The organism is Mesorhizobium sp. M7A.F.Ca.US.010.02.1.1, assembly GCF_004023085.1.
In the GTDB taxonomy this organism is placed as follows: Bacteria; Pseudomonadota; Alphaproteobacteria; order Rhizobiales; family Rhizobiaceae; genus Mesorhizobium.
Genome location: NZ_RZRV01000008.1, coordinates 1 through 57,671 on the forward strand (window position 1 = coordinate 1; position 57,671 = coordinate 57,671).

Annotated in this window: 44 protein-coding genes and 2 pseudogenes (1 of these 46 running past the window's edge); 25 read left to right on the plus strand and 21 right to left on the minus strand. The window is 62.9% G+C overall.

Annotated elements, in window-relative coordinates; translation table 11 throughout:
- Positions 1 to 309 precede the first annotated feature (309 nt).
- From rpmG to EOA19_RS10570, 8 genes are all read right to left on the minus strand, one after another.
- Positions 310 to 477: a 50S ribosomal protein L33 gene (rpmG, locus tag EOA19_RS10535; RefSeq protein WP_006201775.1), complete on the minus strand. Its 168-nt coding sequence runs from the start codon at positions 475 to 477 to the stop codon at positions 310 to 312.
- Between the two features lie 153 nt (positions 478 to 630).
- Positions 631 to 1,089, minus strand: a complete 459-nt coding sequence (locus tag EOA19_RS10540) for a hypothetical protein (RefSeq protein WP_023810542.1) — start codon at positions 1,087 to 1,089, stop codon at positions 631 to 633.
- Positions 1,090 to 1,200: 111 nt separating this feature from the next.
- Positions 1,201 to 2,379: an MFS transporter gene (locus EOA19_RS10545; RefSeq protein WP_023810543.1), complete on the minus strand. Its 1,179-nt coding sequence runs from the start codon at positions 2,377 to 2,379 to the stop codon at positions 1,201 to 1,203.
- Between the two features lie 78 nt (positions 2,380 to 2,457).
- The gene (locus EOA19_RS10550) at positions 2,458 to 3,198 is read right to left on the minus strand and encodes an NUDIX domain-containing protein (RefSeq protein WP_128303541.1); all 741 of its coding nucleotides are present in this window, start codon (positions 3,196 to 3,198) and stop codon (positions 2,458 to 2,460) included.
- Between the two features lie 86 nt (positions 3,199 to 3,284).
- The gene (locus EOA19_RS10555; RefSeq protein WP_206638025.1) at positions 3,285 to 3,719 is read right to left on the minus strand and encodes a DUF983 domain-containing protein; all 435 of its coding nucleotides are present in this window, start codon (positions 3,717 to 3,719) and stop codon (positions 3,285 to 3,287) included.
- 11 nt (positions 3,720 to 3,730) lie between these two features.
- Positions 3,731 to 6,049, minus strand: a complete 2,319-nt coding sequence (gene rnr, locus EOA19_RS10560) for a ribonuclease R (RefSeq protein WP_128303543.1) — start codon at positions 6,047 to 6,049, stop codon at positions 3,731 to 3,733.
- 6 nt (positions 6,050 to 6,055) lie between these two features.
- Positions 6,056 to 8,692 carry a type I DNA topoisomerase gene (gene topA / locus EOA19_RS10565; protein ID WP_128303544.1) on the minus strand — a complete coding sequence of 879 codons (2,637 nt, stop codon included), beginning with the start codon at positions 8,690 to 8,692 and terminating at the stop codon, positions 6,056 to 6,058.
- A gap of 358 nt (positions 8,693 to 9,050) precedes the next feature.
- The gene (locus EOA19_RS10570) at positions 9,051 to 9,428 is read right to left on the minus strand and encodes a hypothetical protein (protein WP_128303545.1); all 378 of its coding nucleotides are present in this window, start codon (positions 9,426 to 9,428) and stop codon (positions 9,051 to 9,053) included.
- 186 nt (positions 9,429 to 9,614) lie between these two features.
- Here EOA19_RS10570 and EOA19_RS10575 point away from each other — a divergent pair, with 186 nt between their 5' ends.
- Together EOA19_RS10575 and glmU are read left to right on the plus strand one after the other, a co-directional pair.
- Positions 9,615 to 10,361 carry a cytochrome c biogenesis CcdA family protein gene (locus EOA19_RS10575; protein ID WP_023810549.1) on the plus strand — a complete coding sequence of 249 codons (747 nt, stop codon included), beginning with the start codon at positions 9,615 to 9,617 and terminating at the stop codon, positions 10,359 to 10,361.
- A 161-nt stretch (positions 10,362 to 10,522) separates the two neighbouring features.
- The gene (gene glmU / locus EOA19_RS10580; protein WP_128303546.1) at positions 10,523 to 11,890 is read left to right on the plus strand and encodes a bifunctional UDP-N-acetylglucosamine diphosphorylase/glucosamine-1-phosphate N-acetyltransferase GlmU; all 1,368 of its coding nucleotides are present in this window, start codon (positions 10,523 to 10,525) and stop codon (positions 11,888 to 11,890) included.
- A gap of 6 nt (positions 11,891 to 11,896) precedes the next feature.
- On the opposite strand, the gene EOA19_RS10585 is transcribed toward glmU, so the two are convergent.
- Positions 11,897 to 12,271: an ADP-ribosylation/crystallin J1 gene (locus EOA19_RS10585; protein WP_128303547.1), complete on the minus strand. Its 375-nt coding sequence runs from the start codon at positions 12,269 to 12,271 to the stop codon at positions 11,897 to 11,899.
- Positions 12,272 to 12,493: 222 nt separating this feature from the next.
- On the opposite strand from EOA19_RS10585, the gene glmS reads away from it, so the two are divergent.
- Positions 12,494 to 14,317: a glutamine--fructose-6-phosphate transaminase (isomerizing) gene (glmS, locus tag EOA19_RS10590; protein ID WP_128303548.1), complete on the plus strand. Its 1,824-nt coding sequence runs from the start codon at positions 12,494 to 12,496 to the stop codon at positions 14,315 to 14,317.
- A gap of 108 nt (positions 14,318 to 14,425) precedes the next feature.
- On the opposite strand, the pseudogene EOA19_RS35845 reads toward glmS, so the two are convergent.
- Positions 14,426 to 14,610: pseudogene (locus tag EOA19_RS35845) on the minus strand (hypothetical protein).
- A 286-nt stretch (positions 14,611 to 14,896) separates the two neighbouring features.
- Between EOA19_RS35845 and EOA19_RS10600 the strand changes: the two are divergent.
- Positions 14,897 to 15,652 (plus strand): DUF502 domain-containing protein, encoded by a 756-nt coding sequence (locus tag EOA19_RS10600; RefSeq protein ID WP_027036784.1) that lies wholly within the window; start codon positions 14,897 to 14,899, stop codon positions 15,650 to 15,652.
- Here EOA19_RS10600 and recG read toward each other — a convergent pair.
- Complete coding sequence (gene recG / locus EOA19_RS10605; protein ID WP_128303549.1) at positions 15,604 to 17,712, minus strand: ATP-dependent DNA helicase RecG; 2,109 nt, start codon at positions 17,710 to 17,712, stop codon at positions 15,604 to 15,606. The two genes, EOA19_RS10600 and recG, sit on opposite strands and share 49 nt — an antisense overlap.
- A gap of 308 nt (positions 17,713 to 18,020) precedes the next feature.
- On the opposite strand from recG, the gene EOA19_RS10615 reads away from it, so the two are divergent.
- The 3 genes from EOA19_RS10615 to EOA19_RS10625 all read left to right on the plus strand — a co-directional run bounded on the left by EOA19_RS10615 (position 18,021) and on the right by EOA19_RS10625 (position 23,342).
- Positions 18,021 to 18,308 carry a succinate dehydrogenase assembly factor 2 gene (locus tag EOA19_RS10615; protein WP_023810556.1) on the plus strand — a complete coding sequence of 96 codons (288 nt, stop codon included), beginning with the start codon at positions 18,021 to 18,023 and terminating at the stop codon, positions 18,306 to 18,308.
- 28 nt (positions 18,309 to 18,336) lie between these two features.
- Positions 18,337 to 21,834 (plus strand): transcription-repair coupling factor, encoded by a 3,498-nt coding sequence (mfd, locus tag EOA19_RS10620; protein WP_023810557.1) that lies wholly within the window; start codon positions 18,337 to 18,339, stop codon positions 21,832 to 21,834.
- Between the two features lie 134 nt (positions 21,835 to 21,968).
- On the plus strand, positions 21,969 to 23,342 hold the full coding sequence (locus EOA19_RS10625; RefSeq protein WP_013531905.1) for a 3-deoxy-7-phosphoheptulonate synthase class II: 1,374 nt from the start codon (positions 21,969 to 21,971) through the stop codon (positions 23,340 to 23,342).
- Positions 23,343 to 23,446: 104 nt separating this feature from the next.
- Here EOA19_RS10625 and EOA19_RS10630 read toward each other — a convergent pair whose 3' ends face one another.
- Positions 23,447 to 24,520, minus strand: coding sequence for a diguanylate cyclase (locus EOA19_RS10630; RefSeq protein ID WP_128303550.1), 1,074 nt, complete (start codon positions 24,518 to 24,520; stop codon positions 23,447 to 23,449).
- 409 nt (positions 24,521 to 24,929) lie between these two features.
- Between EOA19_RS10630 and EOA19_RS10635 the strand changes: the two are divergent.
- The 3 genes and pseudogenes from EOA19_RS10635 (at position 24,930) to EOA19_RS10645 (ending at position 26,414) form a co-directional block, all read left to right on the plus strand.
- Positions 24,930 to 25,345, plus strand: a pseudogene (locus EOA19_RS10635) (GFA family protein).
- Positions 25,346 to 25,426: 81 nt separating this feature from the next.
- Positions 25,427 to 25,786 (plus strand): diacylglycerol kinase, encoded by a 360-nt coding sequence (locus EOA19_RS10640; protein ID WP_023810560.1) that lies wholly within the window; start codon positions 25,427 to 25,429, stop codon positions 25,784 to 25,786.
- Between the two features lie 40 nt (positions 25,787 to 25,826).
- Positions 25,827 to 26,414: a hemerythrin domain-containing protein gene (locus tag EOA19_RS10645; RefSeq protein WP_128303551.1), complete on the plus strand. Its 588-nt coding sequence runs from the start codon at positions 25,827 to 25,829 to the stop codon at positions 26,412 to 26,414.
- A 3-nt stretch (positions 26,415 to 26,417) separates the two neighbouring features.
- Here EOA19_RS10645 and EOA19_RS10650 read toward each other — a convergent pair whose 3' ends face one another.
- Both EOA19_RS10650 and EOA19_RS10655 read right to left on the minus strand, forming a co-directional pair.
- Entirely contained in the window at positions 26,418 to 27,005 is a 588-nt protein-coding gene (locus EOA19_RS10650; protein WP_128303552.1) for a DedA family protein, read from the minus strand.
- Complete coding sequence (locus EOA19_RS10655) at positions 27,002 to 27,565, minus strand: DUF1003 domain-containing protein (protein ID WP_128303553.1); 564 nt, start codon at positions 27,563 to 27,565, stop codon at positions 27,002 to 27,004. The genes EOA19_RS10650 and EOA19_RS10655 overlap by 4 nt, the downstream gene beginning before the upstream one ends.
- A gap of 92 nt (positions 27,566 to 27,657) precedes the next feature.
- Here EOA19_RS10655 and EOA19_RS10660 point away from each other — a divergent pair, with 92 nt between their 5' ends.
- The 6 genes from EOA19_RS10660 to gltX all read left to right on the plus strand — a co-directional run bounded on the left by EOA19_RS10660 (position 27,658) and on the right by gltX (position 35,955).
- Positions 27,658 to 28,374 carry a DNA-3-methyladenine glycosylase I gene (locus EOA19_RS10660; RefSeq protein ID WP_127268644.1) on the plus strand — a complete coding sequence of 239 codons (717 nt, stop codon included), beginning with the start codon at positions 27,658 to 27,660 and terminating at the stop codon, positions 28,372 to 28,374.
- Between the two features lie 129 nt (positions 28,375 to 28,503).
- On the plus strand, positions 28,504 to 30,180 hold the full coding sequence (locus tag EOA19_RS10665; RefSeq protein ID WP_127327284.1) for an NAD+ synthase: 1,677 nt from the start codon (positions 28,504 to 28,506) through the stop codon (positions 30,178 to 30,180).
- Between the two features lie 39 nt (positions 30,181 to 30,219).
- Positions 30,220 to 30,630 (plus strand): GNAT family N-acetyltransferase, encoded by a 411-nt coding sequence (locus EOA19_RS10670; RefSeq protein ID WP_128303554.1) that lies wholly within the window; start codon positions 30,220 to 30,222, stop codon positions 30,628 to 30,630.
- A gap of 379 nt (positions 30,631 to 31,009) precedes the next feature.
- Positions 31,010 to 32,815, plus strand: coding sequence for an ABC transporter ATP-binding protein (locus EOA19_RS10675; RefSeq protein ID WP_128303555.1), 1,806 nt, complete (start codon positions 31,010 to 31,012; stop codon positions 32,813 to 32,815).
- A 249-nt stretch (positions 32,816 to 33,064) separates the two neighbouring features.
- Positions 33,065 to 34,252 (plus strand): hypothetical protein, encoded by a 1,188-nt coding sequence (locus EOA19_RS10680; RefSeq protein WP_245486129.1) that lies wholly within the window; start codon positions 33,065 to 33,067, stop codon positions 34,250 to 34,252.
- 329 nt (positions 34,253 to 34,581) lie between these two features.
- Positions 34,582 to 35,955 (plus strand): glutamate--tRNA ligase, encoded by a 1,374-nt coding sequence (gltX, locus tag EOA19_RS10685; RefSeq protein WP_128303556.1) that lies wholly within the window; start codon positions 34,582 to 34,584, stop codon positions 35,953 to 35,955.
- Here the strand turns inward: gltX and EOA19_RS10690 are convergent.
- The 3 genes from EOA19_RS10690 to EOA19_RS10700 form a co-directional block, all read right to left on the minus strand.
- Positions 35,873 to 37,084: a DUF2865 domain-containing protein gene (locus tag EOA19_RS10690; RefSeq protein ID WP_128303557.1), complete on the minus strand. Its 1,212-nt coding sequence runs from the start codon at positions 37,082 to 37,084 to the stop codon at positions 35,873 to 35,875. The genes gltX and EOA19_RS10690 overlap by 83 nt on opposite strands.
- Before the next feature lie 88 nt (positions 37,085 to 37,172).
- Positions 37,173 to 39,497 (minus strand): NADP-dependent malic enzyme, encoded by a 2,325-nt coding sequence (locus tag EOA19_RS10695; protein WP_128303558.1) that lies wholly within the window; start codon positions 39,495 to 39,497, stop codon positions 37,173 to 37,175.
- Between the two features lie 177 nt (positions 39,498 to 39,674).
- Entirely contained in the window at positions 39,675 to 40,454 is a 780-nt protein-coding gene (locus EOA19_RS10700) for an SDR family oxidoreductase (RefSeq protein WP_127327290.1), read from the minus strand.
- Positions 40,455 to 40,572: 118 nt separating this feature from the next.
- On the opposite strand from EOA19_RS10700, the gene EOA19_RS10705 reads away from it, so the two are divergent.
- Positions 40,573 to 41,388: a UDP-2,3-diacylglucosamine diphosphatase gene (locus tag EOA19_RS10705; protein WP_013531888.1), complete on the plus strand. Its 816-nt coding sequence runs from the start codon at positions 40,573 to 40,575 to the stop codon at positions 41,386 to 41,388.
- Positions 41,389 to 41,512: 124 nt separating this feature from the next.
- The gene (locus tag EOA19_RS10710; RefSeq protein WP_128303559.1) at positions 41,513 to 42,727 is read left to right on the plus strand and encodes an MFS transporter; all 1,215 of its coding nucleotides are present in this window, start codon (positions 41,513 to 41,515) and stop codon (positions 42,725 to 42,727) included.
- Here the strand turns inward: EOA19_RS10710 and dgcA are convergent.
- Positions 42,698 to 43,681, minus strand: a complete 984-nt coding sequence (dgcA, locus tag EOA19_RS10715) for an N-acetyl-D-Glu racemase DgcA (protein WP_023810577.1) — start codon at positions 43,679 to 43,681, stop codon at positions 42,698 to 42,700. The two genes, EOA19_RS10710 and dgcA, sit on opposite strands and share 30 nt — an antisense overlap.
- A 76-nt stretch (positions 43,682 to 43,757) precedes the next feature.
- Between dgcA and EOA19_RS10720 the strand changes: the two genes are divergently transcribed.
- Genes EOA19_RS10720 through EOA19_RS10735 form a run of 4 tightly spaced genes read left to right on the plus strand, consistent with a single transcriptional unit; the run spans position 43,758 to position 47,844 of the window.
- The gene (locus EOA19_RS10720) at positions 43,758 to 44,945 is read left to right on the plus strand and encodes an ABC transporter permease (RefSeq protein ID WP_023810578.1); all 1,188 of its coding nucleotides are present in this window, start codon (positions 43,758 to 43,760) and stop codon (positions 44,943 to 44,945) included.
- Between the two features lies 1 nt (position 44,946).
- Positions 44,947 to 45,768 (plus strand): ABC transporter ATP-binding protein, encoded by an 822-nt coding sequence (locus tag EOA19_RS10725; protein ID WP_128303560.1) that lies wholly within the window; start codon positions 44,947 to 44,949, stop codon positions 45,766 to 45,768.
- 14 nt (positions 45,769 to 45,782) lie between these two features.
- Positions 45,783 to 47,156: an MlaD family protein gene (locus EOA19_RS10730; protein WP_128303561.1), complete on the plus strand. Its 1,374-nt coding sequence runs from the start codon at positions 45,783 to 45,785 to the stop codon at positions 47,154 to 47,156.
- The gene (locus EOA19_RS10735) at positions 47,137 to 47,844 is read left to right on the plus strand and encodes an ABC-type transport auxiliary lipoprotein family protein (protein ID WP_032909020.1); all 708 of its coding nucleotides are present in this window, start codon (positions 47,137 to 47,139) and stop codon (positions 47,842 to 47,844) included. The genes EOA19_RS10730 and EOA19_RS10735 overlap by 20 nt, the downstream gene beginning before the upstream one ends.
- Before the next feature lie 51 nt (positions 47,845 to 47,895).
- On the opposite strand, the gene EOA19_RS10740 is transcribed toward EOA19_RS10735, so the two are convergent.
- On the minus strand, positions 47,896 to 48,510 hold the full coding sequence (locus tag EOA19_RS10740; protein WP_128303562.1) for a 3'-5' exonuclease: 615 nt from the start codon (positions 48,508 to 48,510) through the stop codon (positions 47,896 to 47,898).
- Positions 48,511 to 48,696: 186 nt separating this feature from the next.
- On the minus strand, positions 48,697 to 55,008 hold the full coding sequence (locus tag EOA19_RS10745; protein ID WP_128303563.1) for a kinesin: 6,312 nt from the start codon (positions 55,006 to 55,008) through the stop codon (positions 48,697 to 48,699).
- 272 nt (positions 55,009 to 55,280) lie between these two features.
- On the opposite strand from EOA19_RS10745, the gene EOA19_RS10750 reads away from it, so the two are divergent.
- From EOA19_RS10750 to EOA19_RS10760, 3 genes are all read left to right on the plus strand, one after another.
- Positions 55,281 to 55,649 carry an Hpt domain-containing protein gene (locus EOA19_RS10750; protein ID WP_128303564.1) on the plus strand — a complete coding sequence of 123 codons (369 nt, stop codon included), beginning with the start codon at positions 55,281 to 55,283 and terminating at the stop codon, positions 55,647 to 55,649.
- 111 nt (positions 55,650 to 55,760) lie between these two features.
- The gene (locus EOA19_RS10755) at positions 55,761 to 56,081 is read left to right on the plus strand and encodes a 2Fe-2S iron-sulfur cluster-binding protein (protein WP_013531878.1); all 321 of its coding nucleotides are present in this window, start codon (positions 55,761 to 55,763) and stop codon (positions 56,079 to 56,081) included.
- 96 nt (positions 56,082 to 56,177) lie between these two features.
- Complete coding sequence (locus tag EOA19_RS10760) at positions 56,178 to 57,206, plus strand: NAD(P)/FAD-dependent oxidoreductase (RefSeq protein WP_128303565.1); 1,029 nt, start codon at positions 56,178 to 56,180, stop codon at positions 57,204 to 57,206.
- A gap of 3 nt (positions 57,207 to 57,209) precedes the next feature.
- On the opposite strand, the gene EOA19_RS10765 is transcribed toward EOA19_RS10760, so the two are convergent.
- A protein-coding gene (locus EOA19_RS10765; protein WP_128303566.1) for an MDR family MFS transporter crosses the window boundary here: on the minus strand, positions 57,210 to 57,671 show its 3' end. Its footprint extends 1,020 nt past the window's final position; 462 of the gene's 1,482 nt are visible here — the last part of the coding sequence; its start codon lies off the right edge, out of view; the stop codon is at positions 57,210 to 57,212.

The following is a 57,671-nucleotide window of genomic DNA, read 5'->3' on the forward strand; positions in this document are numbered from 1 at the left end:
CTTCCTCAGTCAGAACCTGGTCAGTCCTGGCCTTGATCTCATCGGCCGTCTGCTGGCTTATCAGCCCGTTGCTGACGGCGAAGCCAGCAGCCAGAGCGACAAGGGCTGCAATGATTGCAGCTTTCAACTTCTTCGACATCCATAGGCGCCTTGTTCGTGACACCCAACCAGGGCCAAGGGTGCCGCAACCATGGCGAAGGGTCAATCCTTTGGCTGGAGTCTCTGCTCGGATGCAACGAAATCAATTGGCTACAAACGAAAAACGCCGCCCAATGGGCGGCGTTTCGGCATTGCAGCGGGAAACCCAGATTACTTGATCTTGGTTTCCTTGAATTCGACGTGCTTCTTGGCGACCGGGTCGTACTTGCGGAACGACAGCTTGTCGGTCTTCGTGCGGCTGTTCTTGCTGGTCACGTAGAAGAAACCGGTGTCGGCGGTCGACAGAAGCTTGATCTTGATGTTTGCGGCTTTGGCCATGATATCAGTCCGTTTGTTCGTGGGGTTTTGGCCGCTGGAGCACGGGGAAACACCCGGACGCGGGAAACTTGGCGCGACACATAAAGAACGCGCCCGGAAAGTCAAGCCCGGCAAGCCTCGTGCGATCCGCCTGAGCCTGCTGGTGAACGGAAATCATGCGGTTTCTGTCGCCGGTGCAGCAACCTTCTTCCAGTCTCCGGTCGTGTTCCACCAGCGATTCGGATTGGCGCGGTCGTCCAGCCCCTTGGAACGGCTGGCGAGAATCGGTTGAATGCGGATCACCGGTTCCTGATAGGAATGTGCTTGGAAAATCGCCTCGACGACACGAGCGGCCAGCGCCTGATCGTCCGGCAGTTCGAAGGAAACCTCGACCGTGCCGGGCCGCCGTCTCAATTCGGTTTCGGCGCCGGCGGCCGCACCGTCAAGCGGCCTGTAGCGTTCGATGCCGTGCGCCGACTGATAGGCATTGCGGTCGTATTTGCCCATGGCCAGCGGCGCAATCGCCACCACGGCATCCATGATGCGGTCGACGTCGGCGGCCGGAGCCTGGAACGTTACGAGCAGAAGCAGTGTCATTCGTAGCGATGTGGTTTCAAAGCCGCTGTCGATCATGGAAGTGTCCTCGAGTGTTTTGGGACGCCTTTTTAGCCCTGTGCTCCTGACACGGTTCTGTCAGCAGCCTGTCTCCGTGCCGTGCCAAATGCATGGCTGGCCACAGTCGCGCTACAGCAGGATCTTGCGAACCAACCTGACGGCGACCAAAGCGATATAGGCGGCGAAGAACAGGCCGAGCGACCAGCCGAAGCCGGACGGGCCGAACGCATCCATGCCGATGCCGATCGCCTGCGGGCCGAGCACCATGCCGACGCCGTAGCACAGCACGAAGGCGGCGTTGGCCGACGCCAGTTCATGGCCGGAAAGCTGCGAGCCGAGATGGGCGAGGCCGATCGTGTACATGGCAGCGACGACGCCGCCCCAGACGAACAGAAGCGCGGCCATCAAATGCCAATTCTGGGCGAAGAAGGGCATGAAGACGGTGCCGATAAGACCGACCGTGGCGCAGGCAATCAGCAGGTAGCGGCGATCGCTGACGCGGTCGCTGATCATGCCGATCGGGATCTGCAACAACACATTGCCGAGGCCGATCATGGTCAGCAGAAGGGCTGCATCGGCTTCGGAGTAGCCGATTCGGCTGCCGTAGATCGGGAACAGCGCAAAGCCGCCGGTTTCCACCGCGCCGAACACCAGCACGGCAGCGGTCGCCGACGGCACGAGCCAGATGTAGCGCAGAAAATTGCTGGTTTCGCCATCCGAGGCGATCGACGGGCTCTCGTTGCGTGCTGCCAGCACGGGTATGGCCGCCAGCGTCACCAACGCGATGATAACGCCGAACGGCCTGAAACCGGAACTGCCGAGATGGGCGAACAGCCACGGTCCGGCGGCAAAGCCGAGCGACAGGACAGTGGCGTAAATGCCGAGGACAAGGCCGCGTCGGTGCGGCGGCGCCGAGGTGCTGATCCAGAATTCGGACAGGATGAACAGCACCGTCAGCGCAATGTGCAGCACGATGCGCAGCGGAAACCACATCCAGAAATCGGGTGCGAAATGGAAGCCGACAAAGGCCAGCGCGCCGGCGGCGATCATGGCGATCATTGTCCAGGCAACGCCGAAGCGCATGGCGAGCGGGGTCGCCAGCGGCGCACCGGCGATCGAGGCGAGGCCGGCGACGGCGGTGTTGAGGCCGATCATCGAAGCCGAATGGCCGCGCGTTTCAAGGATGACGCTGAGCAGCGGCATACCGAGGCCGATGGCGATGCCGACGACGCTGATCGACGAGATCGCCGCCACCATCGGCAGCCAGTGTACGCGTTCGTCGCCCTGTGGTTGGGTATCGACCGTCATGGGATTCTGAATACTCTGTCTGTTTGATCTTACGCAATTCCGGGCGGAAAACCGCGTCACACTTTTCCTGGAATTGCTCTAGAGAAGTTCGCGGGTGAAGCGGCTGCGGACAAGCCGGTAGAAGGGCACGGGACCGCCAGGACGCAACAGCGGATCATGGGCGAGGCGCTTTTCCAGCTCGTCCAGGATCATTCGGGTGATATCGGGTATGTCGGCTTCCCTGGCCTTGGCGAGCGGCAGCCAGACCAGCTCTTCGAGCTCGTTGGTGGGACCGCCACCGGGCAGTTCGACGGCGACGTCGTCACGCCAGGCGCTGAAAAAGCGGGTGTCGAAGCGGCGCACCCGGTTGGGCGGCGTGATCGCGCGCGCGACGAAGCGCAGCATGTCCACCGAGGGTTGCACGCCGTGTTCGGCAAAACCCTGCCAGTCGGACCTGGAGGTTGCGAAGGCACCCTTGCGGCCGATCAGCAGCCCGGCTTCCTCATAGGTTTCGCGGATGGCCGACAGGGCGATGGCGCGGGCTCGTGCGGCGCTTGTGCGGCCCGGCCCGGCGATCAGCCTGGCTTCCTGCTCCGGGTGCAAGGCGGCGACGACCGGTATGCGGCTGTCGGTCGGATCGGTGCGGCCGCCGGGAAAGACGAATTTGCCCGGCATGAACGCGTGGCCGGCATGACGGCGACCCATCAGAACCAGCACGTCATCGTCCTTGCGGTCGAGCAGGATGAGGGTTGCCGCGTCGCGCGGGCGGATGGGCCGGTCGCTATGAGCGATCATGCTCCGCTCGATCCTGTCGACTTCCGCCTTGGTCATACCGTCCATGCGCAGGACCTAGCGGAAACTTCTGGCAAGCGAAAGTGGCCTTTCACGGTCGGTATGTTGCACCAGGCAGCATTCTTGGCTGCGGCCTAGGCTTCGGGATGCGGCTCGATCACGTCGTGCTCGCCGCCGAAGCCGTGCATATAGAAGGCCCATTGCAGTCCGATGACGGCACCCTTGATCGGCTGCAGCAGCGCAACCGACAAAAGGATGGTCAGCGGTACCCAGATGGCGATGTGCTGCCATGTGGACAGCGTCGACGTCGCCTCAACGCCCATGAAGGCGCCCAGCACGATATGGCCGACGATGACTATGACGAGATAGGCGGGCAGGTCGTCGGCCCGGTGGTGATGCAATTCCTCGCCGCAGACACTGCATGTGTCGACGGTCTTGGTGAAAGCGCGAAACAGCTTGCCTTCGCCGCAATGCGGGCAGCGGCCGAGCAGGCCGCGCTTCATCGCCGTCCACAGCGGGCGCGTGGTCCGGCCCGAGTGATGTTCTCCGCCGAAAACCTGTTCTTCCATGGCTGTTGTCATCATCGTCTCCTGCCGCGCGAACCCGGTCGCGATTGCGACGCGCGGGCGCGGCCCTTGGCCTTGTGAAACGACCGCTTGGAGCCCGGCAGAGGCTTCGGGTCGGTCAACATCTCGAAGCGCATCGCCCCGGCCATCGGCGCCACCTCGATGAGTCGGACCTCGACACGGTCCGCGAGCTGATAACCTTTGCCCGAGCGTTCTCCGAACAGGGAGCGAGCGGTTTCATCGTATATATAGTAATCGCCGCCCAGAGTTGACACCGGGATGAAGCCATCCGCGCCGTACTGCGGCAATTGGACAAATAGTCCTGACTTGGTGACGCCGGAGATGCGGGCATCGAACCGGTCGTCGACGCGTTCGGCGAGATAGCTGGCGATCAGACGGTCGACCGTGTCCCGCTCGGCCGCCATTGCGCGGCGTTCCGTGCCGGAAATCAGCACCGCGACATCTTCGAGCCGTGCCGCTTCGTCCTGCGTCAGCCCGCCCGGACCCAATCCGAGTGCGGCAATAAGTCCGCGATGCACGATCAAATCGGCATAGCGGCGGATCGGCGAGGTGAAATGGGCGTAGCGGCGGAGGTTGAGACCGAAATGGCCGATGTTCTTTGGCGAGTATTCGGCTTGGCTCTGCGAGCGCAGAACCACTTCGTTGACCAGGCCTTCATTGTCGGCGCCGCGCACGCGCTCCAAAATGCCGTTGAACTGGCTTGGCTGCATCTGCGCGCCGCGCGCAAGTGACAGGCCCAATGTCTGCAGGAACTCGCGCAGCGATTCCTGTTTGGCCAGCGATGGCGCGTCATGGACGCGATAGACCAGTTCCTGTTTCTTCGCTTCGAGCGTTTCGGCCGCCGCGACATTGGCCTGGATCATGAATTCTTCGATGAGCTTGTGGGCATCGAGCCGGTCCGGCACGATGACGCGATCGACGGTGCCGTCCGGCTTTAGCACGATCTTGCGCTCCGGCAGGTCGAGTTCGAGCGGCTGGCGGCCATCGCGGCCGCGCTTCAGGATCGCATAGGCGTCCCACAGTGGCTTCAGCACGGTTTTGAGGATCGGGCCTGTCTTGTCGTCCGGCGCGCCGTCGATCGCCGCCTGAGCCTGCTGGTAGGCGAGCTTTGCCGCCGACTTCATCATGACGCGATGGAAGGAGTGCCTGAGCTTGCGGCCCTCGGCCGAAAAAACCATGCGCACTGCCAATGCCGGCCGGTCCTGGCCCTCGCGCAGCGAGCAGAGATCGTTGGAGATGCGCTCGGGCAGCATCGGCACGACGCGATCCGGGAAATACACCGAATTGCCGCGCTTCAGCGCTTCGCGGTCGAGTGCCGTGCCGTAGCGCACATAGGCGGCGACGTCGGCGATGGCGACAGTGGCGACCACGCCGCCCGGGTTCTTCTCGTCGAGATCCGGCGTGGCGAAGACGGCGTCGTCATGATCCTTGGCGTCGGCCGGATCGATGGTGATCAACGGCAGGTCGCGCCAATCCTCGCGGTGATCCAGCGTCGCGGGTTTGACCGCTTCGGATTCTGCGATGACGTCGGCCGGGAAGATATGCGGAATGTCGTGTGCGTGGATGGCGATCATCGAGACCGCCTTTTCGCTGGTCAGCGAGCCCAGCACGTTGAGCACCTTGGCCCTCGGCAGCCCATAGCGGGAAGCCCGCGCCGGCTCGACCTCGACCAGGTCACCGTTCTTGGCGCCGTTCTGGAATTCCTTATCGACGATCAGTTCGGGCTGGCGCCGTTCCACCGGTTCGATGCGGAAGGTGCCGTCCTGCAAGATGCGAAAGACACCGAGCACGGCATCGGTACGTTTTTCGAAAATCTTCACCACCCGCCCGGTGTAGGCGGGGCCGCCCAGGGCGACGTTCGTGTCGTCGGCCGGAAAGGTCTTGGCCAGCACGCGGTCGCCAATGCCGGGCGCCGGTCCACTGCCACTGCGCGACAGGCGGATGGAAACGATGGGCGGCGGCCCATTGGCCGTGTGTTCGGTAGGACGCGCCAAGAGCACGCCATCGGCATCACGGTCAAAAATATCGAGGACCGTGACATGGGGCAGGGCGCCGACGCGGGCCAACCCCTTGCGTTCCTTGGTAAGGACGCCTTCGTCCTGCAAGTCGCGCAGCAGATCCTTCAGCCAGATGCGGTCGTCGCCGCGCAGTGCGAAAGCTTTCGCGATGTCGCGTTTGCCGGCGCGATCGGGATTTTCGGCGATGTAGCGCAAAATTTCGTCACGCGACGGCCGGTAGTCGTCCTTGACCTTGGCCCTGGTGTCGGCGGTGCGCGGATCGCCGTGGGTTCTGCCGGTGATCTTGCGCGCCACGCTGCCCTATCCTTTTTTCTTCGCGGCCGGCTTCTTCGCAGCCGGCTTCTTGGCGGCTGCTTTCTTGGTTGCCGGGGCCTTGGCCGCCGCTGCCTTGCGGAACGGCTTCTTGCCGCCGCCGCCCTTGGCTTCCTTCTCGGCAATCAGCGCCAGCGCGTCCTCGATGGTCACCGACTGTGGATCCCTGCCCTTGGGCAGGGTGGCGTTGACCTTGCCGAAATTCACGTAAGGTCCGTATTTGCCGTCGCGCACGACGATCTTGCCGCCGCCATCGGGATGGTCGCCAAGCTCCTTGAGCGCAGCGGCAGTGCCGCCATTGCGTCCGCCCTTGCCCTTCAACTGCTTCTCGGCGATCACCGACACGGCGCGGTTGAGGCCGATCGAGAACACGTCCTCGATGCTCTCGAGATTGGCATAGGTGCCGTCATGCAGCACGAACGGACCGTAGCGGCCGAGCCCGGCCGAGATCATCTTGGCCGTTTCCGGATGCTGGCCGACATCGCGGGGTAGCGACAGCAGCGCCAGCGCCTTTTCGTGATCGATCGATTCTGCCGTCCAGCCCTTGGGCAGGCTGGAGCGCTTGGCTTCCTTGCCGTCGCCGCGCTGCAGGTAGGGGCCGAAGCGGCCGCTCCGCAGCGTGATTTCCTCTGACGTGTAGGGATCCTTACCGATGACCTTGGTGCCGTCCTCGCCGCCGCCATTCTCGCCATTCGGATTGGCGGCGTCGCCGAGCTGGCGGGTGAAGGAGCATTCGGGATAGTTGGAGCAACCGACGAAGGCGCCGAACTTGCCGAGTTTCAGCGACAGATTGCCGGTGCCGCATTTCGGGCAGATGCGCGGGTTCGAACCGTCTTCGCGCGCGGGGAACACCAGCGGCGCCAGCTCTTCATTCAGCGCGTCCAGCACGTCGGTGACGCGCAGTTCCTTGATGTCGGCGACGGCACCGGAAAAATCCTTCCAGAAATCGCGCAGCACGTCCTTCCAGGCGAGCTTGCCGTCGGAAATCTCGTCGAGCTTCTCTTCCAGAGATGCCGTGAAGTCGTACTCGACATAGCGCTTGAAGAAGCTTTCGAGGAAGGCCGACAGCAGCCGGCCCTTGGCCTGCGGCACCAGCCGGCGCTTGTCGATGGTGACATAGTCGCGGTCTTCGAGCGTCTTCAGGATCGCCGTATATGTGGAAGGCCGGCCGATGCCGAGTTCTTCCAGCTTCTTGATTAGCGAAGCTTCCGAATAACGCGGCGGCGGCTCGGTGGTGTGCTGGGTGGCATTGATCGCCTGGCGGGCAAGCTGCTCGCCGGCGCGGATTTCGGGCAGCCGACGGTTTTCCTCGTCTTCCGCATCGTCGTCCTTCTGGTCGGTGTAGGCGGCGATGAAGCCGTCGAAGCGAACGACCGAACCGATAGCACGCAGCTCCGCGGTGCGCGATCCGTTGACCGCTTCGATCTCGGCGGTGGTGCGCTCGATCTCGGCGGACTGCATCTGGCTGGCGATGGCGCGCTTCCAGATCAGCTCATAGAGCCGCATCTGGTCGGAATCGAGATATTGCCTGACCGATGCCGGGGTGCGCATGAAATCCGTCGGGCGGATCGCTTCGTGCGCTTCCTGGGCGTTCTTGGCTTTGGCCGTATATTGGCGCGGCTTTTCCGGCAGGTATTTTGCGCCGAATTCCTTGGCAATGGCGTCGCGTGCGGCGTCGATCGCCTCGGGTGCCATCTGCACGCCGTCGGTTCGCATATAGGTGATGAGACCTGTGGTCTCGCCGCCGATCTCCATGCCTTCATAGAGACGTTGCGCCACCTGCATGGTGCGGCTGGCCGAGAAGCCGAGGCCCGATGAGGCGGCCTGCTGCAGCGTCGACGTGGTGAAGGGCGGGCCGGGATTGCGCTTGGTCGGCTTGGCTTCGACCGACACCGCCTCGAAGGTCGCGCCTTCGAGCATCGACTTGATGTCGTCGGCCTGCGCCTTGTTGGAAATATCGAGCTTTTGCAGCTTCTTGCGATCGAACGCCGTCAGCCGCGCTTCGAAATTCTCGTTGCGCGGCGTGCCGAGCAGGGCGGCGATCTGCCAGTATTCCTCGCGGATGAAGCGCTCAATCTCGGATTCGCGGTCGCAGACCAGGCGCAGTGCAACCGACTGGACGCGTCCGGCCGAACGGGCGCCCGGCAGCTTGCGCCACAGCACCGGCGACAGCGTGAAGCCGACGAGATAATCCAGCGCCCGACGGGCGAGATAGGCATCGACCAGTGGCGCATCGATCTGGCGCGGATTGGCCATTGCTTCCAGCACCGACGATTTGGTGATGGCGTTGAAGACGACGCGGCTGACCGGCTTGTCCTTTAGTGCGCGCTTCTGCTTCAGCACCTCCAGCACATGCCAGGAGATGGCTTCACCTTCGCGATCCGGATCGGTGGCGAGGATCAGGCCGTCGGCATCCTTGACCGCCTTGGCTATGTCGGCAAGCCGCTTGCCCGAGGCGGTGTCGACCGCCCAGGACATGGCGAAATCCTCATCCGGACGCACCGAGCCATCCTTGGCCGGCAAATCCCTGACATGGCCGAACGAGGCCAGAACCTTGTAGTTCTTGCCGAGGTATTTGTTGATTGTCTTCGCCTTGGCCGGCGATTCGACGACGACGACGTCCATGAGGTCTCATATCAGCTGTGGTGCGGCAGAAGAATTCCGCTGCGCGCGACGAAATCTCGTTCTATTTGTCGCTCACATGGCCGCGCTTTTGCATCCGGTCAAGGGGAAGCGCCCAAATTGCGGGCCGGTCCGCAGCAATACACTCTAAGAGTGTATGGAGAAAATCACAGAATTTTGGGAAAGGGAGATGTGGTGCCGAGCCGGCGAAAACGACCTGGTTTCACTTTTCCACCGAGTCGCGGAGTGACGGCCGGGAATAGCGTCGGTTCGACGCCAGAACGGCTGATTGATGCTGGCCGCCGGCGGCATGGAGCGATGCCTGGCGACCAGTCAGCAGGCGGGACTGGGATAGAGTGGCTTAGTCGGCCTTGACGATGTGCCAGACTTCGCCGACGCCGTCGCCGGTCACGTCGCCGGGCTTCTTGTCCTTTATGAAGGTGTAGACCGGCTTGCCGTCATAGGCCCACATCTTGGTGCCGTCGGTGCGGTCGACAACGGTCCATTCGTCATCCGCCTTGGCGCCGGCTTCGGCCTTCAGCGGCGGCCAGTTGGTGGCGCATTTGTCGTAGCAGTTGGTCTTGCCCTTCTCGTCCTTGTCATAGGTGTAAAGCGTCATGCCGTTGGCGTCGGTGTAGATCTTGGTGCCATTGACCTCGGCTTCCTTCCACGCGTCGGCGGCGAAGGATGCGGCGGTGCTGAGTAGAAGCGCTGCCAGTCCTGCGGTTATGGTTTTCATGGAAATCTCCCTGACTGATATCTGGAGACGCGCGGGAAATCGCGGCCTCACAGCATCAACGCCTGCGAGCCGTCGTTTCTTCCTGGCAAGTGCGTCGGGCAATGGATGATCTTGCCAACACAATGGTGATTGGTGGACAAGGCTGCGCGTCGCTATATCGGCGTCACGGCATTGGAGTTCTTGGAAATGGCATTGGACATCGGCTATGTCAGCGCGATCGGGGCGGGAGCTATCTCGTTCCTGTCGCCTTGCGTGCTGCCGCTGGTGCCGCCTTATCTCTGTTATATGGCCGGCGTGTCGGTCGACGATTTCCGCGGCAATGCCGGTGCGACAGCGCGTGAAGGCGCACGCGGCGCGCTGCTCTTTTCCTCGATCGCCTTCGTGCTCGGCTTCTCGACCGTCTTTGTCGCGCTGGGCGCCGGCGCCTCGACCATCGGCCGGCTGCTGCGCGTCTGGCAGGAGCCGCTGGCAATGGGCGCCGGTGTGCTGATCATCCTGATGGGCCTGAATTTCCTCGGCATCCTGCGCATTCCGCTGCTGTCGCGCGAGGCGCGCTTCCAGTCGCAGGGAAAACCGGCGAGTGCTGTCGCCGCCTATGTCATGGGGCTGGCTTTCGCCTTCGGCTGGACGCCCTGCATCGGCCCGGTGCTGGGGCCGATCCTGACGCTGGCAGGTGGTCGCGAAACGGTGGGCGAGGGCGCGCTGCTGCTCGCCGCCTATTCGCTCGGGCTGGGCATCCCGTTCCTGATCGCCGCGCTGTTTTCAGGCGCCTTCATGCGCTTCCTCGGCAAATTCCGCGTCCATCTCGGCCGTGTCGAAAAGGCGATCGGCGCGCTGCTGGTCGTTGCCGGCGTGTTTTTCCTCACCGGCGGCGTGCAGACCGTTTCCTACTGGCTGCTGGAGAATTTCCCGGTGCTGGGGCGGCTGGGGTAGCGGCGGGCAAATGCCCAGGCTGAGCCCAGGATCGAACTGTGGACCCGCTGATTAAAAGTCAGTTGCTCTACCATCGCACCGGAATTTAACCGCATTGGTGAAGCATGGCGCCACTGCTAGCATGCTTTGATTCCCAACCCTTTTCATATGGTTGTCGTTCCATGAGCCAGAGATCCTGCCTGTCCGTCATCCTTGCCGCCGGCGAAGGCACGCGCATGAAGAGCGTGCTGCCGAAGGTGCTGCACCAGATCGCCGGGCTGCCGATGGTCGCCCATGTGGTGAGGGCGGCCGAAGCTGCCGGCGCCGGCAGCCAAGCGTTGGTGATTGGACATGGCGCGGAAGAGATGCGCAAGGCGGCGGCGAAATTCGCTCCAAAGGCTGAGACCTTCGTGCAGGACAAGCGCCTCGGCACCGCGCATGCCGTGCTGGCCGCGCGCGAAGCGATATCAAAGGGTCATGACGATATTCTCGTGATGTTTGGCGACACGCCGCTGATCGGCGCCGATGCGCTGACGGTGGCGCGGCTGAAACTGGCTGAAGGTGCTGCCGTCGTCGTGGTTGGCTTCCGTCCTCCCAGTCCGACCGGCTATGGCCGGTTGATCGAAAAGGACGGCAAGCTGGTCGCCATCCGCGAGGAAAAGGATTGCTCCGAGGAGGAGAAAAAAATCGGCTTCTGCAATGCCGGGATGATGGCGGTAGCCGGCGCCCACGCGCTGAGGCTGCTCGACGCGGTCGGCAATAAGAATGCCAAGGGCGAGTACTACCTAACCGACATTGTCGAGATCGCCGGCGCGCGAGGCCTCGATGTCGTCGCCACCGAAGCCAGCTTCGAGAGCGCGCTCGGCATCAACAATCGCGCCGAACTGGCGCAGGCCGAGGGCATCTGGCAGGCGCGTCGCCGGCACGAAGCGATGCTGTCGGGTGTGACGCTGATTGCGCCGGAGACGGTGTATTTCTCGCATGACACCGAGATTGGCGCTGACACGATCGTCGAGCCCAATGTCTGGTTCGGCCCGGGCGTGAAAATTGCCACGGGCGCCAAGATCCATGCCTTCAGCCATATCGAGGGCGCCACTATTGCGTCCAATTGCGATGTCGGGCCGTACGCGCGGCTGCGGCCGGGCGCCGATCTCCGAGACAAGGCCAAAGTCGGTAATTTCTGCGAGGTCAAGCAGGCGGTTATCGAAGAGGGCGCCAAGGTCAACCATCTGACCTATATCGGCGATGCCCGCGTCGGTGCGGGCGCCAATATCGGCGCCGGCACCATCACCTGCAATTATGACGGCTATTCGAAATTCTTCACGGACATCGGCGAGGGCGCGTTCATTGGCTCCAATTCGTCGCTGGTGGCGCCTGTCACCATCGGCAAGGGCGGCTACATCGCCTCGGGCAGCGTGATCACCGAAAGCGTGCCCGACGACGCGCTGGCCTTCGGCCGCGCCCGCCAGAAGACGATTCCAGGCAAGGGCAAGGAATTGCGCGAGCGCTTTGCTTCGGCGGCGGCTGCGAAGAAAAAAGCTGCTGGATAACGGGCGTTAGCCGGAGGTCTTCGCGTCCTTGCCGAAAGCGGCCGTGACTTCGATCTTGCCGGCGATCGCCTTGTTGAATTCAGGGAGATCTTCGGCCGGAATCCAGTATTCCAGATGCGCCTTGCTGCCAGCGTGCTCGACCCGGTAGCGGTCGAGAAAGCTCTTGAGAACGTCGAACCGGGTGACGAACCCCGAGCCGCTGGCCGGCACGTTCCAGTCGCGTGCGATCTGCACCGCATAGGCTTCGGTCGTCACGGGATAGAAAATGGGCTGCTCGGGCAGGCGCGGCGGAAACGCCTGCATCCCCGAGGCCTCGATCAGTTTCAGTTCCCTCGGGCCGACAGGGCGCCAGAGGGTTACGGTGGGCTTGCTCTCGCTCATGGCAGGGCTATTAGCGAAATATCTCTCTGGTGAAAACCATCGTCTGAAAACCGAAGCCTGAAAAACCGAACGATTGCAGTAACCGGATTGCAAGAGCGGTCTGTCATGGTGCATCGACAAGAATGAGCGTTCCGTTACACGGGACGAAATGCAATGTGACTTTCACGGCAGGCCGGCCATCCCTAATAGTGCTGGTTTTCTGGGGATTCGGGGGCTTTCTGCATGTGCGGTATCGTTGGAATCGTCGGCCACTCGCAGGTTGCGCCGCTCATTGTCGATGCGTTGAAGCGGTTGGAGTACCGTGGCTATGACTCGGCCGGCGTCGCCACCATCGAGCGTGGCGAACTCGCCCGCCGCCGCGCCGAAGGCAAGCTGATCAACCTGGAGCGCCGGCTCAAGGACGAGCCGCTCGACGGCACGATCGGCATCGGTCACACACGCTGGGCGACGCATGGCGTGCCCAACGAGACCAATGCGCACCCGCATTTTTCCGATGGCGTCGCCATCGTCCACAACGGCATCATCGAGAATTTCGCCGAACTGCGCGCCGAGCTGATCCGCGACGGCTATTCTTTTTCGTCGCAGACCGACACCGAGGTCGTGGCGCATCTGGTGGCGCGCGAACTCGCCAGGGGGCTGAAGCCGGTTGATGCCGCGCACCAGGCGCTGAAGCGGCTGGAAGGCGCTTTCGCGCTGGCCATCATGTTCAAGGGCGATGAAGACCTGATCGTCGGCGCCCGCAACGGCCCGCCTTTGGCCGTCGGCCATGGCGATGGCGAGATGTTTTTGGGCTCCGATGCCATCGCGCTCGCCCCGTTCACCAATTCGATCACCTATCTGGAAGATGGCGACTGGGCGGTGGTGCGCCGCGACGGCGTCACCATCTTCGACATTGACGGCACAAAGGTCGACCGCAAGCGCCAGCAGTCGCTTTCGACCAGCTTCATGGTCGACAAGGGCAACCGGCGCCATTTCATGGAGAAGGAAATCCATGAGCAGCCCGAGGTCATCTCGCACACGCTGGCGAATTATCTGGATTTTGTCGGCGGCGTCTCCAAGCCGCTCGACCTGCCTTTCGATTTCGCCAAAATCGACCGGCTGGCGATTTCGGCCTGCGGAACCGCCTATCTCGCCGGCCTTATCGGCAAATACTGGTTCGAGCGTTATGCGCGGCTGCCGGTCGATATCGATGTCGCTTCGGAATTCCGTTACCGCGAAATGCCGTTGTCGAAGAACGATGCCGCTTTCTTCATCTCGCAATCGGGCGAGACCGCCGACACGCTGGCCTCGCTGCGCTACTGCCGCAAGGCCGGGATGAAGATCGGCGCCGTCGTCAATGTGCGCGAATCGACCATGGCGCGCGAATCCGACGTCGTGCTGCCGACGCTGGCCGGACCGGAGATCGGCGTTGCCTCGACCAAGGCGTTCACATGCCAGCTGTCCGTGCTGGCGTCACTTGCCGTGCGTGCCGGCGTGGCGCGCGGGACAATCTCGAAGGAGCAGGAAAAGACCTTTGTGCGCGAGCTTTCGGAAGCACCGCGCTATGCCAATCAGGTGCTGAAGCTCGACCATCAGATCGAAAAGATCGCGCGCGACCTCGCGCACTATAAGAACGTGCTCTATCTCGGCCGCGACACCAATTTCCCGCTGGCCATGGAAGGCGCGCTAAAACTCAAGGAAATCTCCTATATCCACGCCGAAGGCTATGCAGCCGGCGAACTGAAGCACGGCCCGATCGCACTGATCGACGAGAACATGCCGGTCATCGTCATCGCGCCGCACGACCGCATTTTCGAAAAAACCGTGTCGAACATGCAGGAAGTGGCGGCGCGCGGCGGCAAGATCATCCTCATCACCGACAGCAAGGGCGCGGCGCTGACGAGCGTCAAGACGATGGAGACGATCGTGCTGCCGGACGTGCCGGAAATCATCTCGCCGATCATCTATGCGCTGCCGATCCAGATGCTCGCCTATTTCACCGCTGTCTTCATGGGCACCGACGTCGACCAGCCGCGCAATCTGGCGAAATCGGTGACGGTGGAGTAGGCCTCATCCTTTCGTCATCCACGGGCGGAGCGGGAGCGAAGCTCCTGCGCAGACCCGAGGATCCATTCCGTGACGGTGGTGGCGGATCAAGCGGTGCAGAACTTGGCGCTACCACCCAGTCCCGCGGAAAAGTTCGAACCACTCCGGATTGGCCTTTCCGATCAGTTCGATCTTACATTGACGCGGCCAACGTTTCAGCGACTTCTCGCGCTGGATCGCATCGGATCGTTTGTGACGCCAATATAGATGGTGCCGCGTTTCCGGCTCGCAGTTAAATAGACATAGCCCGTCATGAACGAAGTATAGCGGCCGAACGATCCGCCGACCATCTTGATGGGTTGCATTCTTCGGCCGACGTCACGGAATGGATCCTCGGGTCTGCGCCGCGTCGCTTCGCTCCTTGCTCCGCCCGTGGATGACGAAGGGGAGGGATGTTTCGGCTAATCGCGAACGTATGCTGCTTCCGTTTGGATTGCTTCGCTGGAAGCGGCGGCATAATCGGCTCTTTAAAAACTTCGCAGTTCCAAAGCTTCGTCCGGTTCACTAATGTTGCGCTGCAACCCGCGCCTCCGGTGAATCATGTCCGACGCTCCCAAGACTTCCGGCGTGACCCGGCTGAGGAACTATTTCCTCACGGGCTTCATTGTCTGCGCGCCGCTGGCGATCACCGCCTACATTGCATGGTCTTTCATCGGCTGGGTCGATTCCTGGGTGAAACCCTATATTCCGGCCCGCTACAGCCCTGACACCTATTTGTCGTTTCCGGTGCCGGGGTTCGGGCTGATCGTCGCGTTGATCCTGATCACGCTGATAGGCTTCCTGACGGCCAACATAGTCGGCCGCGCCATCGTCAATTTCGGCGAGCGGCTGCTCGGACGCATGCCGCTGGTGCGCGGCATCTATGGCTCGCTGAAACAGATTTTCGAGACCGTGCTGTCGAACAAGGGTGACATGTTCCGCCAGGTCGGGCTGGTCGAATATCCGCGCAAGGGTGTGTGGTCGCTGGTGTTCGTCGCCAGCGAGAAGGAAACCGAGATCAACCAGAAGCTCGACCAGGAAGGCGATCCGCTGATTGCCGTGTTCATGCCGTGCACGCCGAACCCGACCACCGGATTCCTGATGTATGTGCCGAAGTCGGACATCGTGCTGCTCGACATGACGATCGAGGACGGCGCCAAGCTGATCGTCTCGGCCGGGCTGGTGGCGCCCGAGGTCAAGCAAATGGTTGTCGTGAATGGCGAGCCGATCGAGGGAATGCTCGCCAACCCGTCGGTTGCCGCCCTGGCTCAGCCGGCGCGCAGGAGCCGCACGGCCTCGTCGCGGCCGAACAAATAAAGCATCAGGCGCAACGCCTCGCCTCGGTCTGATTGCAGCTCCGGATCGCGCGACAGGATCAGCCTGGCATCGTCGCGGGCGGCCTCCAGAAGGTCGGCATGCGCCTCGATGCGCGCCACCTGGAAACCCGGCGTGCCGGACTGGCGGGTGCCCAGCAATTCGCCTTCGCCGCGCAGCCTCAGGTCCTCCTCGGCGATCAGGAACCCGTCCTCGGTCTCGCGCATCACCGACAGTCGGCGTTTTGCGGTCTCGCCGAGCGGGTCCTTGTAGAGCAGCACGCAGGAGGAGGGCTTGTCACCACGCCCGACCCGGCCGCGCAACTGATGCAATTGGGCGAGGCCGAAGCGCTCGGCATGCTCGATGACCATGACGGTGGCGTCCGGTACGTCGACGCCGACCTCGATGACCGTGGTGGCGATCAGGATGCGTGTCTCGCCCTGCTTGAAGGCGCGCATCGCCTCGTCCTTCTCGGCACCCTTCATGCGGCCGTGAACGAGACCGATGCGATCGCCGAACAATGGTTTCAGCGAGGCGAAGCGGTCTTCGGCCGACATCAGCTTGATTTCTTCGGATTCCTCGACCAGCGGACAGATCCAGTAGATCTTCTGGCCGCCGGCGACGGCGTCCACCATGCGGTCGACCAGTTCGTCGAGCCGCTCGAGTGGCAGCGTAACGGTACGGATCGGCTGGCGGCCGGCCGGTTTTTCCGTCAGCTTCGATACGTCCATGTCGCCGAAGGCGGTCAGCACCAGCGTGCGCGGGATGGGAGTGGCCGTCATCACCAGCATGTCTGGCGCGTCGCCCTTGGCGGTGATGGCAAGCCGCTGATGGACGCCGAAACGGTGCTGCTCGTCGATCACGGCAAAGACCAGATCGTGGAACATGACCGTCTCCTGGAACAGCGCATGGGTGCCGACGACGATGTCGATCTCGCCGCTTGCCAAGCCGGCCAGCGTATCAGCGCGTTCGCGGCCCTTCTCGCGGCCCGTGAGGATGGCGATGCGCAGCCCGACCTTGGCGGCAAGCGGCGTGATGGTCGCCAGATGCTGGCGCGCCAGGATTTCGGTCGGTGCCATCAAGGCTGCCTGGCCGCCAGCCTCGACAGCCCGCGCCATGGCCAACAGCGCGACGACCGTCTTGCCGGAGCCGACATCGCCCTGCAGAAGCCGCAGCATGCGCTCGGGATCGGCGAAGTCGGCATTGATTTCGGCCAGCGCGAACTCCTGGCTCGGTGTCAGCGAATAGGGCAGTGCGGCTCGCAGTTTTTCGACGATGCGGCCGTCGCCGACCAGAGGGCGGCCGGACAGGCGGCGGACTTTTGCCCGCACCAGCGCCAGCGAGACCTGGCCCGCCAGCAGCTCATCATAGGCGAGGCGCCGCCAGGCAGCGCCATCGACGGAGACATCGATCGGGTCGGCCGGATTGTGGATGCGGGCAAGCGCGCCGGCAAAGGAGGGAGACGTGTGGCGGCGCATGAAAGCGCCGTCCTGCCATTCGGGAAATTCGGGCACACGCGCCAGCGCCTGGCCGATCGCCCGGCGCAGCACCTTGCCCGAGAGCCCGGCTGTCAGGGGATAGACCGGTTCGACCAGCGGCAGGTTTTCCGCCTCGCTGGCGAGCGCGATGTGGTCGGGGTGGACCATGCTCGGGCGGCCGTTGAACCATTCCATGCGGCCGGAGACCACGACATGCTCGCCCTCGGGCATCGCCTTTTCGAGATAGGAAGCGTGAGCATGGAAGAAGGTCAGCGCGATCTCGCCGGTGTCGTCATGGGCGAAGACCCGGTAAGGCACCGACCTGTTGCCGCGCGGCGGCGGCTGGTGGCGGTCGATGCGCACCTCCAGCGTCACGATCTGGCCCTCCGCGGATCCTGCGATGCCCGGCCGGCTGCGCCGGTCGATGACGGTGTGCGGCAGCACGAACAGAAGGTCGCCCGCGCGGGCGGGGCGGTCACCCAGATCGGCCGGGACAACCTTCTCGATCAGCGCGCCGACTTTCGGTCCGACGCCGGCAAGCGAGGTGATCGGGACAAACAAGGGATCGAGGATGGAAGGTCTCATCTGAGAGAAACCATGCGGTGTCTGCGCTCACCCCCCTCTGGCCTGCCGGCCATCTCCCCCTCAAGGGGGGCGATTAGCAGTTCTGACCTCGCCCGCCTTGCGCAGTTGGAAATTGGCGAAAGCAGTCGTGCCATACGATCTCCCTCCTTGAGGGGGAGATGTCCGGCAGGACAGAGGGGGGTGCTAGCGCCGATACTGTCAGGAATGTTCGTCACACCGAGATGTTAGACGCCAACCGGGCCGTTGCAAGGCTGACAGCCCCTTCTATCCACGCTATATGCGCCCGCAGCAAGCAAGGATGCGGCACGATGACCGGAACGACGAGATCAAGCGAGGGGCTCGACGTCCGCCGCCGCAAGCTTCTGTTTCGCTCCTGGCATCGCGGCATGCGCGAGATGGACCTTATCCTCGGCACCTTCGCCGACGCTGAGATCGGCGCCTTGACCGGCGACGAAATCGACCAATATGAGAGGCTCCTCGACATTCCCGATACCGAATTCCTGCCCATGGTCACCGGCGAACGCCCGGTTCCGGCCGATATCGATTGTGCCGTCCTGCAAAAGATCCTGGCTTTCCGCCAGTCCATGACATTTTGAACAACGACAGTCTGAACGACGTGATTTCATGAGCCTCATTCCCACCATCGGTCTGCCGAAAGGCCGCGCCGGCCAGTTCATCGTCGACGGCGTCGCCGACGGCTACGAAGCCTTTGCGCTGGTGCAGGCGGCACTCGAGATCGCGCCCGACAAGCCGGTTCTGTTCGTCGCACGCGACGGTCAGCGCCTGCCGGCGATCATCGAGGCGCTGTCTTTCGCGGCCCCCGGCCTGCCGGTGCTGGAACTGCCGGCCTGGGATTGCTTGCCCTACGACCGCGTCTCGCCCGGCTCGGATGCGGCCGCCAAGCGCCTCGATGCACTGACCGCCATGATCGCGCTGGCGAAGAAGCCGCACCGCGCCGTCATCCTCACCACCGCCAACGCGCTGCTGCAGCGCATTCCGCCGGCGGATCTCGTCGAGGCACAGACCTTCCACGCCAGGCCCGGCAACCAGATCGACATGAACGTACTGGTGTCGCGACTGGAAACGTCCGGTTTCGAGCGCGTGCCGACCGTGCGCGGTATCGGTGAATTCGCGGTGCGGGGCGGCATTCTCGACCTGTTCGCCCCCGGCTGGACCGAAGCGCTCAGGCTCGATTTCTTCGGCGACACGCTGGAATCGATCCGTGTCTTCGATGCCGCCACGCAGCGCACCACCGGTCAACGCAAGTCGATGGCGCTGCAGGCGATGAGCGAGGTGGCGCTGACGGCGGAAACCATCAGCCGTTTCCGCCGCTCCTATATCGAAGCCTTTGGCGCTCCACAGCGCGATGACGGGCTCTATGCAGCAGTCAGCGAAGGCAGGCGGTTTGCCGGCATGGAACACTGGCTGCCGTTTTTCTATGAGCGGCTGGAGACGGTGTTCGACTATCTGCCTGACACGCCTGTCATCTTCGACCATCTGGCGCATGAGGCGCTGGCCGAGCGCCACACGCTGATCCTCGACCATTACGAGGCGCGCAAGAAGCAGGCGGACGGTGCCTTGAAGGACGCCGTACCCTACAAGCCGGTCGCACCGGACCTGCTCTATCTCTCCCCGGAAAACCTGATTGCCTCGCTAGGGCCGCGTGAAGCGATCGACTTCACGCCGTTTGACGCGCCTGACGCCGGCGCGAAAAAGGTTTTTCATGCCGGTTCGCGCCCTGGCCGCAGCTTTGTCGAGGAACGCGCCGATCCGAACGCCAACGTGTTCGATGTCGTCGTCAAACACATCGCTGACGAGCGCGCAGCGCGCCGCCGCATTGTCATTGCCGGCTGGACCGAAGGCTCGCTCGACCGGCTTGGCCAGATCCTTGCCGAACACCATCTCGGCAACCTCAAGCAGGTGGCGACGCTGGCGGAAGCCGAAAAGCTCGAACCGGGTCAGGCGGCCTTGGCCGTGCTGCCGCTCGAATCCGGCTTCGAGACCGAAAAACTGGTCGTCGTCGCCGAACAGGACATTTTGGGCGACCGGCTGATCCGGCGCTCGAAACGCAAGAAGCGTCCCTCGGATTTCATTGCCGAGGCCTCGGCGCTGTCGGCCGGCGACATTGTCGTCCACGCCGACCACGGCATTGGCCGCTTCATAGGCCTGCGCACCATCGAAGCGGTCGGCGCACCGCATGACTGCCTGGAAATCCACTATGCCGGCGACGACCGGCTGTTCCTGCCGGTGGAAAACATCGAACTCCTGTCGCGCTACGGTTCTGATACGGCCGAGGCGACGCTGGACAAGCTTGGCGGCGGCGCCTGGCAATCGCGCAAGGCGCGGCTGAAGAAACGTCTGCTCGACATGGCCGGTCAATTGATCCGCATCGCCGCCGAGCGGCAGATGCGCTCCGCACCGCCACTGGTGCCGGCAGAAGGCCTCTATGGCGAGTTCGCCGCGCGGTTCCCCTATGAGGAAACCGACGACCAGCAGACAGCGATCGACTCGGTACGGGACGACCTTGGCGCCGGCAAGCCGATGGACCGGCTGATTTGCGGCGATGTCGGCTTCGGCAAGACCGAAGTGGCGCTGCGCGCCGCCTTCATCGCGGCGATGGAAGGCTTTCAGGTGGCGGTTGTGGTGCCGACGACATTGTTGTCGCGCCAGCATTTCAAGACCTTTTCGCAGCGTTTCTCCGGCCTGCCGATCCGTGTCGGCCAGGCGTCGCGGCTAGTCGGCGCCAAGGAACTGGCCGAGACCAAGAAAGGTATCGCCGAGGGCCAGGTCGACATCGTCATCGGTACGCATGCGCTGCTCGGTTCCGCAATCTCGTTCAAGAACCTTGGCCTGCTGATCATCGACGAAGAGCAGCATTTTGGCGTCAAGCACAAGGAGCGGCTGAAGGATTTGAAGACCGACGTGCACGTGCTGACGCTGTCGGCGACGCCGATCCCGCGCACGCTGCAACTGGCGTTGACCGGGGTGCGCGAACTGTCGCTGATCGCCACGCCGCCGGTCGACCGCATGGCGGTGCGCACCTTCATCTCGCCCTTCGATCCGCTGGTCATCCGCGAGACGCTGCTGCGCGAGCGCTATCGTGGCGGCCATTCCTTCTATGTGGTGCCGCGCATCAGCGATCTCTCGGAAATCCATGATTTCCTGAAGGAATCCGTGCCGGAGTTGAAGGTGGCGGTGGCCCATGGCCAGATGCCGCCGGGCGAACTCGACGACATCATGAATGCCTTCTACGACGGCCAGTACGATGTGCTGTTGTCCACGACCATCGTCGAATCCGGCCTCGACATCCCGACCGCCAACACGCTGATCATCCATCGCGCCGACATGTTCGGCCTGTCGCAGCTTTACCAGTTGCGCGGCCGCGTCGGCCGCTCGAAGGTGCGCGCCTATGCGCTGTTCACGCTGCCGGCCAACCGCAAGCTGACCGACACCGCGGAGCGGAGGCTGAAGGTGCTGCAATCGCTCGATACTCTGGGCGCCGGCTTCCAGCTCGCCAGCCACGATCTCGATATCAGGGGCGCCGGCAATCTTCTCGGCGAAGAGCAGTCCGGCCACATCAAGGAGGTCGGCTTCGAGCTCTACCAGCAGATGCTGGAAGAGGCTGTCGCCGAGGTGAAGGATTCCGGCGAGGTCCAGGATGGCGGCTGGTCGCCGCAGATTGCCGTCGGCACGGCGGTGATGATCCCGGAAAGCTATGTTCCGGACCTGCAGCTTCGGCTGGCGCTTTATCGCCGTCTCGGCGATCTCGAGAACACCGAGGAAATCGACGCTTTCGGCGCCGAGCTGATCGACCGCTTCGGCCCGCTGCCGGAAGAGGTCAAGCATCTGCTCAAGATCGTCTTCATCAAGGCGCTCTGCCGCAAAGCCAATGTCGAGAAGCTCGACGCCGGGCCGAAGGGCGTCGTCATTCATTTCCGCAAGCGCGAATTCTCCAACCCGGTTGGGCTCGTCCGGTTCATCGGCGAGCAGGGCTCGCTGGCCAAGATCCGGCCGGACCACAGCGTCGTCTTCGTACGCGATTGGCCAACCCCCGAGAAGCGATTGGCGGGCTCGGCGGTGGTCATGACGCAGTTGGCGCGGCTGGTGGAGAAGGCGGCATAGCCCGCCCGGACCATTCGCCAGCGCTTGAATTCCGGTCTAGAATAGGAAATCGGCTTCGTGTATGGAGCCGCGATCCCCAAATGGGGGCGGGAATGGCGGAGTATAGGCCGCTGGAAAGAGCGTTGGGTGCAGCGATGACGAAATGGTCGCCGAATTCGTGGAGAGCAAAGCCGATCAAGCAGGTCCCTGCCTATCCGGACCTTGCCGCGCTGAAGAACACGGAGGCCCAGCTCGCAACCTTTCCGCCGCTGGTTTTTGCCGGTGAGGCGCGCAAGCTGAAGAAGCAGCTCGCTTCTGTCGCCGCCGGTGACGCATTCCTCCTGCAGGGCGGCGATTGCGCCGAGAGCTTCGCCGAGCATGGCGCGGACAACATCCGCGACTTCTTCCGCGTCTTCCTGCAGATGTCCGTGGTGCTCACCTTCGCCGGCGCGCAGCCGGTGGTGAAGGTCGGCCGCGTTGCCGGCCAGTTCGCCAAGCCGCGATCGTCCGACAACGAGACCAAGGGTGAGGTGACGCTGCCCAGCTATCGCGGCGATATCATCAACGGCATCGAATTCGACCCCAAGTCGCGCATTCCGGACCCCGCTCGCCAAGAGATGGCGTATCGCCAGTCGGCGGCGACGCTCAACCTTTTGCGCGCCTTCGCGCAAGGCGGCTATGCCAGCCTGGAGAATGTGCACCGCTGGATGCTCGGCTTCGTGTCCGACAGTCCGCAGGGCGAGAAATACGAGTCTCTTGCCAACCGCATCACCGAGACGATGGACTTCATGAAGGCCGTCGGCATCACCTCGGAAACCAACTACGCGCTGCGCGAGACCGATTTCTACACCAGCCACGAGGCGCTGCTGCTCGGCTATGAGGAGGCACTGACGCGTGTCGATTCGACCTCCGGCGACTGGTACGCCACCTCGGGTCACATGATCTGGATCGGAGACCGCACCCGCCAGCCCGACCATGCGCATGTCGAATATTGCCGTGGCATCAAGAACCCGCTCGGCCTGAAATGCGGTCCGTCGCTGACGCCGGACGGCTTGCTGGAGCTGATCGACCTGCTCAATCCCGAGAACGAGCCCGGCCGGCTGACGCTGATCGCCCGCTTCGGTTCCGACAAGGTCGCCGACCATCTGCCGAAGCTGGTGCGCGCGGTGCAGAAGGAAGGCCGCTCCGTGGTGTGGTCGTCGGATCCGATGCACGGCAACACGATCGAGGCCGCCGGCTACAAGACGCGGCCGTTCGACCGCATTCTGAAGGAGGTGCAGACCTTCTTCGAGGTGCACCGCGCCGAAGGCACGCATCCGGGCGGCATCCATGTCGAGATGACCGGCAAGAACGTCACCGAATGCACCGGTGGCGCGCGCGCCATCACCGCCGAGGAGTTGCAGGACCGCTACCACACCCATTGCGATCCGCGTCTTAACGCCGACCAGGCGATCGAACTGGCGTTCCTGGTCTCGGATCTGTTGAAGAAGAGCCACCCGGTGCAGCACAAGCAGGTTGCCAACGGCTGATTTTCGCGCAGTCCGAATAAGATCCACGAAAGGGCGTCCGAGAAATCGGGCGCCTTTTATGTCTGCGCTAGTCCAGTGTTCCCGGCACCAGCGGGCAGGGACTGTCAGTCCTTCTTGTAGAGCAGCCAGCTCTTGCCGGCCCGGGGGCCTGCCATCGTCGAGTGCCTGGTGACGCGGTTGCGGCCGCTGACCTTCGAGCGATAGAGCGCCCGGTCGGCCTTGGTGTAGAGATCTTCGGGTCCTTCGGCTTCGGACGCCATGCAGATACCCATCGAGACGGTAACGGTGCCGTAATTCGTACCGGTCTGGCTGCTGGTGAACGGCGTCTGCGCGATCAGGGCACGAATACGCTCCGCGACGTCATAGGTGGCGTCCTCGCTGGCGCCCTCGATGATCAGCGCGAACTCCTCGCCGCCGGTGCGGGCGACGAACATGTCGCCGCGAATGCTGGTCTGGAAAATATCGGCGATGCTCTGGATGATCTTGTCGCCGACCGGGTGGCCATAGCGGTCGTTGATATCCTTGAAGCGGTCGATGTCGACAAGAACCAGGGCGTTGAACAGGATACCCCTGTTGCTGTTGTAGATCCTGGTGATCTCCTTGTCGAAGGCGCGCCGATTCCAGATATGGGTCAACGGATCGGTGTCGGCCAGCCGCTTATACTCCTCAAGCTTCGACTTGACGCTCTCGAGTTCGGCCGTCTTGTCGCTGAGCGTCGAGGCCACCTGCCGGCCGTGATCGATCGTCGAATTGGTGGCAACCGCCATGGCGTTGGCGATCTTCTGCAGGAGATCCTGAGAGAGAAGGCTGCGGCCGCTGAGGCCGCTCGATGTCTCATCGAGGATCCTGCCGTATTTCTCGATGTGGCTGCGCTCGCTCCGCAGCAGCGAAGCAACCTCCTCGAGCTCCCTGGCAATGACGTCTCGGGCATGCTCGACGATGCCAGGACCATGGTTGTGGGCAAAGAAAGTGCGCCCGATCTGATCCAGTTCATCCTGTGTCGGCCGGCTGGTCAGCGAAACGACGGCCAGGCCGAGTTCGCGATTGGTGCCGCTCAGGGCCTCATAGAAGATCTCGTAATTTCGCGGCAGGCCGAGCACGCCCAATTGGCGCATTGTCGCGACAACAGTAGCTGCGATGTCGGTGCTTCGTTCGGTCGAGACAGCTGCCGGCTGCATCTTGGTTCTTCCCCTCGGATGTTCCGCGGAATTCGCGGGATCCCTTTGTCGCCGAGCCCTGGGGAATGCGACCGACGCTTCGGAACAACTTGCGAAGGGATGCGTCCCCACCCACGGCCTTCGCTTGCAGGTGACCATAAATGCGCTGTCGCTAAAGTTTCCTTAACTGACAGAGGTTCAGCGGTTTTCTCTGTCTGCGGGCTGTAAAAGCCCTAATCCGCGCGTCCAACAGTTGGAAACAACGCCCGGTGCGGCGGCTTGAATTCGCGATTCGCGCATCGCACTTTTGAAAATGAAACCGAATTTCGGATTCTCCACGCCAGTACATGTCGCATTTGCTTGCGTGCGTGCGCGGCAAAGCTGGAATCCTGAAAGCGATGCCAGGCACTTTTCTTCAAGGAGGATCGACGTGAGTGATGGTCACCAGGGATCGTGTCTGTGCGGAGCCGTCCGCTTCAGAACGAACGGAGCGCTGCGTGGCGTCGTCTATTGCCATTGCTCGCAATGCCGCAAGCAGAGCGGACATTTCTATGCCGCGACCAATGTTGCCAACGCCGACATTGTGATCGAGGGCACGGAAAGTATCACCTGGTACGAAGCCTCTACCTTCGCCAGGCGTGGGTTCTGCAAGGCATGCGGATCGGTGCTGTTCTGGAAGCCGCGAGACCAGGACTACGTTCAGTCATGGCGGGATCGTTCGACAAGCCGACAGGCCTTGAGGGGGAATGCCATATCTTCGTCGGTGACAAGGGCGACTATTATTCGATCGACGATGGGCTGCCACAGTTTGAAAAGTCGACACCGTCCATACCGGTTGCTGAATGAATCTTGGACAAGTCACCTTATTCCATTGATCTGGCCAGCCATTGCATTATCCCGTGCCGGTGATTCGCAAAGGGGTTTGGCATGCAGCGGCTGATCGATGCTTATTTCAATTCGGTGCGGGCGTTTCGCAAGCTGGCCACCAGCGAGAAGGCTTTCCAGCAGGAGCTGATGCTGCTGGCGCTTGCCTTGCCGCTCGGCTGGTTCGTTTCGATCTCGTGGCGCGGCTATGCCTTGCTGATTGGCGCCGTGCTGCTCTTGATCATGGTCGAAGTGCTGAACACCGGCATCGAGGCGGCATGCGACGCTTTCAGCCGCGAGTTCAATGTCGATATCCAGTTGGCCAAGGATTGCGGTTCGCTGGCGGTGCTGATTTCGGTGCTCATCGTCGCCGGCGTCTGGGGCATCGCCATCATCGAGCGGATCACTGGTCTACCGATCTAGCATCTTGGTTCCTATATGACGGTCACCAAAGGAAACCGTCATGTCTGAAGCCACGAACCTTCTGCTTCTCGAGCGGGCCGGCCTGCCGGACGATCTGCGCTGGCTCGTCGAAAAATACCCGCGTGAAAACTGGCAGGACCATGCCAACATCCACGGCATCGCCAATATGTGGCTGCAGCGGCACGACATGTTCCGCGAACTTGGCGGCATGCTGACCAAGGGCATTGGCGATTATCGCGAGGGCAGGTTGACGGCGCCCGACTTCGCACGCTGGTTCGCGCCGCGCCTCAATCATTTTCTCGGTAATCTCGATGGCCACCACAATGTCGAGGATTACCAATATTTCCCGGTCTTCACCAAGGCCGAGCCCCGGCTGAGGCGCGGCTTCGAGATTCTCGATGCCGACCACCACACCATCCATGAAGGGCTGGAGCGCAATGCCGAGGCGGCCAATGCCTTCATCAAGACGCTGCAGCAGAGCGAGGACAGACAGCGCTTCGCCGCCGACGCCTATGCCGACGAAAACAGCCGGCTGATCGCCATGTTGACCCGGCATCTTGCCGACGAGGAAGACCTGATCATTCCGCTGATCCTCGATCGGGGTGATGTGGCGCTCGGTGTAGATTGACGATCAGCTCTCCTTGGCACTCTCCCTCCTGGCGATATGACGGGCGACGAACCAGGCAAGGATCGCCACTGCCAGGCCGATGCCAAGCCCGACGAGCAACCGTTCATGGCGCATGAACGCCTGGCCGATGAAGTGCTCGGCCCCCAGTCCAAAGACGTAACCGATCGTGCCGAACAGCGCTGCCCAGATCGCCGATGAAATGGCGTTGAGGATGACGAAGCGCGGCGCAGGGATATTGGAAAGCCCGGCCGCGATGCCGCCGACCAGGCGCATGCCGTAGACGTAGCGGTTCGACAGCACGAAGATGTTGGGATGGGTATTCAGCAGCCGATAGGCGCGGCGGAAACCTGGCCGTTTGCGCAATCTGACGACATAACGGTGGTCGGCGAAGCTTCGTCCAAGGGTGAAGAAGAAGGTGTCGCCGACAAAGGCGCCGAGGGCCGCCGCGACAAAGGCGTGCCACAGCACGAAGACATGCTGATGCGCCAAGAAGCCGCCGAGGATGGCGGCACTTTCACCTTCGGCGACGCAGCCCAGAAAGACCGCAAGCAGCCCGTATTGTTCGATGAAATGATGGATCGCGTCGGTCATGAAGCCGACTGCTGCGAAGACAGCCTTTCGTCGATCCGCTTGACGAGATCGGCCAGCCGCACGATCTCGTCGCGCATGCCGAGGATCTGGCCGTGGCGGAGTTCATCCAGCTTTTCATGCAGCGCCATGATCTCGATCTCGGCCTTCAGATTGACCTCATAATCGTGGGCGGCGTCGATGCGGTCGCGTTCGGTCTGGCGGTTCTGCGCCATCATGATCACCGGCGCCTGCAAGGCGGCGACCATCGATAGAACGAGATTCAGGAAGATGAACGGGTAGGGATCGAAGGCGTCGCGTGACAGCAGCCACACATTGCCTGATGTCCACAGGATCAGAAAGGCGAGAAAGGTCAGGATGAAGGACCATGAGCCGCCGATGCGGGCGATCGTATCGGCAAGCCGGTCGCCGAAGGTCTGGTGGAAGGCAACAGCCTTGTTGGTGTCCCGCGAGATGGTGGTGCGTTCGAGCGTCGATTGCAGCACCCGGCTTTCGAGTTGGCTGAGGCCGTCCGGCCGCCGCTTGAGCCAGCGGTTCGCCAGGTCGTCGATCGTCTTGTTCATGGCCATCTCCAGGGTCTTTGGCTTGCCGTAAGAGGTAGAGGCTGCCGGCTCACACGGGAAGTGTTAGATTGATTCCAGTTGCCGAGGGACCAATGGCCGATTTCAAGAAAATTCGCGCACGCGCCGCAAAACGCAAGGGCGGCGAAGAGGAACTGACGTCGCTGCTGGGTCCGGCGCCTGACAATGCCGCCGTGGCTGACATCGCCGATGACCGCATTCTCTCTGTTATGGCCGAACGCGTCTTCGCCGCTGGTTTCGTCTGGCGGGTCATCGAGCAGAAATGGCCAGGCTTCGAAGAGGCGTTCCTGCGCTTCGAGCCGAAGCGGCTGTTGTTCCAGCCCGATGATTTCTGGCACGATCTGACGGCCGACCAGCGCATCGTGCGCAACCCGCAGAAGATCAGATCCGTGCGCGACAACGCTGCCTTCGTCGAGCGCGTGTCGAAGGAATATGGCGGTTTCGGCCAATTCCTCGCCAACTGGCCGGCTGACGACCAGGTCGGGCTGATGGCCTGGCTCGGCAAGCATGGCAGCCGGCTGGGCGGCAATACGGGCCAGTATTTCCTGCGCTGGCTGGGTTGGGATGCGTTCGTCATCTCGGGCGATATGGCCGCGGCGTTGCGCGACGCCGGCCTCGACATCGCCGAAAGCCCGACCTCGAAGAGGGACCTCGACAAGATCCAGGCACAGATCAACCAGTGGGTGGTGCAGACAGGCCTGCCGCGCCGGCATATTTCACGCATCCTGGCGATGTCGATCGGCGAGAATCATTCGCCGCAAGCGTTGCGCGAATATATGGGCGACGATTGATACCTGGTCGTCTCGCCACGATTGAAGCACGTCGATCGGTCCGCACACGATTGACGTATGTCAATCGGTCCGAATTGGTCCAAACGAACGCCATTGCCCGGGCAATTTTGCCGCGCTAAGTCAGCAGGCATGACCAAGAAGCTCGACATCCTGCGCATCGCCGTCGCCCAGCTCAATCCGACTGTCGGCGACATATCAGGCAATCTCGCCAAGGCCCGCGAGGCGAGGGCGGATGCCGCACGTCAAGGCGCCGATCTCGTGCTCTATACCGAGCTTTTCCTCGCCGGCTACCCGCCGGAGGATCTGGTGCTGAAGCCGGCCTTTTTGAAAGCCTGCGAAAAGGCGGCACAGGATTTTGCCGCCGACACCGCGGATGGCGGTCCCGGCGTCATCATCGGCACGCCGTTGAAGCGCAAGAGCGGCACGCACAATTCGATCGTCTTCGCCGATGGCGGCAAGATCATTGCCGAACGTTACAAGCTCGATCTGCCGAACTACGGCGAGTTCGACGAGAAGCGCGTCTTCCAGGCTGGACCCGAGATCCAGGGGCCGGTCAATTTCCGCGGCGTGCGCATCGGAGTTCCGATCTGCGAGGACATCTGGGGCGATGTCGATATCTGCGAGTCGCTGGCCGAAAGCGGGGCGGAAATCCTGCTGGTGCCGAACGGCTCGCCCTATTATCGCGCCAAGATCGATGTCCGCCACCAGGTCGTCATCCGCCAGGTCATCGAATGCGGGCTGCCGATGATCTATGCCAACCAGCTTGGCGGGCAGGACGAGTTGATCTTCGACGGCGCGTCGTTTGCCATTGGCGCCGACAAGACGCTTGCCTTCCAGATGAGCCAGTTCGAGGAAGCGGTCGACATCACCACCTGGAAAAGACAAGGGGATCACTGGGTCTGCTCGGAAGGGCCGATGTCGAAAATCCCGGACCGGGAGGAGGCCGACTATCGCGCCTGCATGTTGGGCCTGCGCGACTACGTCAACAAGAACGGCTTCAAGAATGTGGTGCTTGGTCTGTCCGGCGGCATCGATTCGGCGATCTGCGCGGCGCTCGCCGTCGATGCGCTCGGCGAGGAACGCCTGCGCGCCGTCATGATGCCCTATCGCTACACCTCGAAGGACTCGCTGAAGGATGCCGAGGATTGCGCCCGTGCGCTCGGCTGCCGCTATGACATCGTGCCGATCTTCGAGCCGGTCGAAGGGTTCCTGCACGCGCTGACGCAGATGTTCGAAGGCACCAAGGAAGGCATCACCGAGGAGAATTTGCAGAGCCGCGCGCGCGGCACCATCCTGATGGCGATCTCCAACAAGTTCGGCTCGATGGTCGTCACCACGGGCAACAAGAGCGAGATGTCGGTTGGCTACGCCACGCTCTATGGTGACATGAATGGCGGCTTCAATCCGATCAAGGACCTTTACAAGATGCAGGTCTACGCGCTGTCGCGCTGGCGCAACAGCCACGTGCCGCCGGGCGCGCTCGGGCCCTCGGGCGAGGTGATCCCGAAAAACATCATCGACAAGGCGCCATCGGCGGAATTGCGCGAGAACCAGACCGACCAGGATTCGCTGCCGCCCTATCCGGTGCTGGACGACATCCTCGAATGCCTGGTGGAAAATGAGATGGGTGTCGACGACATCGTCGCGCGCGGCCATGACCGGGCGACGGTGACGCGCATCGAGCATCTGCTCTACATCGCAGAATACAAGCGAAGGCAGGCCGCGCCGGGCGTGAAGATCACCAAAAAGAATTTTGGCCGCGACCGCCGCTATCCCATCACCAACCGGTTCAGGGATCGCAGCTAGGTACCGAAAGCGCGCGCGGCGGCCCGGCCGGAGACAGCCATGCCCGATTGTGAAATCAGCTTCGACATGTCACGGATCGATTTCCGCGCGACATCGGACCTGTTGATGGCAAGCTATTGGGGCGCCGGACGCACTGACGAAGTCCATCGCCGCGCCTTTGCCAATTCGCTTTGCGTCGGCGCTTATGTCGATGGCAGGCAAGTCGGCTTCGGCCGCGCGATCACCGATCGCACGGTGTTCGCCTATCTCGCCGATATCATCGTCTGGCCGGAGAATCGCGGGCAAGGCATAGGCAGCCGGCTTGTTCAGGCCCTGATCGATCATCCGGAGGTCAGGACCGTTTTCCATTGGAGCCTGTCGACCAGCGATGCCCATGGCATGTATGAAAAGCTCGGGTTCAAGCCATCAACCGATGGCCGCTACATGCGTTTGGATCGCGTTCCTGAATGAGGCGCGGCTTGCCCGCCATTGTTGCAAAATAATCGCAGTGGTTGGACCAGATACGCTTTTGGCACCAGCCCGTCTTGGCGATGCATCGAAGCGTCTCTATAAGAACCCCTCCGCAATTGTCTTGCGGGAGGTCCGAATGGCAGTATTTCACATGGTAATGCGAGGCCGCGAAGCCTAGGTCTCATCCGGCGCTCCGCGAAGGTTTCCCCTTCGTGCTGATGCCGGATCGAGCACAGGCTTATGCCGATGCCGATCGCCGCCCGATTATGGGCGATACGCCAAATATGCCGCTCCGTTTCCGGGCAATCATTGGCCCCTTGCGCGGCTTCTTCAATTTTCGACCTACTGGGATCGGGCTCGTTTGTGCCCGAATGACATCATGGCTCGTTTTAAGATCGATTTGCGCGCGAGCGCCTTTCGCAGCGTTCTTGGCTTCACGCTTACCCATTGGCGGCGCCAGCCTTGGCGGCTCTCGCTCATCATGGGCAGCTTCCTGCTGTCGACGCTGGCCGATGTGCTGACGCCGCTCTATTCCGGCCGGCTGGTCGACGCCGTCGCCAGCAGCGCCGGCGCCGACGCGATTGCCTGGAATGCCGCAATGACGGCGTTCTCGATGTTGATGGCGCTCGCGCTGGCCGGCGTCGTGTTGCGCAACCTGGCGTTCATGGGGATCGTCGAGCTGACTTTGAAGATGATGGCCGACATCGCCGCCGATGCTTTCCATCGCGTTCAGCGCTTTTCCACCGACTGGCATGCCAACAGCTTTGCCGGCTCGACCGTGCGCAAGGTGACGCGCGGCATGTGGGCGCTCGACCTGCTCAACGACACCATCCTCATCGCGCTGCTGCCGTCAATCGTCATGCTGGTCGGCTCGACATTGCTGCTTGGCTGGTTCTGGCCGTTGATGGGGGCGGTCGTTGCTGCCGGTTCGGTGCTGTTCATCACGGTGACGGCGCTGCTGTCGCTTGGCTATGTCGCGCCGGCGGCAAGGCTCGCCAACACGTGGGATACCCGCCTCGGCGGCTCGCTGGCCGACGCGGTCAGCTGCAACGCCGTGGTCAAGGGCTTTGGCGCCGAGGAGCGCGAAGAACGCCGACTGGCCAAGGTCGTCGCCAAATGGCGTGCGCGCACACGGCGCACCTGGGTGCGCGGCACCATCAACGGCACCACGCAAGGGGTGCTGCTGCTGGTCATGCGCGCCGCGGTGATCGGCCTGGCGCTGATGCTGTGGTCGTGGGGGCAGGCGAGCGCCGGCGACGTTGCCTTCGTGCTGACCTCGCTCTTCGTGCTGCAGGGCTATCTCAGGGATATCGGCACGCATATCCGCAATCTGCAGCGCTCCATCAACGATATGGAAGAGCTGGTCGATTTCCAGTCCGAACCGCTCGGCATCGAGGACCGGCCCGGCGCCAAGCCGATCCGGATCACCGAAGGACGGATCAGCTTTGACAACGTGACCTTTCACTATGGCCATCACCGATCGGCGCTTTACCGCGACTTTTCGGTCGATATCGCGCCGGGTGAGCGCGTCGGGCTGGTCGGCCATTCGGGGTCGGGCAAGACGACCTTCGTCAAGCTTATCCAGCGGCTCTATGATGTGAATGCGGGGAAAATCCTGGTCGACGGCCAGGACATCTCGCAGGTGGCGCAAGCCTCGCTGCGCGGGCAGATCGCCATCGTTCAGCAGGAGCCGATCCTGTTCCACCGGTCGCTGGCCGAAAACATCGCCTATGCCAGGCCGAGTGCGACGCAGGAGGAGATCGAGCATGCCGCGAAGTTGGCGAGTGCGCATGACTTCATCACCAGCCTGCCGAAGGGCTATGGCACGCTGGTCGGGGAACGCGGCGTGAAACTGTCGGGCGGCGAACGTCAGCGCGTGGCGATCGCGCGCGCCTTCCTTGCCGATGCGCGCATCCTGATCCTCGACGAGGCGACATCGAGCCTCGATTCGGAGTCGGAGGTGCTGATCCAGCAGGCGATGGAGCGGCTGATGGTCGGCCGCACGACGCTGGTCATCGCGCACCGGCTTTCGACGGTGAGGGCGCTGGACCGGCTGCTGGTCTTCGATCGCGGCAACATCGTCGAGGAAGGCTCGCATGATGAACTGATCCGGCTGAAAGGCGGCATCTACCGCCGCCTGTTCGAGCGCCAGGCATTGGAACTGACCAAGGGACTTGTGAGCTGAATTGAGGCGGCCTTCAGCTTCGGCCGGAGGCCGCCTCTGTCCGGCACGGTCAGCCCAGCGGGCTGGAGCAGGGCATGCGATCGCAAGGCCGCGGCCAACCCGCCGATCAGCGCATCGATGCTGGCCGACTTGATTTGCCTGTGAAGCCCTGTCCGGATAGTAAGTCTTGAGACCTCTGTTCATCATACTGACCGAGATACGTTGTTTCTACCATTGGTTGATATATATCCGATGGAGGGCAACCCACGGATGTTCTTCACGATGCATCTTTCTGCAAATGCCGAGGAGAAGTTGGCTGCGCCGTCAGTGCTGGAATCTCAGCATGGCTCGGTTCGGCCGCTGGCTGCCGAAGATCTCGAGCGCGTCGCCGCACTCTTCCTGACGAAGTTTCGCCGGCGGCGGCGTCATCTCCTCGATCGCGCGATCGCGGAGACGGCCGCGTATATGAGAGAGATTTACCTCGACCCTGCCGGCCAGTCCGGGGAAAGCAACGCTCTTGTCCAGATCAACCGGCACGGTCGTCTGGGTGGGTTCCTCGGCGTTCTGAAAGCCCGCTACGAGCTCAATGGAGCGGCATTGAACGCGGCGATCATCGGGCCGCTCATGGCCGACCCCGGCACCGATGACGGCTCGGCCGGACCCCAATTGCTGCGTGCCTTGCATCAAGGCGAATTCGATCTGCAGCTGACCGATTCGGCCAACCGGACATCCTTGGCCTTCGCGCGCCCGATGAAGTACCAACTCCTTCCTGTGCATTGTCTGGGATGGACATATGTTTTCCGGCCGGCGGCGATGGCCGCCTCCGCACTGCACCGTAAATGGCCTGGCGTGCCTCGCCTTGTACTCGATCCATGCGCGAGAGCATTCGATGCTCTTGCGAAGAAAAGGTTCGAGCCCCCCGTCGTCCATTCATCGTCGCATCGCACCCACCGTGAGCCGATCGATGCCGTTCAATTTGCCGAGAAGCTGCGGACCCTCCTGTCTGGTTACGCTCTTCGGCCGAGTTGGAAGGATGGGGAACTTGCACGGCTGCTTGCGCTGGCGGCCGAGAAGCGGGCCGACGGCCCCCTTCATTTCGGTGGGACCTACGACGAAACGGGTAAAATGCTCGGTTGTTATGCCTTCTATGGTCAAGCCGGCGGCGTGGCGAACCTGTTGCAGATCCAGGCATCCGGATTGCACTGGGGCGCGACGCTGGATGCGCTTGTCGCCGCCGCATGGGAGATGGGCTGTGTGGGCATCACCGGACAGACGCAGACCAAATTCATACCTCAACTCTTTGGCTACAAGAATGTCTTCTTCCGCTATGCCGGGGGAACAATGGTCCGCTCGCGGATCGCCGAGGTCACGGAAGCGGTCCGCTCCGGCGACATCTTTATCGGTGGATTGGTGGGCGACCGCTGGACCCGCCTCAGTTCCGATGATTTCGGCCGCTGATCGCCTTCAACCGGCAGGATTGCGAACTCGGGTAACGGGTTCCTTCGCCGGCGCGTAGGCTGACGGAGCATCAAACGAAAAAACCGCCTGTGCGGCGGGTCGCTGGCGCAAATCAGCACCATAGCCAAATATGTACCATAGCTGAGGGCACCGAGTCAAGAAAAAATTCCTATCATGAAAAGCTTCCGGCACAAAATGGGCACCGCCCGCCTGGGCGCCGTCGGAGCGTCCACCGCCGGTCTTTTCATTCCAGCCGCCATGTTCTATGTCTGCCGGCCAGCGCGGGGGCGCGTCTTGTCAACCACAAAAGCATCCGGTACGCCCCGTTCATGACAGTTACCGTTCGTTTCGCCCCGTCGCCGACCGGCCGCATTCATATCGGCAATGCGCGCACGGCGCTGTTCAACTGGCTGTTCGCCATGAACAACAAGGGCCGATTCATCCAGCGCTTCGACGACACCGACATTGCGCGCTCGAAGCAGGAGTTTTCCGACGCCATCCTCTACGACCTGCATTGGTTGGGCATTTTTCCCGACGCCACCGAGTACCAGTCGCGGCGCTTCGAAGTCTATGACGCGGCGGTCGAGAGGCTGAAGACGGCAGGCGTTCTCTATGCCTGCTATGAAACGCCGGAGGAACTCGATCTCAGGCGCAAGGTGCGCCGCACGCGCGGCCTGCCACCGGTCTATGGCCGCGAGGCGTTGACTCTGACGCACGAGCAGATCGCCGAATACCAGGCCGATGGCCGCAGGCCGCACTGGCGGTTTCTCCTCCCCAATTTCTCAGGCGATCCACAACAGCCGGAACGCACCGAAATGCACTGGAACGACCTGGTGCGGGGTGAGGAAACCGTCGATCTGGCCTCGCTTTCCGACCCGGTCCTTGTGCGCGAGGACGGCACCTATCTCTATACGCTGCCTTCCGTCGTCGACGACATCGAGATGGGCGTCAGCCATGTCATCCGGGGCGACGACCACGTCACCAACACCGGCGTGCAGATCGCCCTGTTCCAGGCGCTGGCTGCCGAGCCGCCAGTGTTCGGCCACCATAATCTCCTGACCACCGCATCGGGCGAGGGCTTGTCGAAGCGCACCGGCGCGCTCTCGATCGAAAGCCTGCGCGAGGACGGCATCGAGCCGATGGCCGTCGCATCGTTGGCCGTCCTGGTAGGCACTTCGGAAAATGTCGCGGCGGTGCCGACGATGGGCGAACTCGCCGAACGCTTCGATCCGGCGGCGACATCGAAATCCGCCGCCAAGTTCGATCCGGACGAGCTGTTCGTGCTCAACCGGTCGCTGCTGCACCACATGCCGTTTGCCGAGGCACAAGACCGTCTGATCGTGCTCGGCGTCTCCGGCGAGCAAGCCGAACCGTTCTGGCTGGCGGTGCGCGGCAATCTCGACAGGCTGGCCGATGCGGTCAACTGGTGGCGTATCCTGCGCGACGGACCGCAGGAGAAGCCGGAATTTTCCGATGACGACCGCGATTTCCTTCGACAGGCCTTCGATCTGCTGCCGGAGGAACCCTGGAGCGCGACGATCTGGAAGGACTGGACGGGCAAGATCAGGGAAGCGACCGGCCGCAAGGGCAAGGCGTTGTTCATGCCGCTCAGAACAGCCCTTACCGGACTGCCTTCGGGGCCGGAGCTTGCAGATCTATTGCCGCTGATGGGTCGGGAAGGAACGTTGGCCCGACGACCCTGACCTTGCGCTGTTCCGGCGGCAGCGCGGACACAGGCGACGTCACCGGCTTGGCGGAAAGCCGCTTGATCGCCTCGCGGTCGAGCCCGCCTTCCTGATTGGCCAAAGTTTCCGGATCGGCACCTGGATCCGGTTTGGAGATCGGCACCGGAATGAACGGTGCGGAGTCCGTCTCGGGTTGCAACTGTTCCGGATTCGGCGGGTTGCCGGCGATGATCTGAAAACCCTGCGCGGCGGCGTTGCAGCCGCAAGCCGGCGGCCGCGACATATCGGGCTGCTTGTAGAGATAGGCGGTCGGCAATTCGCTGTAGGGCCGGCCGGTGACGGATGACGTCATCGAGGCCGAATCGTCCATGCCGCGCGAATAGAAAACCTGCATCTCGGTGCCGGGGCAGCTCGATTCGCAATTCTTCTGGTCACGTTCGAAATCGCCTGCCGAGGCTGAGTTCGACATCGGGAAGAAGTAGCCGTCGCAGGTGCGCACACAGGAAGTGTGGAACTCACCGCCGACGCTCGGAAAATCGGGTATGCCGGGCTGGTTGAGCACACGGCGGACATTGCGCTCCTCGCCGGGATCGTCGGGCTGGTTGGGCTCATCAAGCATATCGAGCTGCTGGCTGTTGTCGCCAAAAAGCTGATCGAACAGGTTTGCGCTGCCGCCCTCGCGGTTGGCTTCGTGCAAAGGCGCCCGCCGAGGCGCAACGGCGTCGTCGCGGCAGCCATTGGCGTCAAGCGCCGCCAGGATGCGTCCGCGGTCGCGGCGCGAGCCGCCGCCGGCCAGCCGCTCGCGCTTGTTCTGCAAGGCGTCGAGATTGGCATTCATGCGATCGATGGTGGCGTTTAGCCCGGCGCATTGATTGAGGTTGCGGCCAAACAGCGAAAAGCCGCATCCGGCCCGGCTCGCCTGGCCGCGGGCTTTCGAAATCTGCTCATGCTGCCTGGCAATTGCGGAATCGTATTTCCGGATCAGCGCCGGACCGCCACCGCCGCCGCGCGAGGACGCGGCAAGATCGGCTTCCAGCTGGCGGCAGACCCGCGAAGCAGCCTGTGGCTCGGCTACCCCCCAGGTTGCGGACAACAGGAGGCCAAGCAGCATGGCAGCATGCGCCTGCTTCCACCCTCCGCTTGCCATCCGCCCAAACTCCGCCTGCCAAATCCGACTGTTAGCCCGCAATGCTACCGTGTTCGCGGTTAACTGCAGTTTACCGCGAAATCCGTGTTCAGCCCAGATTGACGACCGCCTGTGCCTTGTGGGCGGCTTCCACGACGGCAAGCGCCGTCATGTTGACGACGCCGCGCGAGGTGACCGACGGCGTCAATATATGCGCCGGCATGTCCGTGCCGAGCAGGATCGGCCCGACGTGCAGCGCATCCATCATGGTTCTGAGCGCCGTCAGCGTGATGTTGGCCGAATCGAGGTTGGGGAACACCAGCAGATTGGCTTCGCCCTTCAGCCGTGAATGCGGATAGACGCGCTGGCGCAGATGCTCCGACAGAGCGGAATCGGCGTGCATCTCGCCATCGCATTCCAGCTCTGGGGCAATGCGCGCCAGGATCGCCGCCGCTTGCCGCATCTTCAGGGCACTGGGCGAATCGCGCGAGCCGAAATCCGAATGCGAGAGCAGCGCTGCCTTCGGCTCGATGCCGAAGCGCTGGATTTCTTCCGCCGCCAGCACCGTCATCTCAGCGATTTCTTCCGCCGTCGGGTCGACGGAGACATGCGTGTCGGTCAGGAAGATGATGCCGCGCTGCGAGATCAGCATCGAGAGCGTCGACAGGTCGCGATCCTTGACGCCGGTGCGCGGGCCGATGATCAAGGTGACGTTGCGCAGATGCCGCTCGAAGCGCCCTTCGAGGCCGCAAACCATTGCATCGGCATCGCCGCGTTTCAGCGCAAGTGCTGCGATCACCGTGTTGTCGGTGCGCACCATGGTGCGCGCGGCTTCCGTCGTGACGCCGCGCCGGCCGGCGAGTTCGATCAGAAGGTCGACATAATGGCGGTAGCGCGGATCGTCTTCCGGGTTGATCAGGCCGAAATCCACACCGGGCTTGATGCGCAAGCCGTAGCGCTTCAGGCGCACCTCGATGACGTGCGGCCGGCCGATCAGGATCGGCTCGGCGATGCCTTCCTCGAGCACCACCTGGGCGGCGCGCAGCACGCGCTCATCCTCGCCGTCTGCATAGATGACGCGCTTGGCGCTCGATGCCTTGGCGGACGAGAACACCGGCTTCATCACCAGGCCGGAGCGGAAGACGAAGCGGTTCAGCTTGTCGATATAGGCGGCGAAATCGGTGATCGGCCGCGTCGCGACACCGGTGTCGCAGGCCGCCTTGGCGACCGCGGGCGCTATGCGCAGGATCAGGCGTGGATCGAAGGGCGAAGGGATCAGGAATTCAGGGCCGAAGATCGGCGTCTCGCCGGAATAGGCGCGGGCAGCGACATCTGAAGGTTCCTCGCGGGCAAGGGCTGCGATGGCGCGGACCGCCGCCATCTTCATCTCCTCGTTGATAGCGCTGGCACCACAGTCGAGCGCGCCGCGGAAGATGTAAGGAAAACACAGTACGTTGTTGACCTGATTGGGAAAATCGGACCTGCCTGTGCAGATCATCGCATCGGGACGCGCCGCACGCGCCGTTTCCGGCATGATCTCCGGATTGGGGTTGGCCAGCGCCAGGATCAGCGGTTTTGGCGCCATGTGTTGGAGCAGTTCCGGCTTCAGCACGCCTGCCGCCGACAGGCCAAGGAAGACGTCGGCGCCCGATATGACGTCGGCCAGCGTGCGCGCCTCGGTGTCCTTTACATAAGGGTCTTTCCAGCGGTCCATCTCGTCGGTCCGCCCTTTGTAGGCAACGCCGAAACGGTCGGTGACCCAGATGTTTTCGACTTTGGCGCCGAGCGAGACCAGCAGGTTGAGACAGGCAAGGGCGGCAGCCCCGGCGCCGGAGGTGACGATCTTGATGTCCGATATGGTCTTGCCGGCGAATTCCAGCCCGTTGAGCACGGCGGCGGCGACAATGATGGCGGTGCCGTGCTGGTCGTCGTGGAATACCGGTATGCCCATGCGGGCCTTCAGCTGTTCCTCGACCTCGAAGCATTCCGGTGCCTTGATGTCCTCGAGATTGATGCCGCCGAAAGTCGGCTCGAGCGCCGAGATCGTCTCGACCATGCGCTCGATCCCCGGCGCGTCGATCTCTATGTCGAAGACATCGATGCCGGCGAACTTCTTGAACAGGACGGCCTTGCCTTCCATCACCGGCTTGGAGGCCAGCGGGCCGATATTGCCGAGGCCGAGCACCGCCGATCCGTTGGTGACGACGCCGACCAGATTGGCGCGCGCGGTATAATCGGCGGCGGTCGCCGGGTCGTCGCGGATTTCCAGGCAAGGGGCGGCGACGCCAGGCGAATAGGCGAGCGCGAGGTCGCGCTGGTTGCCGAGCGGCTTGGTCGCCTGGATCTCGAGTTTTCCCGGCCTTGGGTGCTTGTGGAAGTAGAGGGCGGCTTCGTCGAGGTCCGAACGTGCCGTCTTTTTGCTCTCGCCTTCCATGCGGCCGCTCCCTCGAAATCTGGCTGGAGATTCCCTTTTAGCATGCAGCCGTGGTTTTTCGCGACGCTAATTGACGCGCCGGCAGCTTTACCCGGCGGCGCGTAGAAAGTCGCTAATGATCAAATGCTTATGCCGATTCTCTGACGGACGGCTCCTACAGTTTCACGGACAAGTTGATCAAAAGGCGCTGACGTAGAGACCACCATCGACCGGTATGTTCTGCCCGGTCAGATAGCCCGCATGGACCGAGCACAGGAAGGCGCAGATCTGGCCGAATTCTTCCGGCGTGCCGAGCCGCTTGGCCGGAACGTCGGCGCTGATGCGGGTCTTGCGCGCGGCCGCGGCCTCAGGGCTTTCTACGCTGCCGGCTTCATGCGGGCCGCGCAGCCGGTCGGTGTCGAGCTTGCCCGGCAAAAGACTGTTGATGGTCACGTTGCGGTCGATCACCGTTCTGGCCACGCCGGCAAGAAACGAGGTCAGGCCGGCGCGCGCGCCGGACGACAGGTCGAGGCCGGGAATGGGCACATAGACCGACAGCGATGTGATGTTGACGATGCGGCCGAAGCCGCGCGCCGCCATGCCGTCAAGGACAGCCTGGACCAGCTCGATCGGCGTCACCATGTTCTGGGTGACGCCTTCGAGGATCTTTTCGCGATCGAGCGTGCGGAAATCGCGAAGCGGCGGGCCGCCATTGTTGTTGACGAGGATGTCCGGCTCGGGGCAAGCCGCGAGCAGCGCCTTCTGCACCTCCGGCTTCGAAACGTCGCCAACGACTTCCGTCACCGTGACGCCATATCGCTCGCGCAACTCCGCGGCGGTTTTCGCCACCAGCTCGGCATTGCGCCCGTTGACCACGACATCGCAGCCGGCTTCCGCCAGCGCCATGGCGCAACCGCGCCCAAGTCCCTTGCTCGAAGCGCAGACGATGGCCTTCTTTCCGCGGATACCGAGATCCATGACGATTTCTCCTGTGATTTGGCCGGCAAGCTAGTCCTTCGGCTGGACCAATCGCAACCGTCATACGGTTGTTGCATGAATCGGGGCATAGGCTCGCGAAAGCAACGGTGAAATCGCGATGTCCGGCCAAGAGCCCCGCACTTTCCGCAGCATGTTCATTTCCGATGTCCATCTGGGCTCGAAGGCGGCCAAGGCCGAGTTCCTGATCGATTTCCTTCGATATCACGATGCCGATATCATCTATCTGGTGGGCGACATCGTCGACGGCTGGCGGCTGCGGCGGAGCTGGCACTGGCCGCAAAGCCACAATGACGTCGTGCAGAAACTGCTGCGCAAGGCGCGCAAGGGCGCCAACATCACCTACATCGCCGGCAACCATGACGAGTTCGCCCGCCAGTTCCAGGGCGTGCATTTCGGCGGCATCGTCGTCGCCGACCGTGCCATCCACGAGACCGCCGACGGCAAGCGCCTGCTCGTCATCCATGGCGACCAGTTCGACACCGTGGTCCACAATGCGCGCTGGCTCGCCTATCTCGGTGATCACGCCTATGACGCGGCCATGCTGGTCAATCGGGTGGTGACGCGGCTGCGGCAACTGCTCGGCCTGCCGTATTGGTCGTTTTCGTCCTGGGCCAAGCACAACGTCAAGAAGGCGGTGAACTTCATCGGCTCGTTCCAGACCATGCTTGCGGACGAGGCGCGTCGCTCGCATGTCGACGGCGTCATCTGCGGCCACATCCATCATGCCGTCATCGAGAATTTTGGCGATGTCCAGTACATCAATACCGGCGACTGGGTGGAAAGCTGCACGGCCGTGGTCGAGCATTTTGACGGCCGCATGGAAATTCTGACCTGGGCGCAGGTGCTGCCCGAAGCGCCGGACGAGCCCTTTATCCCGTTGCTCATCGAAGACCGGGTAGGGCAGGCAGCATAGTCCGAAGTCTTTTCGGGCTTCGGAATCGATCGATTAGTCCAACCGGTTTCGTCCGGTTTTCGTCCATGTTAAGGGATCGATACGCGTTGCCGTCCGGTCGAATACAGCGCGATTGGATCGATTCATGGCCCTGCCGCAGCTCTCGCCCGAACAACTCGTCAAGCCGCGCCATTTCGAACTGCGCATGAGCCTGATCTTCGCGACGCTGTACGTGCCGCTCGGAACGCATTTGCCTTATTTTCCACTGTGGCTGCAGGCCAAGGGTTTTCACGCCGAGCAGATCGCCGTCATTCTGGCGGCGCCGATGTTCCTGCGCGTGGTGACGACGCCGTTACTGACCGCGCTGGCCGACCGTGCCAGGGACCGCGCCGATGTCTATGTCGCGCTGATGGCTGCATCACTGCTCTTGTCGGCAGGCTATTTCCTGCCGCCGACCTATGCGATGGTGCTGGCGGTCTCATTGGCGCTGACCATTGTCTGGACGCCGCATTCGCCGATCGCCGATTCGCTGGCGCTTTCGGGTGTCCGCCGCTTCGGTTCGAACTACACAAGCATGCGCAAATGGGGCTCGATCTCCTATCTCTGCGCCAATGTCGCCGGCGGCTTCATTCTGTCGGCAACTGGTTCGCAGGCCGTTCCGGTTGTCATTCTGGCGGCGTTTGCCGCGGCCCTTGCCGCCGGCCTGCTGGCGCCGCGTCTAGGCCGTCCGCGGCGCGCCTCACCGCTGTCGGCCGCCGACATCCAGCATTCGGCGCCGAAGCTTCTCAACCCGTATTTCCTGTATTTTTCCGTCGGCGTCGGCGTCATCACCGCCAGCCACGCATTCCTCTACGGTTTCGTCTCCATCTATTGGAAATCGATCGGCATCAGTGATTCGGTTGTCGGTCTCTTATGGGCTTGGGGTGTGGTGTCGGAAGTCTGCATGTTCATGATGTTCACCCGCTTTTTTGACCGGTTCTCCGTCGTGTCGATCATGGTGATGGCGGGGATCGGCTCCATCGTGCGCTGGATCGCCTTTCCGCTGGTCTGGCCGCTCGGCCTCGGCATTCCCGGTTTCTTCGGTGTCCAGTCGCTGCACTCGGTCTCGGTGGCGCTTGGGCTGATCGGCCTGCAGAAGATGATCGGCGAAACCGTCTCCGAGGAGCGGACAGGTGCCGCGCAAGGCATTGCCTATTTCTCCAACGGCTTCTTCATGGCGGTGGTGACGCTGGCGTCCGGCCCGCTCTACGACCGTCTCGGCGTGGACGGCTTCTTTGCCATGATCCCGATCGCCTTGATCGGGCTGGTGCTCATCGGGCTTGCTGCGCGCTCAGCCCCACAGCGCCACATCGGGCGGTGACACCAGCGATCCCTGGTAGATAAGGCCCGGTACCCGGTCGCGGGCAAGCAGCAGCGGACCGTCGAGGTCGACGAAATCGGCATGCTGGGCAAGCAGCACCGCTGGCGCCATCGCCAGTGACGTGCCGACCATGCAGCCGACCATCACGCCGAAACCGAGTTCGCGGGCGCGATCGCGCAGCACCAGTGCCGCAGTCAGGCCTCCCGACTTGTCGAGCTTGATGTTGACGGCATCGTAGAGACCGACAAGCGCTTCGAGATTCTCAGCCTCATGCACGCTTTCATCGGCGCAGATCGGCACGGGATGGGCGATATGGCGCAGGATCTCGTCACGACCGGCCGGCAGCGGCTGTTCGATCAGCGCGATGCCTTGTTCGGCGGCAAAGGCGAGGTTCGCAACGATGTTGTCGTCGCTCCAGCCCTCATTGGCGTCGAGGATGATGCGGCTGTCTGGCGCTGCCTGCCTGACCGCGCGGATGCGGGCAATGTCGTTGTCGCCACCGATCTTGACCTTGAGCAGCGGCCGCGCGGCATTGGCGCGGGCCTGCGCCGCCATCGCCTCCGGCTCGCCCAGCGACAGCGTGTAGGCGGTTTCGAGCGCCTGCAAGGGAAGAGCACCTATCGCGACTGCTACCGAGGTTCCGCTGAGCTTTGCCTCCAGATCCCACAGGGCGCAGTCTATGGCGTTGCGGGCGGCTCCGGCCGGCATAGCATCGAGCAAGGCTGTCCGGCTGATGCCAGCGGCGATTCGGCCGCGCATGGCCTCGATCGCGTCGCGCACGCCCTCCATGGTCTCGCCATAGCGCTTGTAGGGGACACATTCGCCGCGGCCGAAGTGGCCGCCGTCGCCGATCGTGCAGGAGATCACCTCGGCTTCGGTCTTGGAACCGCGCGAAATGGTGAAGGTTCCGGCGATGGGAAAACGCTCGGCCTCGACCGAAATGACACGCGCCATATTTTTCTGCTCCTGCTATGCGACAACCGTTGTCGGCAAATCGACAGGTCAGACCCGTCAGGCTAAACAGGACGCCATGTTGACCATCGGCAAGCGCGACGCAAGCGGCACGACCGCAGGGGAGGCTGACCACGAACCGCGCGTGGCGATCGGCGAGGAGGATGGCGTTCTTGGCTGCGCTTTCTCCGGAATCTGGACCACAAGGACCGTCGCGCTCATCGACGCCGACATGCGCAAGATCGAAAAGCGAAGCGGCTTCAAAACCTTGGCGCTCGATGTTTCCAAGATCGAGAAGATGGACACCGCCGGCGCCTGGCTGATCGACCGGCTGGTCAGCGCCTTCGAGAAGAAGGGCGTCGAGATCCAGATGCAAGGCCAGAGCGAGATCGCTTCGATCCTGCTCGAAGCTGTCGGCGAGGCCGTGCGGCGCGAACCCGAATCCGGCCCGGCGCGACCGCCCAACATCGTCATTCGCGCGCTGGAGGCGGTTGGCCGCCGGGTCTACGAGATGCGCGACGATTTTCTCGCCTCGATGAACATCCTCGGCGCCACCATCCGTGGCGCGCAGATGAAGCTCGGCCGTGGCCATGCCGTCAACCCGGCGGCGATTTTCAACCAGATCGACCGCATGGGCGTCGGCGCCATTCCGGTGGTGGTGCTGATGTCGGCGATCGTCGGCGCCATCGTTGCCCAGCAAGGCGCCTATCAGCTCAGCTATTTCGGCGCCGATATCTTCGTCGTCGATCTGGTCGGCGTGCTGATCCTGCGCGAGCTTGGCGTGCTGATGACGGCGATCATGATCGCCGGCCGCTCCGGCAGTGCGATCACCGCCGAGATCGGCTCGATGAAGATGCGCGAGGAGGTCGACGCGCTGAAGGTCATCGGGCTCAACCCGATCGGCGTCCTGGTCTTTCCGCGGCTCGTGGCGCTGGTCATCGCCTTGCCGTGCCTGACCATCATCGCCAATTTCGCCGCACTCGGCGGCGGCATACTGGCTGCCTGGCTCTATTCCGACATCCCGCCCGCCGCCTTCATCGACCGGCTGCGCGTCGCCATCGATCTCAGCACCATCTTTGCCGGCCTGATCAAGGCGCCGTTCATGGCCATGATCATCGGCACGATTGCCTCGGTCGAAGGCATGAAGGTCGGCGGCAGCGCCGAATCGCTCGGCCAGCATGTTACCGCTTCGGTTGTGAAGTCGATCTTCGTCGTCATCATCCTCGACGGACTTTTCGCCATGTTCTACGCAGCGATCGAGTTCTGAGATGAAGCTGCGAAACAGGAAAAGGGCAGGCGCATTGGCTGAGGACGCGGGTGAGGGCGACATCGTGCTATCCGCGCATGACATCAGCGTGTCCTTCGCCGACAAGCTTATCCTCGACAGACTGTCGCTCGACATAAGGCGCGGCGAAATCCTTGGATTTGTCGGCGCCTCGGGTGCTGGTAAATCCGTTCTGCTGCGCACCATTCTCGGCCTGACGCGCAAGCAGTCGGGTACGATCAAGCTGTTCGGCGTCGATATCGAGAAAGCTGATGATGCGGAGCGTCTGCGCATCGACATGCGGCTTGGCGTGCTGTTCCAGCACGGCGCGCTGTTCTCGGCGCTGACAGTGCTGGAAAACGTCCAGGTGCCGATGCGCGAATATCTCGACCTGCCGCGAAAGCTGATGGACGAACTGGCGATGCTCAAGATCGAGCTGGTCGGGCTGCCGCCCGATGCAGCGCAGAAATTCCCGTCCGAACTGTCCGGCGGCATGATCAAGCGCGCCGCGCTGGCCCGGGCGCTCGCGCTCGATCCCGACATCGTCTTCCTCGACGAGCCGACATCGGGCCTCGATCCGATCAGCGCGGCGGAGTTCGACGAGCTGGTGGTCAAGCTGCGCGATACGATGGATCTGACCGTCTACATGGTGACGCACGATCTCGACACGCTGTTCACCGCTTGCGACCGGGTGGCCGTGCTCGGCAAGAAAAAAGTGCTGGTCGAAGGCACCATCGGCGACATGCTGAAGAGCGAGGAACCGTGGGTAAAGTCCTATTTCCGCGGAAAACGCGCCCGGCAACTTGATCTTGCGGCGCGCGCATAGCCATAAGTGGGACAATGGAAACCAGAGCCAACTACGTCATTGTCGGCATCTTCACGCTGGCCGCGATCCTGGCGGCGTTTGCCTTCGTCTACTGGACGGCGGCCATCGGCGACAAGGGCGAGACGACGTTGCTGCGCGTGCGCATTCCGGGCTCTGCGTCCGGGCTTGGCCGCGGCAGTTTCGTGCTGTTCAACGGGGTCAAGGTCGGCGACGTCAAGCGCGTCTATATCGACGTCGACAATCCGACGGTTGCCATCGCCGATACCGAGATCGACCGCATGACGCCGATCACCAAATCGACGCAAGCCGATATCGGGCTTGCCGGCCTGACCGGGCAGGCCAACATCGAGCTCAAGGGCGCCGACCCCAAGGAAGTGAAACTCCTCGACCAGGCGGAAAAGGAAGGCAAGGTCGCCGAGATCGTCGCCAACCCGTCGGCGGTGACCAACCTCTTGCAGACGGCGCAGAATATCTTCACCCGCGCCGACAAGGTGCTGACCGAGCTCGAAGGCTTCACCAGGGACGTTCGCGGGCCGCTGACGCAGACCGTCCAGAATGTCCAGACCTTCTCCGATGCGCTGGCCAAGAATTCGGACGGCATCGACAAGTTCCTGTCCGCCGCCAGCACGCTGGCGGATGAGCTGAAAGGCGTTTCCGGCAAACTCGACGGCACGCTGAAAGCAGCCGAAGGCCTTCTCAACGCCGTCGACAAGGACAAGATCAAGAGCATCGTCGCCAATGTCGACGCGGTAACCGGTAACCTCAAGGAGACGTCGAAACAGCTCGACGGCGTGATCAAGAACGTCGATACGGCCCTGGGGTCGGTCAACGATTTTACCAAACGGACGCAAGGCACGCTGGCCAAGGTCGACAACGTGCTCGACGGTATCGATCCCGCACAAGTGCGCTCGGCGCTCGCCAACATCCAAAAGGCCAGCGAGAGCGCCGACAAGGCCGCCGCCGACATCGCTGAGGTTACCCACAAGTTCGCCAACCGGGCCGACGACATCGACCAGACGATCAAAGATGCAAAGCAGCTCGCGCAACGGCTCAACGATGCCTCGGTGCGCGTCGATGGCATTCTTGCCAAGGTCGATACCTTGCTCGGGTCGGGCCAGGCCGACGGCGTGATGGCGGATGCCAGGGCGACGTTGAAGTCGTTCAAGCAGGTTGCCGACACGCTGAATGCCCGCCTTGGCGTCATCACCGACAATCTGGCGCGCTTCTCGGGACAGGGGTTTTCGAATGTCGAGGCTTTGGTGCAGGACAGCCGCCGTTCGATCAGCCGCATCGAAGAGGCGGTGACCGATCTCAGCCGCAATCCGCAGCGCATCCTTTCGGGTGGCGACGGCGAGGTTCGGCAATTCGATGGCAGGGCGCGGCGTTGACTTCGGCGACGGCGCGCCCCAGAAACATGAGCCGCGAAAGCGGGTCGATCTTACGATCCGGGGACAACGGGGATCGCGCGTGAAGTCTGTGTGGGTGAAAACGGGCGGGTTGACTTCGGCTGCGGCACTGCTTGCCTTGACGTTGGCCGGCTGCGCGGCGTTGGGCGGCAAGCCCGCGCCGCTCGATACGTTCGAGTTGTCGGCGCCTTCGGTCGACGCGCATGGCCACAGCCGCCGGCAGATCCTGATCGCGCAGCCGTCGGCGCTCAAGGCGCTGGACAGCCAGAACATCGTCATCAAGCCGTCGGATCGCTCGATCCAGTATCTCAAGGGCGCGCAATGGGCCGACCGGCTGCCGCTGATCGTGCAGGCGCGGCTGGCCGAGACGTTCCAGCGCTCGGGCAGCTTTGCCGGCGTCGGCAAGCCGGGCGAGGGCCTGGCGATCGACTATCAGGTGATCGTCGAAATCCGGTCCTTCGAGGTGCGCGTCGAAGGCGGCGAGCATGCCGAGGTCGACCTGTTCGTGCGCATCCTGAACGATCGCAACGGCGAGGTCCGTGCCTCCAAGAGCTTCACCGCAGCCGCACCCGTCTCGGGCAGCGGCAATCCTGCCTATGTCAGCGCGCTCGACAAGGCGTTCGGCGACGCCGCCGGGCAGATCGTGAGCTGGACGGATTCGGTGATCTGAGCGCGGGGGCGCCGGAATCCCACAAAGCTTCATCCCCCCAGGCTTCTCTACCTACAAGCGGTCGAAGATTTCCGGGCGGAGCTTTCCGGTCTTCATCAGGTACTGCAGGGTATAGGTGACGGACAGCGCGTCACCGAGCGCGTCGTGCCCCTGCAATGGCGGGTGTTCGACGCCGTAGTAATCGGCGAGCTTGTTGCTCGGCGTTCTCGCCAGATCCTCGATCGGCATTCCGGCCGCGATCAGCAGCTTGACGGCATTGTCAAACCGGGTGGCCGGGACCGGAGGCTGAATGCCCGCGACATAGCAACTGATGGCGATCATGTTCAATTCGTCCTTGCCCCAGGACCAGAATCGCGACCCGTCGGAAAAACGATCGACGTCGGCGAGCGCATCTCCTAGCGCCACGCCTTCGGTCTCCAGATCTTCCTCGGTGATGCCGGTCAGTTTGGTGAAGAACGGGTCGAGGGCGTATCTCTGACCAAACCGGTCGACCGGTCTGATATAGGCCTTGTGTGTGCCGAGCAGGGGGAAGTCGCCTTCAAGTCCAAGCCTGACCGCGCCGATCTGCGCGATCACCGGGTCGGGGTCGTGTGCCGCGCACCAGAATCGGCGTTGCGAGCCCTCCAGGCAAAGAAACTCGCAGTCGAATATGATTGCCGTCTTCACGATCACACCCTTCGAGCGTCAGGGCAGCGGGTATTGTCGGTGGACTTCAGTGCGTCGGAAATCCGACTTGGGCAAGTCCCGAACGCGTCGATCGGCTTGCAAACGTGCTGCGGGCAGGTTCGGCGCGTGCCGGAGGTTCAGCACAGTCACAGGCGGGACCATGGCCCCGCCTGTTCAATTCCTGTCTTAGTGCAGGCGGCCGCTCGCATGGGCCAGCATGGTGTAGACCTTGCCTGTGTCCGACGTCAGATAGGTCTGCGCCATGATGTTGTCGCGGTCGTTGCGCGAGACATCCTTGAGCAGCTTCTCGAAATCGTCGCAGTAGCGGTCGACGGCGGCGCGGAACTCGGCCTCGGCCTGATACTTGCGACGAATCTCGTCGAACGTCTGCTGTCCCTTCAGCGTGTAGAGCCGCCGCGTGAAGACGTCACGCTCGCCACGCCGGTAGCGGTTCCACAGCTCGATCGAAGCATCGTGGTCGATGGCACGCGCGATGTCGACGGAAAGCGAGTTCAGCGATTCCACGACATGCAGGGGCGAGCGCTGGGCAGGGGTAGCGCGCTGCGCTTCCACGGGGGCCGTAGGGGCTGCCGACCTGAGGTCCTCATCGTTCGATGCCGCGGTAAGCAGATCGCGCACCCATCCGCCCTGAGGCGTGCGGGCGCTGGCATCGCCGCGCGGACGCGGTGCCGCCTCGGCAGGACGCTCAAGGTCGAGCGTGCCTCGCAATGCAGGGCCGCCCAAGGGCGCCTGAGGCGTGCGCAGGTCCGGCTGCGGTGCCGGTGCACGGCGCGGCGGCTCGGCGGCGCGTGCGGCCGGCGCTTGCGGCGCTGGGCGCAGGTTGCGTGGTTCTGATCCGTCACCGCCGCCGCGGCCGGACTTGGCCACGATGTCCGAAAGCTCCTTGAGGGCGTTGATCTGCTCGGAAACGGCGCGGCGGATGGCCGAGGTCGATTCCTTTGCCTCTTCCGGCATTTCGATGACGCCCTTCTTGAGCTCGGCCCGGGTCAGGTCGAGTTCGCTCTTGATCGAGCCCGCGGTGCGCCGCATCTCCTCGGTCGCATCGGCAAAGCGCTTGGTTGCCGAATCGACGACGTCGGTGATGGCATTGCGGATCTTGTCGGCCGATTCCATCGTCTTGCCTTCGGCATTCTGCAGCGTCTGGCCGACGAGATTTTCGAACGAGCGCATGACCCTTTCGAGATCTTCCGACTTCTTGACTAGGCCGACGGCGAGGTCTTCGAGCGACGATTGCCTCTCGAGCGTGTGTTCGAGATTGCTCTGGGCCGAGCTCAGCAGGTCCGAAGCGCTGGACAGCAGGCGGCTGTGTTCGTCGAACTTGGTGGCGATCGACGCCACCTCGCGCAAGGTGGACGACGACAGTTCCGTCAGCCTTGTCGTGTTCGAATCGACCAGTCGCGCCGAGCTGGCGAAGGTCTGCGCGGCTTTCTCGGTGGTGGCGGCGAAGCTTTGCGTGCTGCCGCTCAGGCGTTCATCGACCTGGCCGAGATTGACCGCGGCCTGCTCGATCAGCTGGCCGAGCTGCGAACTGGACTTGGTCATCCGGCCGATGAGATCGGCGACGCTGTCGGACAGCGACGAGCGGGCGCCCTCGACCGCCGACAAGGTTTCGGCGGTGCGGTTCGCGAGTGCGTCGACAAGCGCGGCATTCTCGCTGCGCAGCTTCTCGGTGGCGCGTTCGGTGACCTCTTCCATGCTCTTTTGCAGGTCCGAGCCGCCCTGGGCGAAACGCTCGACCAAGGGCCGTGCGGTTTCGTCGAGGATCTTCGACATTTCGGCCGAACGTGCGGCGAGCATGGTGTTGAGTTCGCGGGTGTTGGCGCCGATCGTCTTGGCGGCATCGTTGGTGCTCTGGCCGATATGCTGGCCGACCGCGGTGAAGGTCTCGGCGATCACATTGGCGCGCGAGACGAGTTGCGCCTCGGCATTCGACACCTGCTCGTTGAGCTTCTGGCCCATCGTCTCGGCTGTGAAGGCGAGGCGGTTCTCGACGCCTGAGACCTGCTCTTCGACACGGGCGGCCGCGGCCGCGGCGCTCGAGGCGAGCCGCTCGTCGGCGCCGGCAAGCGCCTGCTCGATTTCGCGGGCGTGCACGGCCATGTCCTGGCCGGTCCGCCTGGCGCGTTCGGCGACCCTTTGCTCGGTATCGGCAAAGGCACCGACGATGGTCTCGGCATGCTCGCCGATCGTGGTGGTGCTGCTGGCGATGCGCGACACCAGGCGCTGATCCGCGTCGTCGAAGATACGGCCGATTTCCGAAGCACGGCTCGACAGCGCTTCCGAACCTTCGGCGATGCGCGAGACGAGCTGCTGGTCGGCGGCATCGAAGATGCGGCCAAGGTCCGATGCGCGTGCGGCAAGCGCTTCGGCCGATTCGCCGATGCGCATGCCGAGCCGCTGGTCGGCGCCTTCGAAGTTGCGCAGGATGTCGCCGGCGCGCGCGGCCAGCGACTGGGCCGTTTCGATGGCGCGGGCGACCAGCTTCTGGTCGGCGGCATCGAACGTGCCTGCAATCTCGCTTGCACGAGCTGCCAGATGATCGGCGGTGTCCTGAGCCCGGGCGGTCAGCTGATCGGCGGTTTCCTGGGCGCGGGCGGCGAGCTTCTGGTCCGCCGCTTCGAAGGTGCCGGCGATCTCGCTTGCGCGAGCAGCCAGTTGATCGGCGGTTTCATGGGCGCGGGCCAGCAGCGAGCTGGACGTGTCGTCCGCACGGGCAAGCAAGGCGCTCGACGTATCTTCCGCACGGGCGTGCAGGCGACGGTCTGCATCCTCGAAGGTGCGGGCGATGTCTTCGGCCCGCGCCAGCAGGGCGGCGGAGGTCTGCTCGGCGCGCTCGGCGATCTTGCGGTCGGCGTCGCTGAACGCGGCACCGGCCTGCTCGTGCAGGGTGTTGGTGACTTCCAGCACCTTCTCGCGCAGGGCGCCGGCGACAAATACGGCGCTCTTCTCGAGCACGGCGCGGACGTTGTCGACGCCTGTCGAGAGCGCACGCTCCATGGTGCCGGCGCGCTCCTCGATGATGCCGGTCTGACGGCTGAACGCCTGCTCGATCTTCTCGACGTCTCCCGCAATCGCGGCAGAGATGTCCGAGCTTCTGGCGGCGATCTGGTCGATGTGGCCGGAGAGTGAGCGGTCGACGTCCTTGCGGGTCTCGGCGAGCTTGCCGAGATCGTCTTCCAGCGCGCGGGCCAGCATATTGCGACCTTCGGACAGCTTGCCGACATGTCCGGCGATGACGTCGTCGATATCGCTGCGGCTTTCGGTCAGCTTCTGCAGGTCAGCTTCGAGGGCGCGTTTGAGAATGTCGCGGCCCTCGGCCAGTTTCTCGACCTGGCCGGCGACCAGGCCGTCGATGCTGGAGCGGCTTTCGGCCAGCTTGGCCAGATCGGCTTCCAGCGCGCGCTTGAGAACGTCGCGGCCTTCGGCGAGCTTCTCGACCTGGCCGGCGACCAGCCCATCGATGCTGGAGCGACTCTCGGCCAGCTTGGCGAGATCGTCCTCGAGCGCCTTCGACAGGGTCGAGCGCTCCTGGACAAGCCTTTCCGCGTGGCTGTTTACGAGGCCACCGACGTTTTCCAGATCGGCCTCAAGTGACCTCGACAGTGTCGAACGATCCTGGGCGAGCCGTTCGGAATGGCTGTTGACCAGGCCGTTGACGCTTTCGAGATCAGCCTCGAGCGCCCGGGCGAACTGTGCCCGGTCATCGACCAGCTTCTGCGACTGATCGGCAATGGTTCCCTTGATCGCATTGAGGTCGGATTCCAGAGCGCGCCGCAGGATGTCGCGACCCTCGGAAAGCTTCTCGACCTGACCGGCGACGAGCCCGTCGATGCTGGAGCGGCTGTCGGCCAGCTTGGCGAGGTCGTCCTCAAGTGCCCTGGACAGGGCGGAGCGGTCTTGGACAAGCTTGTTCATGTGATCGGCGATGACGCTGTTCACATTCTGCAGGTCGGTTTCCAGCACCCGCGAAAGCTGCCCGCGATCCTCGGCCAGCTTTTCCGACTGGCTTGAGATGACGCCCTTGATCGTGTTCAGGTCGGATTCCAGCGCGCGCTTGAGAATGTCGCGGCCTTCGGCCAGCTTCTCGACCTGACCGGCGACCAGACCGTCGATGCTCGAACGGCTTTCGGCCAGCTTGGCAAGGTCGGCTTCAAGGGTCTGCGACAGCAGGCTGCGGTCTTCGGCGAGGCGTCCTGAATGCCCTTCGATCAGGCCGCGTATGCCGGACAGATCATTGTCGAGCGAATGGGAAAGCTGTGTGCGGTCCTCTGCCAGTTTGGCGGAATGGGTTTCGATGAGGCTCTTGATGCCGACGATGTCGTTTTCCAACGCCTTGGCGAGCACGGCGCGGCCTTCGGCGATCTTTTCCACCTGACCGGCGACCAGACCGTCGATGTCGGCGCGGCTGTCGGACAGTTTGCCGAGATCGGCTTCCAAAGCGCGCGACAGGATGTTGCGGCCCTCGGCGAGTTTTCCGACATGACCTGCGACCATTTCATCAATGATCGTACGAGCTTGCACCAGTTTCCCGGAGTCTTCGTTCAAGGCAGTGGAGAGCCTGTTGCGGCCTTCTTCCAGCCTTTCGAGATGGCTGCCGAGCGATGCATCGATGGCCGCCCGCGATTCATTGACCTTGCGCAGATCCTCTTCGAGAGCGCGCGAGATCAGGCTGCGGCCTTCGGCCAGCTTCTGTACCTGGTTGGTCACCGCCGCATCGATGCCGGCGCGGCCCTCGGCGAACTTCGCCAGGTCGGCCTCCATGGCCGTGGCCATGCGTTCGCGGCTTTCTGACAGTTTCCTGCTGTGGTTCTCGACGGCTTCCTCGATGCCGACGCGGGCGTCGGCGAGCCGCTGGATGTCACTGTCGAACGAACGCGACACGACGTGGCGGGCGGCTTCCATGCGCCCGGCGAAGTCGCTGGCGCGGGCTTCGAGCATAGAGGAGGTCGAAGTGACGATGTCGGCCATGTCGGCGCCGATCTGGGTCTTGCCCTGATCGATCATCGCCGACAGCGTGTCCTTGCTCTCGGCAAAGGTGTGGGCGATTTCGCGGGCGCGCTCGACCAGCGTTTCGTTGATCTGGCGGGCGCGGGCCTCGAGTGCCGCATTGAGCTTCTGCGTTCCGGTGTCGAGCGCCTCGGCGCGGGTCTGGAACTCGCTGATCAGTGCCTGGCCGCGTTCGGCGAGCGTCCGCTCGATGCCGTTGAGGCTGGCCTCGAATTCGGAATTGAGGGTGCGCGCGGCGCCGCCGAGCAGTGACACCATGCCGGTGGTGCGATCGTCGAGCAGATCGGTCAACGACCGCGTCAGGCCGTCCGTGGTGTCCGTCAGCTTGGCAATGCGGGTGTCGAGAAGGCTGGCGAAGGCCTCGCCCGAGGTCGACAGCCGATCGGTGATCGAATCGAGCCGGCCTTCGACCGAATCGAAGATCGACATCGAGCTTTCGTTGATGCGATCGATCAGCGTGTCGCCGGAATTGGTGATCGTCATCGACAATTTGGTCGATGCATTCAGGATCGAGTCGCGGATGATATCGGAGGCGGCGCCGATCTCGTCCTTCAGCGTCTCATGCGCGCCGGTGATCGAGGCGCGGACGCGCTCGGCATGGGTGACGACGGCTTCGCGCTCGCTGCCGAGCCCGTCGACCAGCGAACGGATGCGGGATTCATTCTCGGAATAGGAGCGTTCGATCTGGTTGACTTCGCTGTGGACAAGCGTTTCCAGTTCGACGGCGCGGGCAAGTGTGCGTTCGATGCCTTCGCCCATGGCCGCGACCTCGCGACGAACGGCCTGGCCGATCATCATGACGCGATCCTGGGCAAGGTTTTCCGGCTCGGTCAGGCGGAAGGCCACTTCGGTCATGGACTGTGCGGCGATGCGCATTTCCTGGGCGCGGCGAATCATGGCGGCGAAGGCCCAGAACAGGATGACGGGCACGATGGCCGCGACGGCGAGGCCGATCAGTTCCGGACGGGCAAGGAACTGGTCGAGCGTACGGATTCTCCAGATGCTCGGTCCGAAAAGCAGATTGGCCAAACCGCCGGCGCCGGCGAACCAGGCGAGCGAAACGAAGGCGACGACCCAGTAAATGGTGTTCGAGGCACGCCTGTTGAGGCTGTGCAGAAGCGTCTTGTAGTCCTTCTGGCGATCGTCATTGGCCGGCGCGAAACCCGCGGGCTGGGCGCCATTGCGCGGTTCCACGGGGCGCAATTCGGCAGGCTTGGCCTTGGGCGCGGGTTTCGCGGCGTGGTTCTGATTGACCACAGGCTCCGGGTTTTGTTCCGGCTTATGATTGCGTCCCTCGCGCGCCAGCTCGTCGGCCGCCTGGGATATCTGAGCTTCCAGATCCTCCATCGAAGCCGCGATGTCGAGGTCGCCGCTGCCGATCTCGTTGCTGAGGTCGAGATCGAGCGCCTTTTCCAGTTCCCTGGCCACGTCGCTGTCGAGAGTTCTCGTCGTCGTTGGTTTCTTTGCCATGCCTTCGCTACCCTGTACTAGCTGCCGCGGGCTTATAATTCTGTTTGTCTTGCCCCGCGCAGGAGGCTGAAAATGGACCCCTCGTATCGTAATGACACAGGGGGGTAAAGAAAACATGCATTCCGCGGGATACGTAAAACTTTAAATATAAGGTTAACGGAACTGTGATTTGGGCGCCGCTTTGGCAACATTTTTCCCGGCCATTCATTAACCCGTTGTCCATTGGATTCGCCTAGGTTTTTGGGCGAATCGAAGAAACGGAGTTCGAGTTTATGCGTGGCGAAAGCGGCATTGCCTTCTCAATGCCCGGGGGCGACGTATCCGGACCAAGGCGGTCACGGCCGGTCGATTTGGCACACCTTGCCCGCCAGACGATGGGTGACCGCAGCCTTGAGCAAGAGGTGCTGGCGCTGTTTGTACAGCAGGCGCTGTCCGTGCGCGACAGAATAGTCGACGCCGACATCAAGGACCGGCTTCTGCTCGCCCATGGATTAAAGGGTTCGGCACGGGGCGTGGGCGCCTTTGCCATTGCCGATTGCGCCACCGAGATCGAGCGCCGGCCGGAAGACGGCCAGACGCTCAAGCGGCTTGGCACGCTGATCGACGAAGTGCGCGATTTCATCGCCGCCATCAACCGCTGAATCCGCGCCGAACCCGATTTGCGGAAAAACGTCATCGGGCGGCGCTTTCATGCGGCAGTTGACTTGTCAGCCGGAGTGATTATCTCGGCTGGAACTCCCTTCAGGTGACAAATGACCAAGCTGACTTTCATTGCCCATGACGGCACGCATTTCGACATGGACGCCGAGAACGGCTCTACGGTCATGGAGAACGCGATCCGCAACGCCGTGCCCGGGATCGAAGCCGAATGCGGCGGTGCCTGCGCCTGTGCCACCTGTCACGTTTATGTCGACGAAGCCTGGACGGCTGAAGTCGGCGAGCCGGAAGCGATGGAAGAGGACATGCTGGACTTCGCCTACGACGTCCAGCCCAACTCGCGCCTGTCATGCCAGATCAAGGTCCGCGATGCGCTTGACGGCCTGGTTGTCCGCGTGCCCGCTCGCCAGGGATAAGCGCAGGATCTTTGCCAACTGATTTTTCCCGCTGCGGCTTGGCAGCGGAGCATTGGTCATGCAGTGTCCTGCTCTCTTCGCAGCGAGGCACATCGCATGACCGAGACCACCAGGACAGACGTGCTTATTGTCGGGGCAGGGCCGGTCGGCCTGTTTGCCGTGTTCGAGCTCGGCTTGTTCGACATGAAGTGCCACCTGATCGACATTCTCGATCGGCCGGGCGGCCAGTGCGCGGAGCTCTATCCGGAAAAGCCGATCTACGACATTCCAGGCTGGCCTTCGATCTCGGCGCAGGGGCTGGTCGACAAATTGCTCGAGCAGATCGCGCCGTTCAAGCCTGATTTCAGCTACAACCGAATGGTTTCCAGCCTGGAAAAACTGGAGGACGGCAGTTTTCGCGTCACCACCGACGAAAATGAGGTGTTCGAGGCCAAGGTGGTGGTGATTGCCGCCGGCGGCGGCTCCTTCCAGCCCAAGCGTCCGCCGATCCCCGGCATAGAGCCCTATGAAGGCAAGAGTGTCTTCTATTCGGTGCGCCGGATGGAGGATTTTCGCGGCCATGACCTCGTTATCGTCGGCGGCGGCGACTCGGCACTCGACTGGACGCTGAACCTGCAGCCGGTGGCAAAGAGCGTGACGCTGGTGCACCGGCGGCCCGAGTTCCGTGCCGCCCCCGACAGCGTCAACAAGATGTATGCCATGCAGGAGATGAAGCAACTCGAATTCCAGGTCGGGCAGGTGACCGGATTGACCGGTGCCGACGGCCAACTGTCATCGGCCACCATCAAGGGACCGGACGGCGACGTCGAGGTGCCTTGCACGCGCATGCTGCCGTTCTTCGGCCTGACCATGAAGCTCGGACCGATCGCGGAGTGGGGCCTCAACCTTCACGAGAACCTTATTCCGGTCGATACCGAGAAGTTCCAGACATCGGTGCCCGGTATCTTCGCGGTCGGCGACATCAACTGGTATCCGGGCAAGCTGAAGCTGATCCTGTCGGGCTTCCACGAAGTGGCGCTGATGGCGCAGGCCGCCAAGCGCATCATCAGCCCCGGCGAGCGCATCGTTTTCCAGTACACGACCTCCTCGACCAGCCTGCAGAAGAAGCTCGGCGTCTCCGGCTGAACTTTACTCGGCGAGCATCGGCGCCGCATTGTCGGCGTAACCGCGAAGCTCCTTTTCGGGCATCAGCGTCAGCGTGATCAGCCCCAGCAGCAATGTAGCGGCGGCGACGGCAAAGATCATCACGAACGGCTCGACCGTCGCGCTATGGCCCACGATCCGCACGCCTTCACCGGCAAGCGGCAAGCCGTAACCCAGAGCGACCGCGCCGAGCATCGCGACCCCAAGCGCACTGCCAAGCGAACGCAGGAATGTCAGCACGCCCGTCGCGACGCCGAGATGCACGCGATCGACGGCGTTCTGGACCGACACGGTGGTGACCGGAAACGTCGTTCCGGTTCCAAACCCGATGCAGATCGTCAAGACCTCTACCTCCAGCAGCGTTGCATATCCTGCGACGACGGCCAGCAGGCAGAGGCACAGCATGCTGAAGACGACGCCCACCATTGCAATGCGCTTGTAGTGGGT

Excerpts from the sequence above, each read along its gene's own strand:
- rpmG (WP_006201775.1), bottom strand. The coding sequence starts at position 477 with ATGGCCAAAGCCGCAAACATCAAGATCAAGCTTCTGTCGACCGCCGAC.
- EOA19_RS10540 (WP_023810542.1), bottom strand. The coding sequence starts at position 1,089 with ATGATCGACAGCGGCTTTGAAACCACATCGCTACGAATGACACTGCTT.
- EOA19_RS10545 (WP_023810543.1), bottom strand. The coding sequence starts at position 2,379 with ATGACGGTCGATACCCAACCACAGGGCGACGAACGCGTACACTGGCTG.
- EOA19_RS10550 (WP_128303541.1), bottom strand. The coding sequence starts at position 3,198 with ATGGACGGTATGACCAAGGCGGAAGTCGACAGGATCGAGCGGAGCATG.
- EOA19_RS10555 (WP_206638025.1), bottom strand. The coding sequence starts at position 3,719 with ATGGAAGAACAGGTTTTCGGCGGAGAACATCACTCGGGCCGGACCACG.
- topA (WP_128303544.1), bottom strand. The coding sequence starts at position 8,692 with ATGGACGTCGTCGTCGTCGAATCGCCGGCCAAGGCGAAGACAATCAAC.
- EOA19_RS10570 (WP_128303545.1), bottom strand. The coding sequence starts at position 9,428 with ATGAAAACCATAACCGCAGGACTGGCAGCGCTTCTACTCAGCACCGCC.
- EOA19_RS10575 (WP_023810549.1), top strand. The coding sequence starts at position 9,615 with ATGGCATTGGACATCGGCTATGTCAGCGCGATCGGGGCGGGAGCTATC.
- glmU (WP_128303546.1), top strand. The coding sequence starts at position 10,523 with ATGAGCCAGAGATCCTGCCTGTCCGTCATCCTTGCCGCCGGCGAAGGC.
- EOA19_RS10585 (WP_128303547.1), bottom strand. The coding sequence starts at position 12,271 with ATGAGCGAGAGCAAGCCCACCGTAACCCTCTGGCGCCCTGTCGGCCCG.
- glmS (WP_128303548.1), top strand. The coding sequence starts at position 12,494 with ATGTGCGGTATCGTTGGAATCGTCGGCCACTCGCAGGTTGCGCCGCTC.
- EOA19_RS10600 (WP_027036784.1), top strand. The coding sequence starts at position 14,897 with ATGTCCGACGCTCCCAAGACTTCCGGCGTGACCCGGCTGAGGAACTAT.
- recG (WP_128303549.1), bottom strand. The coding sequence starts at position 17,712 with ATGAGACCTTCCATCCTCGATCCCTTGTTTGTCCCGATCACCTCGCTT.
- EOA19_RS10615 (WP_023810556.1), top strand. The coding sequence starts at position 18,021 with ATGACCGGAACGACGAGATCAAGCGAGGGGCTCGACGTCCGCCGCCGC.
- mfd (WP_023810557.1), top strand. The coding sequence starts at position 18,337 with ATGAGCCTCATTCCCACCATCGGTCTGCCGAAAGGCCGCGCCGGCCAG.
- EOA19_RS10625 (WP_013531905.1), top strand. The coding sequence starts at position 21,969 with ATGACGAAATGGTCGCCGAATTCGTGGAGAGCAAAGCCGATCAAGCAG.
- EOA19_RS10630 (WP_128303550.1), bottom strand. The coding sequence starts at position 24,520 with ATGCAGCCGGCAGCTGTCTCGACCGAACGAAGCACCGACATCGCAGCT.
- EOA19_RS10640 (WP_023810560.1), top strand. The coding sequence starts at position 25,427 with ATGCAGCGGCTGATCGATGCTTATTTCAATTCGGTGCGGGCGTTTCGC.
- EOA19_RS10645 (WP_128303551.1), top strand. The coding sequence starts at position 25,827 with ATGTCTGAAGCCACGAACCTTCTGCTTCTCGAGCGGGCCGGCCTGCCG.
- EOA19_RS10650 (WP_128303552.1), bottom strand. The coding sequence starts at position 27,005 with ATGACCGACGCGATCCATCATTTCATCGAACAATACGGGCTGCTTGCG.
- EOA19_RS10655 (WP_128303553.1), bottom strand. The coding sequence starts at position 27,565 with ATGAACAAGACGATCGACGACCTGGCGAACCGCTGGCTCAAGCGGCGG.
- EOA19_RS10660 (WP_127268644.1), top strand. The coding sequence starts at position 27,658 with ATGGCCGATTTCAAGAAAATTCGCGCACGCGCCGCAAAACGCAAGGGC.
- EOA19_RS10665 (WP_127327284.1), top strand. The coding sequence starts at position 28,504 with ATGACCAAGAAGCTCGACATCCTGCGCATCGCCGTCGCCCAGCTCAAT.
- EOA19_RS10670 (WP_128303554.1), top strand. The coding sequence starts at position 30,220 with ATGCCCGATTGTGAAATCAGCTTCGACATGTCACGGATCGATTTCCGC.
- EOA19_RS10675 (WP_128303555.1), top strand. The coding sequence starts at position 31,010 with ATGGCTCGTTTTAAGATCGATTTGCGCGCGAGCGCCTTTCGCAGCGTT.
- EOA19_RS10680 (WP_245486129.1), top strand. The coding sequence starts at position 33,065 with ATGTTCTTCACGATGCATCTTTCTGCAAATGCCGAGGAGAAGTTGGCT.
- gltX (WP_128303556.1), top strand. The coding sequence starts at position 34,582 with ATGACAGTTACCGTTCGTTTCGCCCCGTCGCCGACCGGCCGCATTCAT.
- EOA19_RS10690 (WP_128303557.1), bottom strand. The coding sequence starts at position 37,084 with ATGGCAAGCGGAGGGTGGAAGCAGGCGCATGCTGCCATGCTGCTTGGC.
- EOA19_RS10695 (WP_128303558.1), bottom strand. The coding sequence starts at position 39,497 with ATGGAAGGCGAGAGCAAAAAGACGGCACGTTCGGACCTCGACGAAGCC.
- EOA19_RS10700 (WP_127327290.1), bottom strand. The coding sequence starts at position 40,454 with ATGGATCTCGGTATCCGCGGAAAGAAGGCCATCGTCTGCGCTTCGAGC.
- EOA19_RS10705 (WP_013531888.1), top strand. The coding sequence starts at position 40,573 with ATGTCCGGCCAAGAGCCCCGCACTTTCCGCAGCATGTTCATTTCCGAT.
- EOA19_RS10710 (WP_128303559.1), top strand. The coding sequence starts at position 41,513 with ATGGCCCTGCCGCAGCTCTCGCCCGAACAACTCGTCAAGCCGCGCCAT.
- dgcA (WP_023810577.1), bottom strand. The coding sequence starts at position 43,681 with ATGGCGCGTGTCATTTCGGTCGAGGCCGAGCGTTTTCCCATCGCCGGA.
- EOA19_RS10720 (WP_023810578.1), top strand. The coding sequence starts at position 43,758 with ATGTTGACCATCGGCAAGCGCGACGCAAGCGGCACGACCGCAGGGGAG.
- EOA19_RS10725 (WP_128303560.1), top strand. The coding sequence starts at position 44,947 with ATGAAGCTGCGAAACAGGAAAAGGGCAGGCGCATTGGCTGAGGACGCG.
- EOA19_RS10730 (WP_128303561.1), top strand. The coding sequence starts at position 45,783 with ATGGAAACCAGAGCCAACTACGTCATTGTCGGCATCTTCACGCTGGCC.
- EOA19_RS10735 (WP_032909020.1), top strand. The coding sequence starts at position 47,137 with ATGGCAGGGCGCGGCGTTGACTTCGGCGACGGCGCGCCCCAGAAACAT.
- EOA19_RS10745 (WP_128303563.1), bottom strand. The coding sequence starts at position 55,008 with ATGGCAAAGAAACCAACGACGACGAGAACTCTCGACAGCGACGTGGCC.
- EOA19_RS10750 (WP_128303564.1), top strand. The coding sequence starts at position 55,281 with ATGCGTGGCGAAAGCGGCATTGCCTTCTCAATGCCCGGGGGCGACGTA.
- EOA19_RS10755 (WP_013531878.1), top strand. The coding sequence starts at position 55,761 with ATGACCAAGCTGACTTTCATTGCCCATGACGGCACGCATTTCGACATG.
- EOA19_RS10760 (WP_128303565.1), top strand. The coding sequence starts at position 56,178 with ATGACCGAGACCACCAGGACAGACGTGCTTATTGTCGGGGCAGGGCCG.